The following is a 52,639-nucleotide window of genomic DNA, read 5'->3' as shown; positions in this document are numbered from 1 at the left end:
AGCCCTCGGGGACGACCAGATCGGCCTCGACCGACGCCCGCGCGTCGAGCGGGATCGGGATCGTCTCCTCGTTCACCGGACGCTCACCCCGCGGTCCGTGTGCGCCTCACGAGACGAACCGCGTCCGGCCCTCCCAGTACGGGGCGCGGAGGTCCTTCTTCAGGATCTTGCCGCTCGGGTTGCGCGGCAGCGCGTCGCTCCAGTCGACGCTCGTCGGGCACTTGAAGCGGGCCAGCCGCTCCCGCGCGAAGTCGATGATCTCCTGCTCGCTGACCTCCACCCCGGACTTCTTGACGACGACCGCCTTGGCGGTCTCGCCCCACTTCTCGTGCGGCACGCCGATCACGGCGACCTCGGCCACCGCGGGGTGGCCGAACACGGCGTCCTCGACCTCGATGGACGACACGTTCTCCCCGCCGGTGATGATCACGTCCTTGCGGCGGTCGGAGATGGTCAGGTGGCCCTCGTCGTCGAGGTAGCCGCCGTCGCCCGTGCGGAACCAGCCGTCGGAGACGGCGTCGGACGTCGCCTCCGGGTTCTCCCAGTAGCCGTCCATGACCACGTTCGAGCGGGCCAGCACCTCACCGTCCTCCGACACCCGCAGCCGCGCGCCCACCACGGGCGCCCCGGCGCGCGAGAGCTTCTGCGCGCGCTCCTCCGCGGGCAGGTCGACGTCCTGCGGCCGGGTGCGGTTGAACGTGAGCAGCGGCGAGGTCTCGGTGAGGCCGTAGATCTGGAGGAACTCCCAGCCCAGCTCCTCCGCCACCCGCGCGATGGTCCGGCTGGGCGGCGGGGCGCCCGCGCACACGACGCGCACCTCGTCCCGGCCGGGGATCTCGCCCTCCCACGACCGCGCGGCGTCCAGCACGGTGTTCCACACGGCGGGCGCGCCGCACATCAGCGTCACACCGCGGTCGCGCACGCGGCGCAGGATCTCGGCGCCGTCGACCTTGCGCAGCACCACCTGCGGCACGCCGAGCCCGGCCAGCCCGTACGGCATCCCCCAGCCGTTGCAGTGGAACATCGGCAGCACGTGCATGTACACGTCCCGCTCCCACGCGCGGGTGTGCATGGCGAACGTGACGGCGTCCAGCCAGATGTTGCGGTGCGTCAGCCGCACGCCCTTCGGCCGCGCGGTCGTGCCGGAGGTGTAGTTGATGGTGGCCGTCGCGTCCTCGTCCGGCGCGCTCCACGGCCGGGGCGCGGTGTCGAACCGCATCAGCTCGGTCTCGGTCTGCTCGCCGAGGGTGAACCGGTGCGGCGCGGAGATCCCGTCGAGCGCCTTCAGCTCCGGGTCGACCAGCAGCACCGACGCGCCGCTGTGCTCGACGATGTAGGACACCTCGTCGGCGCTGAGCCGGAAGTTCACCGGCACGCACACGCGGCCGCTCGCGGGCACGGCGTGCAGGAGTTCCAGCAGCCGCGCGGAGTTGTGGCTGACGACGGCGACCCGTTCACCCCCGCCGACCCCCAGGGCGTCCAGCCCGGCCTGCCAGGCGCGCGCCCGCACGGCCATCTCGCCGTAGGTCGTCGTCGCCACCGCCCCGGCGGGCTGGTCGGGTTCGTCGATCGTGGCCGTCGTGTCGCGGTGGACCAGCTCGGCGCGGTCCAGGAAGTCCGCGATCGTCAGTGGCACCTTCATGGGACGCACCTCCGGTGTCGATCAGGAACCCACCCTAATCACCACGTGCTCGGATCGCCCCACGTCCGGACGGGCCGGTCGGACCCGACCGCGGGCACCGCCACCAGCTCCGGCAGCACGCGGCCGACCGGGGCGCGCACCACGGCGGCGGCCAGCCCGTCGCACGGCGTGGGTTCGGCGTTGCAGATCACCACCGCGGCCCCGGCCCGCGCGGCGAGGGGGACGAGGTCCGCGGCGGGCGCCACCAGCAGCGACGTGCCCGCCACCAGCAGCAGGTCGCAGTCGAGCGCGGCGGTGCGGGCCGCGCGGAGCACGTCGGCGTCCAGCGGCCTGCCGAAGGGCACGGTGGCGGACCTGAGCACGCCGTCGCAGAGCAGGCAGGCGGGGTCGTCGTCGCCGTCGCGGACGCGGTCGAGCGCGGCGGCCATCGGGCGGCGGTCGCCGCACGCGACGCAGGCGGTCTCCCGGATCGAGCCGTGCAGCTCGACCACCGACGTCGAGCCCGCGGCCTGGTGCAGGCCGTCGACGTTCTGGGTCAGCAGGGCGCGCAGCCGTCCGGCGCGCTCCAGGTCGACCAGCGCGCGGTGCGCCGGGTTCGGCCGCGCCGTCCACACGGGGTGGTGCAGGCGCGCCCGCCACGACCTCCGGCGCAGCCCGGCGTCGGCCAGGAGGGCGGTGAGGTCGGGTTCGAGGAGCGCGGCGCCGTCGGCGCTCCGGAAGTCGGGGATGCCGGACTCCGTCGAGACGCCCGCTCCCGTCAGGACGGTCACGCGGCGGGCGCGGGCGAGCGCGGCGCTCGCCGCCGCGGTGTCGTTCTCCGGGCTGTCCACCGCTCCACCGTTGCACATCGGCGGAGGCGACCCGCGACCGCCATTTCCGGTACCGGCGAGAATGCGTCGGGAAAGGCTGCGAGCATGTGCCGGTGCGCACGATGTGGCTTGGTTGCGGAGTAGGTGCTCTCGGTTTGATAACGACCGTGGTGGGCTCGTTCCTGCCCTGGTTGCGTTCGGGAACCGTGGGCAGGGACAGCTACGAGGTGCTCGCACTCCGTGGTTGGGCGGGTCTGGGAAACGGATACGGCGAGGTCATCAGGGTCGCGTGGGTGTCGATGACACCGGTGGCGGTCTGCTGCGTGCTCTTGTTCACGTTCGGACTTCGTCGATTCGCCGCGTGGACGGGAATTCTTTTTGGCACGATCACGGGAACGGTGGCGGCACTTGTCACCGTCCAAGGGAGCAACGAGGGCGCGATGGTCGGGATCAGCCTGACCGGACCGGCCGTTGCCCTCTGTGGTGCCGTGCTGGCGATCGCGGGGGCGATCACCGTGCTCACCGCGTCGGCCCGCGCAGCGACCAGCAAACCAGGAGGAACACCGTGAGCTACCCAGGTGGCGGCGGCGGCGAATGGCCCCCGCAGAACAACCCGAACCAGCCGCAGCAGGGTGGGTGGCAGCAGAACCCGCAGCAGGGCGGTTACCCCCAGACGGGTCCGCAGGGCTTCCCGCAGCAACCGCAGCAGGGCGGCTACCCGCAGAGCAACCCGCAGGGCTTCCCCCAGCAGCAGCCGGGCTTCCCGCAGAGCAGCCCCCAGGGTTTCCCGCAGCAGCAGCCGGGCTTCCCCCAGACCGGTCCGCAGGGCTTCCCGCAGCAGCAGGCGTGGGGCCAGGACCAGTACGGCCAGCAGCAGTTCCCCGGCGCCCAGGGGCCGATCGGGTACGCGGGCGGCCCGCCGAAGAAGAAGCGCACCGGCCTGGCGATCACCGCCGTGGTGGCCGTCGTCGCGCTCGCCGCGGGCGCGGTGGTGACCGTGTACGCGCTGAAGAACTCCAACGACGTGGCCGCGGGCGCGCCGAGCCCGGCCGCCGCGGCGAACAACCTCGTCAGCGCGCTGGGCAGCGGTGACGTCATCGGCATCATGAACGGGCTCGCGCCCGCCGAGGCGAAGCTGAGCAAGGACTACCTGACCGGCACCGTGGACGAGCTCAAGCGGCTCGAGGTGCTGAAGAAGGACGCCGACCCGAACAAGGTCACCGGCGTGGAGTTCAAGGCCGAGAACGTCAAGTTCGACGAGGGCGCGGCCGAGACGGTCAACGACCACCTGGTGATCAACAAGCTCACCGAGGGCAAGATCACGCTCACCTCCGACGTCAAGAAGATCCCCCTCACCGACAAGCTGGTCGAGGCGATGGGCGCGCAGGACGAGGCGCCCAGCACCGAGACGATCGACATCGCCGAGGAGATCAAGAAGTCGAACAAGGGCGAGCCGGTCCGCATCGCGTCGATCAAGGTCGACGGCGAGTGGTACCCCAGCCTCTTCTACACGATCGCGGACAACGTCCTGCACGAGGAGAAGCTGAAGTGGCCGTCCAACCCGATCGCCCCCGCGGGCGCCGGGTCGGCCTCGGACGCCGCGAAGCAGATCGTCGAAGCGGGCATGGCCGCCGACCTGACCAAGGTCATCGCGCTGCTGCCGCCGGACGAGCTCGGCGTGCTCCAGGACCTGGGCCCGGTGCTCATCGACCAGGCGGGCAGGCTCCCGGCGACGGGCGCGAAGCTGACGGCGTTCGAGACGGACTCCAAGGAGGTCACCGGCGGCACGCTGCTGACGATCAAGAAGATCGGCGTCGAGGTCGACGGCGAGAAGGTCGAGGTCGTCCGCTCCGGTGACTGCTACTCCGTCTCCGCGCAGGGCCAGGACCAGAAGCTGTGCGCCGACGAGATCACGCAGCTCGTCGAGCAGCAGGGCGGCAAGAACGTGTCCGGCTCGGTCGCCGACGTGATCGGCCGGATCGGCGCGCGGGTGCTGAAGGACGGCATCGGCGTCGTCTCCACCGAGGTCGACGGCAAGTGGTACGTCAGCCCGGTCCGCACGTACAGCGAGCTCGGCCTGACCCTCATGCGGGGTCTGGAGCCGAAGGACATCGACGAGCTGCTGAAGCTCGCGAAGTAGTCCCGCTCGGGCGAACGCCCCGTCACCGGCTCCCGGTGGCGGGGCGTTCGCCGTTCACGGAGGCACGAGCGGCGACGGCCACCGCTCCACCGCGCACGGGGTGGAGCGGGAGGCGGAGGACCACCGGCGGCGCGGGCCGGGTGCGGAACGGGTGGATCGACGTCGGGATCGAGCGGAGGATCGGCACCGGCTCGGCGGGCCGCGTCCGCTGGGCCCCGCCCGACGGGTCTCCCCCCGCCGGGCGCGCTCACGCCCGGCGGGGTCCCAGGCGCCACGCGGCCAGCGCCGAGACGACGACCAGCAGCACCGACGCGCCCGCGGCGACGGGCAGCCCCCCGAGGTCCTGCCGCGCCAGACCACCGAGCACCACGCCCACCGGCGTGGCCTGGCCCGCCTTGAACGTCACCGCCACGATCGCCACGACCGCCAGCAGCGACGGCCCGGCGCGCACGACCACCGGCCGCGAGCACAGCATCCCCACGCCGACCCCGGTGAGGCCGCAGACGAGGTGGGCGACCGCGCCGAGCCCCACGACGGCGGGCGAGAACAGGTGCGGGTTGGTGGCCACCGGCCACAGCGTGGCGATCACCGCGAGGACGACCGCGCCCGCCGCGGCGAGCAGCGCCTGCGCCGACGCGATCCGGCCCCAGCCGCCCGCCGTGACCGCGGTGACGGTGCGCTGGATCGGGTCCTCGGTGGTCGCGACGACCACGCCGAGCCAGGCGGCGACCGGGTAGATCAGCGCGCACGAGCCCGCGTACGCGAACAGCGCGTCGCCCGCGTCGCCGCTGAACATCATGCCGAGCACGGCGCAGTGCAGGAGCAGCGGCGGCAGGTACCGCTGCGACCGCAGCAGGTCCACCGCGAGGTACTTCACCAGCGCGACCACACCACTCCGTTCACCGTCGATGCGAGCACGACACACGGTACGCGTGCCCTGTCCTCCGCCCGGTCCGCGAACCGCCGACGGGGCCGCGGCCGAGGTACCGGCCGGGATCCGGGCCGCGCGGGAGTCGCCGGGGCCGGGTTGACCGTCATCGAACACCGCCGTCGGTACCGTCGCCGTCCCAAGATCGACGAGAGGCGGGTCCCATGCCGGTGGCGGCGGCGCACGACGGTGGCGAGACCTACTTCGAGGTGCACGGCGAAGGGCCCGCGGTGGTGCTGTTCAACGCCGACCCGCGCCCGCCCGACCACCCGCTGCGCGACCACGCCGTGCGGTTCGCCGAGTCGATGGTCCGCGGCTTGGGCGACCGCTACCGGGTCGTGCTGATGAGCTACCCCGGCCGGCCGAAGGACCTCACGTTCACCCCGGACAACGTCAGCGACGACATGCTGCGCGTCGCCGACGCCGCCGGGATCGACGGGTTCGCGTGGTGGGGCTACTCGTTCGGCGGTGTGGTCGGGATGCAGCTCGCGCTGCGCACCGAGCGGGTGACGGCGTTGGCGATGACCGGGTTCCCGCCGATCGGCGGGCCGTACGCGGAGATGCTGCGGTACAGCCGGGCGCTGGCCGGGGTGGAGGTGGACGCGTTCGGCGCGGCGATCCCCGAGGAGCAGCGGGCGCAGCTCCCGCAGTTCGCCACGTTCTACGAGGCGATGGCCGGGTTCGACGACCGGGCCGCCCAGCCGCGGATCACCTGCCCGAGGCTCTGCTTCGTCGGTGGCGAGGACCGGATCACCGCCGGGACGGAGCTGATCACCGACATCGGCGGCGCGGTCGAGCGCCACCGGGCCGAGCTGGAGGCGCTGGGCTGGTCGGTCGAGGTGATCCCCGGCCTGGACCACTTCGGGGCCACGGCGGCCGACGTGGTGCTCCCCCGGCTCTCGGGGTTCCTCGACCACCACGTCGGCCCGCGGTGATCAGGCGCAGCGCGGGAACAGCCCGCGGGTGCCCGGCAGGTCGTAGGCGGCGGGGTCGGTGAACCGGCAGCCGTAGTCGGCTCCCCCGGTCGCGTGGACGTCGTCGCCCGCGGGCCGCTCGCCGCGGTCGACCCACGCCACCAGGTCGTTCCACGCCGCCCCGACCTCGCTCGGCGCGAACTCGCAGTGCTCCACGGTCCGGATCGCCCGCTGCACCAGCAGCCTGGACCGCCCGTTGCGCACGACGTCGTCGTGGTAGTCCTGCTCCATCCCGTACGGCACGAACAGGTCGCCCAGGCTGTGCAGCGACAGCACGGGCGCGGTGGGCCGCCCGGCGATGCGCGGGACCTCGGTCAGCGACGGCGTGAGGCGCGAGTACCAGTCCTCGGGCGCGACACGCCGCACGATCCGGTCGAGGTCGCCGTTCCGGTAGCGCGTGTCGAGGTTCGTGGCGATCCTGCCGGGGTTCCCGGCCAGCGTGTCGCCGCCGCCGGACGCGCCGAGGGCGAACAGGAAGTCCTTCCAGTGCGCGAACGCGGCGGTGTCGCCGGGTCGCGGGCCGCCGCTCTGCTCGACGACGACGGACCGGAACCGCTTGCCCTGGTCGGTGGTCGTGTCCGGGCCGCCGGGGGTCAGGCCTGCCAGGCCCAGCTCGGCCTGGATGCGCGGCACGACGGTGGACAGGTAGTCCGGCGGCAGCGGGTAGGCGCGGACCCCGCTCAACGCCTGGGCGCTGAGCTGGTAGGACAGGAGGAAGTCGAACAGCTCGTGGTCGCCGAGCACGCCGCACAGGGGCAGCGCGCCCGCGTAGAAGCCGGGGTACTGCTCCAGCGAGCGCCCGGTGATGTGGCCGCCCATGGAGACGCCCGCGAGGAACACCTTCGAGGGCTTGCCGACCAGGGAGCCGAACTTCACGGCCAGGTCGTGGGTCCCGGTGACGCCCGCCCGGACGTCGTAGGCGTTGGCGTGGTACGAGGACGCGGCCCAGGCGTAGCCCTGGTTCAGCAGTCGGGTGCGCAGGCCGTACGCGGGCGGGTCGACGGTGAGGACGGTGGACGTCCCGCGGTAGCCGTGGGCCCACATCGCGAGGCGGCCGTTCCACCTCGGCGGCACCTCGATGGTGTACGCCGCGTGCTTGTGCACGCCCTGGAGCACTCGGGAAGGCGTGCCGCCCACGATTTCCGGTGCCAGCGGCGGGTTGTCGATGGTGTAGCCCGGCAGCGGGCCCTCGTCGGGAGTCGCGTGGGCGGGGGTGCCGCCCGCGACCAGCAGGAGTCCTAGCAGCGCCACGATGAGCCGCGTCCTTCTCATCCCCCGATCACACCGCGATCGGGGGGCGGGCGCCACCCGCTGTTGGTACCGAAGGGGAAGTGGTCCAGGTGGACGGTGGACACCGACGGGATGACGGCCGCCGACCGGGACGCGCACCCCGGCGCACGTGGCAGGCGAGTTCCCCGGCGTGGACCGCGAGGACCCGCTCGGCTGGTTCGCCCCGTTCGAGCGGGACGACCTCGGCGACCCGGCGGGCCTCGACGTCGTCCACCCCCGGTGCCACCCTGGCGTCGAGACGACGGGCCGGCGCTCAGGGGTGCGCGCACGACTTCTCGCCGAGGGCCGCGGCGACCCGGATCGCGGGCGAGCACGGGCTGGAGGCGACCGTCACGTCCGCACGCTGAGCACGGAGCAGCCGAGCCGCAGGGCGTCGGCCAGCACGCGGTCGCTGACGGCCGGTTCGACGAGCAGGCTGAGCCGCCCGTCGGTGGCGGCGACCACGCGCACGCCGTCCCACTCGCCGATGACGGTGGTCGTCAGGTCGCTGACCCGGTTGAGCTCGATCGCCACGCCGGTCGCGGCGACCCGGCCCCGCAGCACGACCTCGTGCGCCCCCGCCAGGCCGCGGGCGGTGCCCCGGTGGTCGGTGACCACCACCGTCGCCGCCGAGGTCGTGACCATGTCCGCCAGGACGACCGCGGCGGCGGTGTCCAGGCCGGTCCACGGCTCGTCGAGCACGACGAGGTCGGTGGCGAGGAAGGCCTGCGCGACGGCGACCTTCTGCGCGTTGCCCTTGGACAGGGTCGAGATGGGGGCCGTCGGGTCGCCGTGGAAGCCGAGGGCGTCCAGCACGTCGTCGGACGGTGTGACGCCCGGCACGGTGCCCGGTTTCGGGGCGCCGCGGACGGCCGCGAGGTGGCGCAGGTAGGTCTCGGTCGACAGCCGCAGGCCCGGTGAGAAGCGTTCGGGCAGGTAGCCGACCGAGCGGGGTCTGCCGAGCACCCGGCCGCCGCTGGGGGCGGTCACACCTGCGATGATCCTGAGCAGGGTCGACTTGCCAGAGCCGTTGCCGCCCGTGAACACGGTCAGCCCTCCCGGTTCGAAGCTCAGGTCGACGTCCTGGAGCACCCACGGGCCTCGACCGTAGCGCTTGCCGATGCGTTCGAGTCGGATCACCCGGTCATCCTGCCCCGAGTTAGGTGAGCCTGGCTTGAAGCCCTATAAAGGACACGCGTACTGTTAAAACCAGAGGGCAACGTCTGCGCCACCAGCGCGAGTGCGCAAGACTCGCCTTGTTCCCAACCACCAGTACTTGCGCTGTATGGAGTTGACGTGACTGCACCTTCGAGCAAGGACAGCTTCGGAGCCCGCGGATCCCTCACCGTCGGGGACGCCTCGTACGAGGTGTTCCGGCTGAGTGCCGTCGAAGGCGCCGAGCGCCTCCCCTACAGCCTGAAGATCCTCCTGGAGAACCTGCTCCGGACCGAGGACGGCGCGAACATCACCGCCGACCACGTCCGCGCGCTCGCCGCCTGGGACCCGAAGGCCGAGCCCTCGACGGAGATCCAGTTCACCCCGGCCCGCGTGGTCATGCAGGACTTCACCGGCGTGCCCTGCGTCGTCGACCTCGCCACCATGCGCGAGGCCGTGACGCAGCTCGGCGGCGACCCCACCAAGGTCAACCCGCTGGCCCCCGCCGAGCTGGTCATCGACCACTCGGTCATCGCGGACGTCTTCGGCCGCCCGGACGCGTTCGAGTCGAACGTGGACCTGGAGTACGAGCGCAACTACGAGCGCTACCAGTTCCTCCGCTGGGGCCAGACGGCGTTCGACGAGTTCAAGGTCGTCCCGCCGGGCACCGGCATCGTGCACCAGGTGAACATCGAGCACCTGGCCCGCGTGATCATGACCCGCAACGGCCAGGCGTACCCCGACACGCTGGTCGGCACCGACTCCCACACGACCATGGTCAACGGCCTGGGCGTGCTGGGCTGGGGCGTCGGCGGCATCGAGGCCGAGGCCGCGATGCTGGGCCAGCCCGTGTCGATGCTGATCCCGCGCGTGGTCGGCTTCAAGCTGCACGGCGAGCTGCCCGCGGGCGCGACCGCCACCGACCTGGTGCTGACGATCACCGAGATGCTGCGGCAGCAGGGCGTGGTCGGCAAGTTCGTCGAGTTCTACGGCAAGGGCGTCGGCGCGGTGCCGCTGGCGAACCGCGCCACCATCGGCAACATGAGCCCCGAGTTCGGCTCCACGGTCGGCATCTTCCCGATCGACGGCGAGACCATCGAGTACCTCAAGCTCACCGGCCGTTCCGCCGAGCAGATCGCGCTCGTCGAGGCGTACGCCAAGGAGCAGGGCCTCTGGCACGACCCCGACTCCGAGGCCGTCTACTCGGAGACGCTGGAGCTGGACCTCGCCACGATCGTCCCGTCCATCGCGGGCCCGAAGCGGCCGCAGGACCGGATCGAGCTGACCAACGGCAAGGAAGCCTTCCGCCAGGCGCTCAAGGCGTACGTGACCCACGGCGACGTCGAGGCGAAGTCCGACGTGGACGACGCCATCGAGGACACGTTCCCGGCCAGCGACCCGATCGCGGTGCACGAGGGCGAGAACGGCAACGGCCGCCCGCACGTGTTCCACTCGGCCGCCGAGGGCGCGGAGGGTCGCGCCACCAACCCGGTGAAGGTGTCGCTCGACGGCGCCGAGTTCGAGCTGGACCACGGCGCCGTGGCGATCGCCGCGATCACGTCGTGCACGAACACGTCCAACCCGTCGGTCATGATCGGCGCGGCGCTGCTGGCCAAGAAGGCCGTCGAGCGCGGCCTGGAGCGCAAGCCGTGGGTCAAGACGACCCTCGCGCCCGGCTCCAAGGTCGTCATGGACTACTACGAGCGCGCGGGCCTCACGCCGTACCTGGAGAAGCTGGGCTTCCACCTGGTCGGCTACGGCTGCACCACGTGCATCGGCAACTCCGGTCCGCTCCAGGACGAGATCTCCGAGGGCATCCAGGCGAACGACCTCGCGGCGGTGTCCGTCCTCTCGGGCAACCGCAACTTCGAGGGCCGGATCAACCCGGACATCAAGATGAACTACCTGGCCAGCCCGCCGCTGGTCGTCGCGTACGCGCTCGCCGGGTCGATGGACAAGGACATCACCACCGAGCCGCTGGGCAACGACCAGGACGGCGAGCCCGTGTACCTCGCGGACATCTGGCCGTCGGCGCAGGAGGTCGCGGAGGTCGTCTCCACGTCCATCACGTCGGACATGTTCACCAAGGACTACGCGGACGTCTTCGCGGGCGACCAGCGCTGGCAGTCTCTGCCGACGCCGACCGGCAAGACGTTCGAGTGGGCCTCCGACTCGACGTACGTGCGGAAGCCCCCGTACTTCGAGGGCATGGAGATGGAGCCGAAGCCGGTCACCGACGTGTCGGGCGCCCGCGTCCTCGCGCTGCTCGGCGACTCGGTCACCACGGACCACATCTCCCCCGCCGGCTCGATCAAGGGCGACTCCCCCGCGGGCAAGTACCTGACCGAGCACGGCGTGGAGCGCAAGGACTTCAACTCCTACGGCTCCCGGCGCGGCAACCACGAGGTGATGATCCGCGGCACGTTCGCGAACATCCGCCTGCGCAACCTGCTGCTCGACGACGTCCAGGGCGGCTTCACCCGCAACTTCCTGGCCGACGACGCGCCGCAGACCACGATCTACGACGCGTCCGCGGCGTACTCGGAGGCGGGCGTTCCGCTGGTCGTGCTGGCGGGCAAGGAGTACGGCTCCGGCTCGTCCCGCGACTGGGCCGCCAAGGGCACGGCGCTGCTCGGCGTCCGCGTCGTGATCGCCGAGTCGTTCGAGCGCATCCACCGCTCGAACCTCATCGGCATGGGCGTGCTGCCGCTCCAGTTCCCGGCGGGCGAGTCCGCGGCCTCCCTGGGCCTGGACGGCACGGAGACCTACGACGTCTCCGGCATCACCGCGCTGAACGACGGCACCACCCCGTCCACCGTGCACGTGGTGGCCACCAAGGGCGCGGACAGGGTGGAGTTCGACGCGGTCGTCCGCATCGACACCCCCGGTGAGGCCGACTACTACCGCAACGGCGGCATCATGCAGTACGTGCTGCGCAAGATGGTCCGCAGCTAGTCGTCCTCCCGTTCGACGGCGAAGGGGGCCGCTCACCTGTCGTGGTGAGCGGCCCCTTTTCCCGTCCCCGCTACGGGTTCGGGAGTTCCACGCGCGTGAACCGCGGCTGGGTCGCGGCCTCCGCGGACCGCTTGGCCACCACCTGCTCGGACGAGACGTCCTGGTACAGGTAGGCGACACCCCTGCGGTCGCGGAAGGTGATGACCCACGTGCCGTCGAGCAGACCGAGGACGGCCGGGTCGGTCACCGCCTCGTCGGTGCCGACGGCCTGCCAGGCCCGGTAGGAGGACCCGCCGGGCGTGACGGTGCCGGTGTTGTAGACCAGCCCCGACGCGTCCCGGACGGTCACCTCGACGTTCCCCGCGGGCGTGAGCAGCGCGGCGGGCGCGCCCGCCGCGACGACGACGCCCGGAAGGGCCGTCCACGTGCCCGTGAAGCCCGCGTCGCCTTCGACCTGGGTGTGCACCACGTTGTCCGCGCGGCGGGCGAACACCTGGAGCTTCCCGTCGGCCAGGGTCACGACGGACGCGGCACCCACCCAGTCGGCTCCGCCGAGGCTGCTCCACGCGCTCAGCGAGCCGTTGGTGAGCGTGGCGGTGCGGTGGACGCCGTCGCGGCCGAGCGCGACGATCCTCAGCGTGTCGCCGACCCGGACCACGGAGGGCGCCGTGGCGCTCAGGTCGCCGCCGCCCAGCGGGAGCCAGCCCGCGAGGTCGCCGTCCCTGCCGTCCTGCGAGCGGAACCACAGCGCGCCCGCGCCGTCGACGCCGAAGCTGACGAGCTCGTCACCCGCGCCGCGCACGACGGTCGGGGCTGACGCGAGGAACCCGCCCGCCTGACCGAGGCCGAACCACGCGCCGCCCTTGGTGACGGTGCGGTTGGAGCGGACCTCGCTGTCCCGGCCCTGGGCCACCACCTGGAGACGGCCGTCGGCCAGTTCGACCGCCGACGGCCGGTCGGTGAGCTGCTGGTAGCCGGGCATCACCCGGAAGTTGACCGTGCGGATGTCCTGCACGTCGCGCTGCTCGCCGTGCACGAGCGCACCTGCCGCGTTGACCCAGAAGTGCTGGATGCCGCCGTCCGCGGACTGCACGAGCGCCGTGGGCGCGTTCGGCACGGCGGGCACGGCCGGGCGCTCCGGCGTGCTCGACGTGGCGAGGGTGCACGTGTTCGGCGGGGCGACGACGTCCCACTCGCGGCCGTAGCCCCAGCCCCAGCCGTTGGCGACGCGACCCGCGACGCTCCGGCCCGCCTGGTCCGCGCGGAACCACGTCAGCTCACCGGGGTTGCCCGTGTCGCCGGTGCCGGAGGTGCGGCTGTAGAGGATGTCCGCGCCCGGCGAGAACACGCCGCTGTAGCGGTTCCACCCGCTGCTGACGAACTTCTCGCGCTGCAACCAGCGCTGCGACGCGGCGTCGTACTGGAAGCGGTACAGGCGACCGTTGTCGAGGCTGGGGTCGCGGGCGTAGATCACGCCCTCGCCCGCGGCGGCGATCAGGTCGAACCTGCCCCAGTCGCCGTCGATCAGCCGGACGTCCCACTTCTTCGCGACGGCGTCGTAGCGCTTCCAGCGGAGCGTGAAGTCGTCCTGGACGCTGTAGAAGTCGCCGCGGCTGTCGACGGTGATCCGGTTCTGGTAGGACGGGGTGTCCCAGCCGAACCACCCCGAGTCGATCTTCTCCCACTGCGAGCCCGCGAACAGGTCCCAGGCGGTGCCGTTCCAGCGGAGCCTGCGGACGTCGCCCGAGGGCGTGATGTTGTAGACGACCCCGTCGAGTCCGGGGAGGACGGAGCCGGTCCAGCCGGTGCCGATCTCCCGCATCGGCGCCCAGTCGGGGTTTCCGGTCGCGGAGTCGTTGTGGGTGTACAGCCTCAGCGTCGCGTCGGGCAGCCTGGCGTAGACCGGCGTGCTGGACGCGCACCGCACGGTGCTGAGCGTCGCGGGTGCGAGCGTGCACGCGTTGGTCTGCGCGGTGACGTCCCACTCGCGACCGTAGCCCCAGCCCCACCCGTTGTAGGTGCGGGTGGCGATGGCCTTCGCGTTCTGGTCCATCCGGTACCAGTAGAGCTCACCGGGCTGGCCGTGCTCCCCGACGCCCGCGGTGTGTCCGTAGAGGATGTCCGCGCCGGGCGAGAAGATCCCGCTGTGGATGTTCCAGCCGGTGCCCGCGAGCACGTCGCGCTGGGTGAACCGGTCGCCGGCGACGTCGTACTGGAACCGGTACAGCGCCCCGCCGCTCTGGTTGGGGTCGCGGGCGTAGAGCACACCGTCACCGGCGGCCACGATCAGGTTGAACCGCCCGAAGTCGGCGTCGATGACCCGGTCCTGCCACTGCTTGGTGACGGAGTCGAACCGCGACCAGCGCAGCTTGTTGTCGTCCTGGACGCGGTACAGGTCGCCGCGGCTGTCGAACACGATCCGGTCCCGGTAGGGAGCCAGGTCCCACCCGCCCCAGCCGGTGGCGATGACCTCGTACTGCGCCCCGTTGGTCCGGTCCCAGTCCGTCCCGTTCCAGCGCAGCTTCCGGAACTCGCCACCGGGCGTGATGTTGTAGACCAGTCCGTCCGGCCCCGCGATCGTGGTGCCGCTCCAGCCGGTGCCGATCGTCCCGGACGGCCCCCAGACACCGCCGCCACCGACGCCGTCGTCGTGCGTGTAGCGGCGCAGTTCCCCGTTCTGGAGCCGCGCGAACACCGGCGTCGACGGCAGGCAGCTCACCGTCCGCGCCGGACTCGGCGCGTCCACGGCGGCGGCCGCGGGCGCGGTGAACACGGCTGCCAGCGGAGCCACCAGGACTCCCGCGAGAACCGCCGCGGAAACGCGGAACGCTCCCCCGCTCAAGCGCGATCTGCGCACTCTCATCGACCCCTTCATCGATCTACCGATCCCCCACCAGCCGTGCGGACGTGAACCGAGTCAGCTACGCCCCTTGGACAAAAAACTGCGAACACCCCTCAGGGGCGCACCGAGATCCTTCCGGTCCAGCCCGGCGGCCTCCAGGTGGACGAGGATCTTCGAAATCCCCTCGAACTCCGGGAAATGGTTTTCCAGTTCACCCAGGCACGAGTCGAGAGCGCGAATCACGTACTCCTCGATCTCAGCGTCGCCGACACCGGTCGCCGACACCGGAACAGGAGTGGGCGGCGTCGCCAGAATTATTCCTGGCGCACCATCACCTCGCGTGTTGACGAGGACCTGGGCCACTCCCATTCGCGGAACCCCCCCGTAGCGCTCATGGGCGAGGGGGAAGCTCAGGATCGCGACATCGCACCCCGCACCCGTCTCGGGCACCGAGCCGACCCGGAACTCCACGTCGGGAATGTCGCCCAGAGCCTCTCGACACGCCTGCACGATCCGCTCGAGCGAGGCCGCGACCACGTATTCCATCAGCACCCCACACCGGTGCTCATGCTGGTCATGATCGAGGGCCTTCCAAGCTTCTTCAATTCACCGTTGTTCAACGCCACTCCACCGTCGACCACGTCCGCAGTGTAAGCCATTCGAGTTTCCTCAGGCAGGCTCGACAGCCTGACCGAAGTGCGGATCATGGTGTACGGACCCTCAGCCGAAAATGCCGCGAATGCCCTCCGCGAGTACTCGGCAGCACCCCTCTCGGTAAAGGAGAAGTACTTGACACCCTGCGGGCTGTTCCACTGCCGATTTGCCAGGATATCGCCGAGTTCACCTTCGGTGACAGCCCGCCAGAGGTACACCAGGTCCGAGTTCGAATCGGCCTCGTTGTGGACCAGCACCGGAGTGCTGCCCGCCATCACGTAGAACGTGTGGATGCCGTCGACGGTCAGGTTGTAGACCTTCCGCACCTGCGTGTAGGCCCGAAGCCCGACGACAGCGGCGGGGGTGCCGTCAGCGGTGTGCAGCCGATGACCGACTCGCAGCTCGTCCGCGTCGACCCACTCGCCCTCGCCGTTCACCCAGAACGGGTGGTCGCCGGTGGCCGTCAGGCTCCCGACCCCGGCACCCGTCGCCACGGTCGCCTCGACCAGGTCCTTCTCGCCGTCACCGACGATCACGTCGGTGACCCTCTTGTCCGCCGTGGTCCCGGTCGTCGGGTCGGTCGCCACCACGAGATCACCGACCTGCACGTCCTCGATCGCCCGACGCGTCCCGTCAGCCATCAGCACCAGGGTCGCGGGCAGGAAGCTGTTGGGGTCCTTGCAGCTCACCACACCCTTCGCCGAGTCCTTCGCCACCTGCCCGGCACCGCGCCGCACCCCGGCCTCCGCCGCCGCCTCGGCGGTCCCGACGGCGACCCGCCGACCAACGGCGGCACCGCCCCCGGTGAAGATCGCGCCGATGACGTCCGGCACCAGGTGCCCGGCCGCGCGAGCCGGGTCGGTCGCCCAGGTGTCCCAGTCCACCAGCGACTTGCCGAACGCGAGGGGGTCCTGCAAGCCGTTCCACAGGCCCCCGTACAGGTTGGCGATGTTGCTGAACAGGCTGGACGGGCTGAGGACGACGCGGAGCGGGGTGAAGTTCCAGGCGAACTCGACCAGGCCGCCCGCCGCCTCGACCGCTCCCGACAGGAACGAGCCGACCTGGCCGATGACCGGGTACGCCTGGACCGCGGAGTTCCACGCCGCGTCGATGGTCGCCTGCGCGTCCTCCACGCTCAGGTCCGTGACCATGCTGACCACGCGGGCGGGGATGGTCGGGATCGCGGAGAACACGGTCTTGGCGGCGTCCTCGATCGGGTTGAGGACCCACTTCTCGCCGAGCGCGCTGATCTCGTCGAGCACTCCGCTGAACGCCGTCCACCCGGATTCGAGCGCGCCCAGGATGCTGTTGAGCGCGTTCGAGCCCCAGGTGAGGACCTCGCTGAACTTCTCGCTGACGGTGTTCCAGGTGCGCTTGCCCCAGTCGACGAAGCTGTTCCAGGTCCTCTTGCCCCAGTCGACCACGTTGTTCCAGGTGTCGGACGCCCACTGGACCACGTTGTTCCAGGTGCGCTTGCCCCAGTCGACGACGGTGTTCCACGCCTGCGACGCCCAGCCCGCGACGGCGCTCGCCGCGTTCTTGGTCGGCTGCACCACGTTGTCGTCGACCCAGCCGCCGACGGCGTCGATGGCGTCGCCGACCCAGTCGAAGCCCCAGTGGCCGTCGGGGTCGCTGTAGCGGATCGGTGAACCGGAGCCGTAGGTGTAGCGGTTGAACAGCACGGAGCCGCCGGAGGCCGCCATGACCGAGTCGCGGGAGTTGAACGCGCCCGTCGACGGGTCGTACCAGCGGGACCCCATGTTGACCTGTGCGGTGTCGGGGTCGGTCCACGAGCCCTGGAAGCCGATCGAGCGCTTGCCGCCGCTGGTGCCGAGGACCTTGCCGAACGGGTCGAACGCGGCCGAGTCGGCCAGCCCCGCGGTGCCGTCGCCGGGTGCGAGGCCTCCGACCAGGTCGCCGTGCATGTCGGTGATCGCGAGGCGCTTGTCCTGGCCCTGTTCGAGCGCGACGAGCTCACCGGACGGACCGCGGGTGTAGTCCGCGGCGCCGTCGCTGGCGAGTGCGTCGCCCGCGCCGCTGTAGGACAGGCGCGTGCCGTTGCGGACGACCATCCGGTCGAGGCCGTCGTAGGCGTAGGTCGCCTGGCCCTGGCCGACCATCCGGTCGAACGCGTCGAAGGTCATCCGGTCGGTGAGACCGGAGCTGGTCCGGCTCGCCAGCGTGCCGCGAGCCGTGTAGGCGTAGGTGAAGTCGCCGTCGGCGAGCAGCCGGTTGCGGGCGTCGAACGTCGACGTCTTGTCGTCGACCCTGGTCCGGTTGCCCGAGGCGTCCCAGCCGTAGGTCGTGGTCCGGCCCGACCCGGTCCACGAGGTCATCCGGCCCGCGTGGTCGTAGGTGTAGGTGTTCTGGCCCGCTCCGGCGGTTCCGGTGGTGGTCTTGCCGGTGACGTTGTCGGCCGCGTCGTAGCCGTAGGCGATCGAGGAGACGACGGAGCCCGCGGTGTTCCTCAGCTTGTCGGCGGTCGGCCTGCCGAGGTCGTCGAAGTCGAGCGTCCTGACGTGCCCCGACCCGTAGACGACCTGGTTGACGTCACCCGCGGCGTTGTAGCCCAGGGTCTGCCGTCCGCCCGTGACACCGTCCTGGACGGACGCGAGCCTGCCCTTGTAGTACGCGTAGGTGGACGTGCCCGCCGCGTCGGTCCGCTCGGTCACCCGGCCGCTCGCGTCGTAGGCGAAGCTGGAGGCTCCGGACGGCCCGGCCGCCGTGAGCAGCGCCCCGCGGTCGTTGTAGGTGAAGGTGTTCGTGCCGCCGGGAGCGCTGACGCCGGTCAGCCTGCCCGCGAGGTCGTAGGAGTTGGACCTGGTCGCGGTCGCCGCCTCGGCTCCCGCTCCGGTCTCCTCGGTGAGCCGGTTCAGGGGGTCGTAGGTGCGCTGGCGGGTGACGCCGCCGGGCGCGGTGGCGGAGACCGCGTTGGTCGCGGCGTCGTAGGCCACCGTCCAGGTCCGGTCGGCGGCGGCCGGGTGGGCCTGCGTCGAGGGTTCGACGACCGACTCGGGCAGGCCGAGGCTGTTGAACGTGTAGACGGTCGGGTTGCCGCGCCCGTCGGTGTAGCGGGTGCGGTGGCCCACGGCGTCGTAGCCGAACCCGGTGGTGATGGTCTCGGTGGCCGAGACCGGCTCCACCTGGCTCACCTGCCGGTTGAGCGCGTCGTAGGTCGCCGTGGTGGTGTGGCCCAGCGCGTCGGTGCGGGCGACCGGGTTGCCCGCCGGGTCGTAGTCGACCGAGGTCCGGCGCAGCAGCGCGTTCGACGGGCTGAAGTCCAGCACGCCGGTCTGCCTGCCCGCGTCGTCGAACCTCAGGGCCGTGTACCGGCCGAGGCCGTCCTTCTCGGTGATCTTGCGGCCGACCTGGTCGTAGCCGTGCTGGGTCGTCACGCCCGCCGGGTCGATCGTGGTGATCAACTGGTTGGCGGTGTCGTACACCTGCTTCGCCACCTCGTCGTTCGGCGAGGTGGTGCTGGTGAGGTTGTCCGCGTCGTCGTAGGCGTACTTCGTGGTGAACGCCGTGGGCTGCGGGCTGCGCTCCAGCCGGGTGGTCGTGATCCGGCGGCCGAGGTCGTCGTAGGTGGCCTGGACCCGCGCGCCGACCGGGCTCGTCACCGAGCGCTGCTCACCGGTCCGCGTGTAGGTGTAGCTCCACACGCCGCCCGCGGCACCGCCGACGTCGGGGTCCTGCTTGCGCACCACCCGGTTGAACTGGTCGTAGGTGAACGTCGTGGTGTTGTCCCGCCCGTCCGTGGTCGTCCTGACGTTGCCCGCGACGTCGTAGGTCGTGGTGGCGGTGGGCGTGATCGGCTGCCCGCCGGGCGGCGTGTAGGACGGCAGCACCGCGCGGGTCCGCCGCCCGAGCCTGTCGTACTCGGTGCGGGTCACGGCACCGGTGGCGTCCCTGACGTCGGTCATCTGGTCGAACGTGTTGTAGCCGGCCGTGGTGGTCGGGTTCGCGGTGACGGGAGCGCCGCCGCCGGTCTCCACCGACACGGCGGGTGCGGTGGACGTGACGCGGCGGCCCAGCTCGTCGTAGGTGAACCGGGTGGTGAAGTCCTCCGCGACGGCGCCCTCGGCGTTGCCGCGGGGATCGGTGGAGGACGTCACGTTGCCGCGCTGGTCGTAGGTTCGCGACGTGGTCAGGGCGACGCCGTCGGCGAACGTGCTGTCGCTGACCCGCCTGCCCGGCCCGTCGTAGACGTGGTCGAGCACCGTCGAGCTCGCGCTCGCCGTGAACGGCACGTTGGACGGCCGTCCGCTGCGGACCTCGCGGACGATGTTGTCGCCCGCGTCGTAGGTGTAGCGCATCCGGCGCTGCACCCGGTCGGGGTCGACCGTGGTGGCGGCGACGCGGCCCAGCGCGTCGATCTCGTGGACCGTGGTGACCTGGCCACCGCCCGCCACCTGCTTGACGAGCGCGCCCGCCGCGTCGTAGGTGTTCTCCTGCAACGTGATGTCGCGCGTCGTGCCGTTGGCGTTGTGGAACCCGGTCGCGATGACCTTCCACGGCTTGTCGTCCTGGTAGTAGGTGTAGACCAGGGTGCGGCCCATCGCGTCGCTGCGCACCACCAGCCTGCCCGCGTGGTCGTAGGCGTTGTCCTGCACGACCAGGTCACCGCCCGCGGGGGCGGCCTCGTCACCGCGCCAGTCCTTCAGCCGCACCTCGGCGACCTGGTTTCGGGCCGTGTAGCTCAGCTCCGTGCGGTTGCCCGCCGGGTCGACCGACCACACGACGTTGCCGAACACGTCGTAGCCCTGCGAGGACTCGCGGCCCTCGGGGTCGACCGCCCTCACCAGCCTGCCGTGCGCGTCGTGGTCGAACGTGCTGGCGCGCGGCTGGTCCCCACCGGTCAGGTCGACGACCTCGACCCCGGTCCTCCGGCCGTCCACGTCGTACTCGGTGGTGGCGCGGGAGGTGTGGGTGACGCCGGTGATCGGGTTCCGGACGCCGGGACTGGTCACCCGCGACGGGCGTGACAGCGCGTCGTAGGTGTAGGTGGTGGTGACCCCGTCCGGGTGGGCCTCGCTGATCTGGGTCTCGCTGGTCTTGCGCCCCAGCACGTCGTAGGCGAACCGGGTGGTGAGACCGGACGGTGCGACGACCTCGGCGAGGTCCCCGTTGCGGTAGTAGGAGTTTCGCGTGACCTGGCCGCGGGCGTCGGTCCTGGTCGCGACCAGTCCCGCGGGGGTGTTGCCGCCGCCGAAGGCCGCGTCCGAGTCGACCGTGTAGGTCTGCGACGTCCCGCTGCCGTCCGGTCTGGTCCTGGTCAGCGTCTCGCCGAACGGCGTGTACGTCGTCCGCACGACGTAGGTGTCGTCGGTGGCGCTCGTCGAGCGCGCGTCGCGGTGCTCGACCGGCTTGTCGTTGCGCGGGTCGATGCTGTTGCCCGCGTTGAGGAAGTACTCGGTGCGGCTGGTCTGGCAGTCGGTGGAGCTGGTGCGGCAGGTCGTGGACGACAGCAGGTTGCCGCGCTCGTCGTAGGTCATCCTGACCTGGGCGCCCACCTCGTTGGTGATGGTGTTCTGGAAGCCCGCGGCGTCGTAGTCGAAGGTACGCACGCCCTGGCCCTTGATCGGGCCGGTCTCCCAGCTCGGTGGACCGGTGACGGGTCCACCGCAGAAGACCGGCCCGCCGTTCGGCGGCGTGGAGGTGGTGCAGGTGGGCGTCGTCGTGGTCGTGGTCGGAGCCGGGGTGGCGTCGGACTCCCGCGCCCCGAGCCCCAGCGGGGACGAGTAGCGGACCACCCGGCCGCGAGCGGCGTCGTAGGCGTAGTCGTGGAACCGGTTGCCGGGGTCGGTCACCGAGACGGAGAGGATCGGGTTCGTCCCGTCACCGCTGCTGGACGGCGTGCCGATCCGCCACAGGCCGCCGTTCTCGTCGACGGACTCCCTGAGGCGGTCGTTGACCGTGTCGTAGGTCAGCGTCGCCGCCGTGCGCCCGGACGGGAGGGTGATCCCGGCCAGTTGGGTCGCGCTCGCCCTGGCCCTGAAGTGCGCCGCGACGGCGGTGTCGCCGACCGGGTGCTGGTAGAGGGCGACCTCGGCGATGTCGCCGGTGAAGTACCAGCGGGGGTTGGGCCCCCACTGCGGCCAGGAGCCCGCCGCGTAGCCCGCGCCGATCTGGTTGAACGGCACGTCCTCCGGGGCGATCGTGCCGTCGACGCTGCCGACGCGCGCTCCGTCGAGGTACATCGTCTGGGTGGCGAGCGAGCCGGACAGCACCACGTGGTGCCACTGGCCGTCGTTGACCGGCTCCGGGGTCGTCACCGGGTTCACCGACCCGTGCCAGAACTCGCCGCGCAGCCTGCCGTCCTGACCGACGTAGAGCACGGGCACCGCGCCCGTCGACTCCTCGCCGAGCGCCTTGCGCTGCTGGGCGAACAGCGGGCCGCTCGCCGTGGTCCTGAACCACAGCTCGATGGCCGTGCTGCGGCTCTTGACCGACAACTCGTTGGGCAGCGTCACGACCGACGACGTGCCGTTGAACGTGGCCGCCCGCGTGCTGGTGCCGCTCAGCGGTCCCGCGTTCGCGTGCCCGACGTCGGTGTACCGGCCGTTGTCCTCGCCGAGGCGGGTGCCCCCCTCGCTGACCGCGACCTCACCGGTCGTCTCGCCGAGCCGCCAGTAGGAGTCGGGGTTGGAGTCGGCCACCACGCTGCGGTAGTGCGAGCCGGTCGAGTGCTCGTAGGTGGTGCACCCGCCGTTCGGGTCGCACACCCCGGTGAGCTGGTCGCCGTCGTAGGTGTAGGTCCACGTGAGGGCCTTGCCGCCGACCGGTTCGGTCGACACGGACCCGATGTGGCCGCCCGACCAGGTGAAGGTGAGCGTGCGCCTGCTCGTGTCGCTGGTGGCGGTCTTGAGCCTGCCCGCCGCGTCGTAGGCCAGGGACACGGTGCGCCGCTGGTTGTCGACGACGGCGCGCAGCCTGCCGTCGCCGCCGAAGGTGTACAGCGTGGAGGCCTTGTCCTGGAGGCTCCAGCCGCCGTCGACCTGCCGGAAGGTCGCGTAGCGACCGGACGGCGGCGCGAACGTGCCGTCGCCGTTGCGCCCGAACCTCGCCTGCTGGCCGTCCGGGTAGGTCACCACGACGTTGCCGGAACCGTCCTGGTCCGGCACGACGCGCATGTCGTAGGTGCTCGACCAGCCCGCGCCGAACAGGAGGTCCGTGCGCGGGTCGAGGCTGTTGTACGTCCGGGCCACCACGAGCGCGGGGCCGACCGTCGCGACGGACGCGTCGATCGCGCTGCTGAAGTAGTTGCCGGTCTGCGGGTCGAAGTCCTTGTTGGACCCGCTGTACGGCGCCACGGCCAGGTGCGAGGTGATCTCCGGCTGGGGGACCACGGTGAGCAGCGCGCTCTGCGGGCCCGGCGGGCTCTGCACCGTGCCGTTGGAGGCGGTCACCCGCCAGTAGTAGGTCTTGGACCAGCGCAACCGGTTCGCGGGCACGGTGTAGGTCTGCCCCGGCAGGAACCCCGAGTCGGTGCAGGCGAAGTCGACGCCCGCGGAGTCCTTCTCGCAGAGCTGGTAGTTGTAGGTCAGCGACGAGCCGGGCTTCGGGGCGATGTCGAGCGCCTGCGCCCACAGCGAGGGCGTCAGCACGGGCGACGGGTGGCCGTTCGGCGGGTACTGGTCGACGATCCTCGGCGGGATCTCGTAGACCTGCAGCACCAGCCGCAGCACGGGGAGCATGTCGTCGGAGAGGACCCTGACCCCCTTGTGGACGATGCTGAAGTCCACCGTGTACTTGCCGGGCTCCAGCTTCTCGACGAACGGCTCCAGGTTCACCGTCTCGCCCCTGGCCACGTCCTTCGGCAGCGGTGCGGCGTTCTCGACCTCCGAGACGCGGCTGCCCGACTCGGTGAAGATCCGGTAGCCGAGGCTGTAGTCACCCCGCGTCCACGGGCCCGAACCGAGGTTGGTGGCCGACACCTTCACCTCGCCGCCCTGCGCGCGGGTGATCGGCGGGTCCGGTCGGGGATCGAGGAACTGGTAGCTCGCGTTGTACCGCGAGTACGTCACGTACAGGGCGGGGGCGGCGCCCCCGGCGGCGTGGCCCGCGAACTTCTTCCACGCGTGGACGTCGTCGACCGGGGCGCGGACGGTGAGACCGTGGTTGGCCTGCTCGCCGTCCACCCAGCGCTGGACCAGGTCGCGTCCTGGCGTGCCGAGGTTGACGACCTCCCAGGTGGCCGGGCAGCCCTCGCGGCCGTGCGCGAACGACGCCTCGGTCAGCGCGTCGCCGTAGGCGGGACCGGGGTAGCCGCCACCGGTCCCCCACGGCTCCGTCACGCCGTGCACGGTGATCGGGCGCGGGCGGCAGGAGTAGGAGTGCGTGTTGGCCAGCGCCAGGTGCGACGAGAAGATCTTGTGGTTGCGCAGCCGGTTCTCGATGCCGTCGAACTTGAGGTACGAGGCCGCCGTGGTGCCGTCGACGCGGCCCGCCTTGAGCTCCGCGCCGGAGGTGTCGCGGAAGCCGTCCTGGGCGATCATGCTCGCGTTCGCGGCCTGGGGCTCGATCGTCGGGTCGACCAGCACGGGGTACTGGCGCGCGGGGTCGTCCAGCCACGGGGAGTCGAACTCGACCTTCAGGGCGGTCGCGCCGTCGTGCTCGACCACTTCGTACCGGACGGCGTCGGAGCGGGCCGGGTCACCCGACAGCTCGTCGACCTTGGAGTCGACCATGAACCCGCGCGGGAACCGGGCGCGCTCGACGTCGCGCTCGTCGAGCAGCGCGACCCGCCCGTCGACGACCTCGGCCCGCAGACCGGTGAGCCTCAGCGGGAAGGTCCACGAGCGGGGCGCCTTCGCCGAGGTGAGGACCAGCGTCTCCTTCAGCGCGCCCGGCCGGACGTCGAGCCGCACGTCCGCGTCGGGCCGGATGCCGGGGTAGGTGAGGCTGCTGCCGTCGGCGCGCCCCTCGACGGGCTTCGCGTCGGCGACGCCGTAGGAGAGCTGGTGCGCGTCGTCGAACACCACCCGCACCATGCCGTCGGCACCCGCCGTGCGGGAGAACCGCAGGTCGAGCGAGTCGGCCGCGTTGCGCCAGCCGCTCGTGGGCGACGAGCCGTCCGGCACGACCGTGGTGACGATCGGTGCCATCGTGCCGTCCGGCCGCTCGAAGTTGAGCGGGCCCTCGGAGAACTCGGTGGTCGTCGTGCCGTCGGAGTTGGCGTAGGTGCGCTCGAACGGCTCGCGCCGTTCGGGGATCTCGCGGCTGGTCGCGGCGTCGAAACCGGTGACCTCGCGATCACCGTTCGCCCGCTCGGCCCCGTTCGGGGCCGCGGCGTCCGAGGCGAAGGACAGCGGCGGGTACTTCGACCGCTCCGACAGGGCCGGGCGGTTCGGGGAGGAGTCGGAGATCTGGGCCGCGTTCTCGCGGCCCGCGCGTTCCAGGGCTTCCTTCGCCGATTCCCAGCGCTGCTCGGGCGCCAGGCGGATCGCCTCGGCGAGCTCGGGCATCCCGTCGAACAGCGGGGGCGTCAACCTCGACGCCGTCGGTCCCGCGAAGCCGAGGAGCAGCAGGATCACCGTGAGAAGCGTGAAACGCCGCCGACGCCCGCGCGGTCTTCCGGGCACGGCGAACAGACGAATTCCCCCCACAGCGCGACTTCCCCCCAGGTTTCCCACCCGTGATCACGCGGTCGCCGCGACCGCGCGAGGTAAAGATGCGGTACGGGGGCGGAAATGACAACCCTCTGTTGCAGCGGCTACGGCGGACCGTAACCATCGTCACACGGACGAGGGCGGCCGTGTCCCGAACCGGACACGCGCGGAGGTGCACGGAGGTGGTCCACCGGTGGACGAACAGGTGCTCGACGTGCTCGCCCGACACCTGCCCGCCTACCGGGTCGAGCGGGTGGTGCGGCTGGGTGAGGGGCAGGACAACGTCGCGTTCGAGGTGAACGGCGAGCTGGTCGTGCGGTTCGCGAAGGTGCCCGACCCGGCGGAGACGGACCGGGAGGTGCGGTTGCTGGCGAAGGTGGCCGAGGTGTCGCCCCTCCCGGTGCCGGCACCGGTGTTCTCCGTCACGGAGGTCGGGTGCGTGGTGTACCGGAAAGTGCCCGGAAGGCAACTCCTGGGCCTGCCGGGAGCGCCCCCGGTGGAGATCGGCGCGGTGCTCGGCGGGTACCTGGCGGTGCTGAACGCGGTGCCGCCGGAGCGGATGGCGGACGTGGTCGGGGCGGACGACGACCCGCCGTCGCGGTGGCTCGCGGAGGCCGCCGAGCTGTACGCGCCGGACACGGTCCCGGCCGTCCACCGTGGACCGATCGAGGAGTTCCTGGCCGCCGAGCCGCCGTCCGCGCGGCCCGCACTCGTGTTCTCGCACAACGACTTGGGAGCCGAGCACGTGCTGGTCGACCCTCGCGGGTGGACGGTGGGCGGGGTGATCGACTGGACCGACGCGGCGTTCACCGATCCGGCGTACGACCTCGGGCTGCTCTACCGCGACCTCGGTCCGGACGCCTTCGAGGCGGCGCTGGCGGCGTACGGCAGCGACGAGCCGCGGGAGCGGGCGGTGTTCCTCGCCCGGTGCACCGCGCTCGAAGACCTGGAGCACGGGATCCGGACCGGGCACCGGATCCACGCCGAGAACGCGCTGGCCTCGATGGGGAGGCTGTTCTGTTAGCGTAGCTAATCATGTGGACCGGACTGCTGCTCGCGGGCTTGGTGGTGACGCTCGGAGGGCTGGTCCAGGGACTGGCGGGCTTCGGCCTGGCGCTGGTGGCCGTGCCGATCCTGGCCCTGCTGGACCCGTCGCTGCTGCCCGTGCCGATCCTCATCACGGCCATGACGCACTCCATCATGAGCCTCGCGCGCGAACACTCCCACGTGGACTGGCACGGCGTCGGCTGGGCGATCCTCGGTCGGCTGCCCGGAACCGCGATCGGCGTGCTGCTGGTGGACTCGCTGGACCAGAACCAGTTCAGCCTGCTGATCGGTGTGGTCGTGCTCCTCGGCGTGCTGCTGTCGGTCACCACCTGGAACCCCCGCCCCACCAGGACGGCGCTCGTCGTCGCGGGCCTCGCCAGCGGCTCGTTCGGCACGGCGATGTCCGTCGGCGGCCCACCGGTCGCCATGCTCTACCAGAACTCCCCCGGCGCCCAGATCCGCGCGACCCTCGCCGCCTACTTCGTCCTGGGGTCCTTCACGTCGATCATCGGCCTCCTCGTCGCGGGCCAGGTGCACCCGCCGCAGGTCGTCACCGGTCTCCTGCTGATCCCGTTCCTGGTGGTGGGTTTCCTCCTGTCGAGCCCGCTGCGCAAGCTGGTCGACGGGAAGGGCGTCCGGATCCCCGTGCTGCTGCTGTCGACCGCCGCGGCGGTCACCCTGATCCTGCGCAGCGCGCTCGGCTAGGGCACCGGTCCGGCATCCGGTCGAAGGCCGCCTCGGCGACCACCGGGATCCCGTGCGCCGCGGCCTCCTCCGCCCCGCCCGACAACGAGTCCGGGTCAACCGCGACGACGAGCCCGGTCTTCTCGGTGACGGTCCCGCGCACGGCGAGCCCGGCGTTCACGGCCCGTTCCTCCCAGTCCTGCCGCGCAGTTGGCCGCTCGTCGCGGGCGGCGGCCGAGCGTTGAGCGGCAACCCGGTGCGGCAGAACGGAAAGCCCTGCCCTCAGGGGGCCGCCCGGTCTTCCCGCTCGACAGCCCCGCGGGGTGGCGGGAGACCGGTTCCCGGGTCTTCGGCGCGCGGCAGCGGTGCCACGGCCTCGTCCGCCCCGATCGGCCGCAGGCTCTCGGGCCTCGCGAGCTCTTCGCCGTGCTCCACCAGCCGCAACTCGTGGCGGGCCTCCACGATCCGCGTGCGCACGTGGTCCAGCTCCGCCTCGACCGCGGCGCGCGCCTGGGCCAACGCGATGGCGTGCGCCGTCTTGCGGCGCGCCAGCTCGTTCTCGAGCCGCAGCTTCTCCGCCGACCGGTCCCGCAGGATCCGCTCCGCCTCGGCCCGCAACCCCTCCACCCGCTGCCGCGCCTCCTCGTGCTCGACGCGGTCGACGCCCGCCAACCGCTCCTCGACCTGGTCCAGCCGCCGCTGGAGGCGGGCGACGACCTGCTCCAGCTCCGCGATCCTGCACGCCTTCCGCCTGAACATCGCCCACGTCCTCAGCTCGTCCGCGGCACCACTCCGTCCGCCCCGGTCATCGCCGGGTCGAACGCTGCGTGTTAGCCAGGACGGTCCCCGTCACCCTGGTGGCCCAACGTTCTTCACCCGAGCGGCTCCTCAAGTGGTGGTACGAACACCGCCGTCCACCGGCCGGGGCGGTCCCCGCACGGGACGACCACCGTTCACCGCTAACTTGGCGGGATGCCCCACGGCGAGCTGAGCGAGCAGGCAGTCGCGCTGCACCACCGCTACCGCGAGTCGAACGACCTGGCGGACCTGCGCGCGTCGGTCGACCTGCTCCGCCGCGCGACCGCCGCTCCTCCACCCCGCCCCCGGCGGATGGCGAACCTCGGCGCCGGTCTGATCTTGCTGTTCGAGCGCCTCGGTGACGTCGAACTCCTCCACGAGGCGCTGGCCGCGTGCAGACGGGCGGTCGAACTGGCGCCCGGCGACCCCCAGTACCTCAGCAACCTCTCCGCCGGGCTGGAACAGCTCTACCTGCACACCACCGACGAGGAGGCGCTCGCCGAAGCGGTCGACACCGCGCGGGAGGCGGTGAGGGCGACGGCGAGCGGCGACCCGGCGCTCATGATGCGGTTGTCGAACCTCGCCAACTCCCTGCGCTCGACGTACCAGCGCACCGGCGACACGGCCGCCCTGCTCGAAGCCGTCAGCGCGGGCGAACGCGCCGCGGCGATGCTGGACGGTGCCGGCGACGAGGCGAGCAGGTTGCTGTCGAACCTCGCCAACGCCCGCTGGGACCTCGCCCAGCACCACGACGACCCGGACCTGCGCGCCGAGGCGGTCGCGGGTTTCCGGACCGCCTTCGACTCCACACCGGTGGGCCACCCGAACCGGCCCGACGTGCTGTCGAACCTGGCCGACCGCCTGGGGATGACCGCGACCAACGCCGCCGAGGCCGACGCCGCCGTCGCGCTCGCGCGCCGAGCACTGGCGTGGACCGACGGATCGTCCCCCGACCGGGCGCACAACGAGAGCTGCCTCGCGGCGACCCTGCGGACCCGGTTCAACCACACCGGCGACGTCGGGTCGCTCGTCGAGGCGGCCTCGCTCGCCCGATCCGCGCTGCTGCGCACCCACCGCGACCACGCACGCCTGCCGAGCAGGCTCGTGGAGTTCGGGAACGCCCTGCGCGCGCTGCACGAACGCACCGGGGAACTCGCCCCGGCCGTGGGAGCCGTGGAAGCGACCGGCAAGGCCGTGGAGATCACGCCGGTGGGCGACTCCGCGCGAGTCGGCCACCTGATCGATGCGGCGAGCGCTCGGTTCGTGCTGTACGAGCGCACCGGCGACGTCGAGCACGTGCGCGAGGCGGTGGAGATGGGCAAGCAGGCCGTGCACGAGCAGGGCGCGGACCACCCGAACCTCCTCGGAACGCTCACCCAGGTGATCGCGCCGATGGTGGCGCTCGCCTCCGAGACGAACGACGAGGCGTTGTTCGAGGAGGTCGTGGCGATCGGACGCCGCGTCGCCGCCCTGCCCGACGACCACCGCGACGTCGTTCCGGCGTGTTCGAACACGGCCCACGCGCTCCTGCGACGCCACGCGCACACCGACGACCCGCGGGACGCGCTCGACGCCGCGCGCCACGCGCGCCGTGCGGCGGAGCTCACCCCGCGCGACTCGGCGCTCCGCCCGCCCATCCTGATCAACCTGGGCGCCACGCAGCTGCTCGTGGGCCTGCACGACGAGGCCCGCGCCACCTTCACCGAGGTGACCGCGGCGCCTGCGGCGACGGTGCTCGACCGGATCAGGGCGTGGCGGTACCTCGGTCGCGTCGAGATGGACGTGAACGCCGACGACGCGGCCGTCGCCGCGTTCCAGCAGGCCGTCTCGCTCCTGCCCCAGCTGGCACCCCAGCGGTTCCCGCGCGGCGACCGCGAGTTCGGTCTCGGCAGGATCACCGGGCTCGCCGCCGAAGCGGCCGCCGCCGCGGTCCGCGCCCGCCGTCCGGACCTCGCGGTCCGGCTGGTGGAACAGGCGCGCACGCTGCTGATGTCCGAGACCCTCGACGCGCGTTCCGACCTGCGAGCCCTGGCGGAGCGGCACCCCGACCTCCACCAGGAGCACCAGCGGCTCCGCGGGGCGCTGGACGCGGCCGACCACCCGGTTGTCGCCCACCACGTCGGCGCACCGCCGCCCACGCGTCGGGAGGAGCTCACCGCGCAGTGGGCGGACCTGCTCGATCGCGTCCGCGACCAGCCCGGCTTCGACACCTTCTTGCTCCCCCCACCGCCTCTGGTCGACCAGGGCCCCGTGGTGATCACCTATGCGACCAGGTGGGGCGCGGGCGCGCTCCTGCTGCGGCCGGACCGGCCGATCGACGTGGTGCCGCTTCCGGGCATCACCGACATCACGGCCGCCGAGCAGGCGGACCGCTTCGAGCGGTCGTGCCTCGCGGCCGTGCGCACCTCGTCCTACGGAGCGCGCAAAGCCGCGCTCGACGACGTGCACGGTGTGCTGAAGTGGTTGTGGGACAACGTCACCGAGCGCGTGCTCGACCACCTGGGGTTCGGCCTGCCCACGAGTTCGAGCTGGCCGCGGGTGTGGTGGTGCCCGATCTCCGCGATGAGCTCGCTGCCGCTGCACGCCGCGGGCCACCACGACGGCGATCCGGGGCGGACCGCCGTGGACAGGGTCGTGTCCTCCTACACGACGTCACTGCGCACGCACGCGCGCGAACCCCGTGCCGCGGCCGACTCGTCGGCGGTGGTCGTGGCGATGCCCGAGACCCCCGGCGCGGGGGCGCTGCCGTCCGCGGAGTCCGAAGCCGAGACGATCACCGGCCTGGTGCCCGGATCGGTCGGACTCGTCCGCGCCGAGGCGACCAGGGCCGCGGTGGTCGAGGCGCTCCCCCGGCACGCGATCACCCACTTCGCCTGCCACGCGGTCGGCGACCCGCGTGACCCGAGCGCGAGCCGCTTGCTGCTGCACGACCACGAGACCGACGCGCTCACGGTCGCCGAGGTCTTCCAGCTCGACCTGCCGAACGCGGATCTGGTCTTCCTCTCCGCGTGCAACACCACCGACACGGCACCGCGTCTCGTGGACGAGGCGATCCACATCACCGGCGCGTTCCACCTCGCGGGCTACCGCCACGTCATCGGCACGCTCACCCCGGTGAACGCGACCGCGGCCCGAGTGGCGGCGGCCGTCTACGGGCTGTTGACCCTCGGGGGCACGGTGGCTCCGGACACCGCAGGCACCGCCCTCGCGCTGCACCACGCCGTCCGGCTGATCCGGACGGACCACCCCGGCGCACCCCACACCTGGGCCGCCTGGATCCACGTCGGCATCTGACCAGGGAGTCACCGTGCACCTCGCCCGGATCGACCTGCTCCTCACCGAGGAACCGCGGGCCTTCACGTCCACCGACGTCCACACCGGTCGGATCAGCGTGCACGGCGTGCAGATCGACCACATCGGCGTCGACGACGAGGATCAGGACGTCCTCCTGCTGAAGGTCCTGTACGACGTCACGTTCGAGGAGGACGCACCGGAACCGCTCGTGGCCGAGATCGGGTTCGAGTTCCGCACGCCCGACGTCCGCGTCCGCGACGCGTGGCCGAGATCGGTGACCAGCGACCGCCCACCCGAACGGCTCGCGGTGACCAGGCGCCTGGAGTTCGTCCGACACACCCCCGACTGCACCGGTCTGCTCGACGACAACGTTCCGGTCCCCGACCTCGCACCCGCCGTGCACGCGCTCGGCATCGGCAGCGGCACCGTCCGCTGGCGCCACACCGGCGGGGTTCGACCAGGACCGCGGCGCGGCTGGCTGGTCGTCACCGCACCCGCGTCCTGTCGCGAGGTGGAGGTCCTGGCGACGGCCGAGCACGAACTCGAAGACCCCCTCGGCATGCACCCCCGCGGCAAGCCCGAGACCGTCTTCATCCGGTTGCCGCACCGCCGCCAGTCGCTCGACGGCCTTCGCTACCGGATCGGCTTCGCCGTCGACGTCGTGGGCTTCGGCTCACGCACCGTCGAGCAGCAGTCGGCGGTGCAGCAGAGGCTCTCCGCCGTGCTGGGGCGATTCGCGGACGAGCTGGGCATCGCGGTCGATCCGACCAGCTTCGCGGGCGAGGGCGACGGCTTCCTCTACTACCTGCCGGACGTGGACGCGCTCGCCGCCGTGCGCCACCTGGTTCGGACCGTGCCGCGTCTGCTGCACGAGGACAACCTCCGGCACGACGACCGGATCAGGCTGCGGATGGCGGCCGACGTCGGTCCGGTCGGGTCGGCTCCGCTCGGGTTCACGGGTCCGACCACGACGCGGTTCTGCCGGCTGGTGGAGAGCAGCCAGATCCGCGACGCGATGACGACCACGGACACCGACATCGCCATCTTCGTGTCCGACACCCTGAACGAAGACGTCGTGCGGCAGTACGGCGACCTGTCGTGCCTGCCGTTCGAGCGGCACGACGTGGTCGTGAAGAACTACCAGGCTGTCGGACACCTCCTCACCTGCTCGCCGTGAACGGCGGTCGCGGCACAAGACCTCGGCACGGGGCCAGGACCCACCGTGCCGAGCCCCTCACCCCAGGACGTTGGGCTCGTCCAGCAGCCACAGCCAGGTGCCGTCGGGCTGCCTGCGGGCGACCTCGGCGGTCGCCCCGCGCCCCCGTCTGGTCGACGTGAGCGCCAGGTTGCCGTTGTGCAGGGCGGTGCGCTGCTCACCCGCGACGAACTGCGGGCGGTCCTCCAGCAGCATCGTGTAGATCTCGCGGATCTCCTCGGCGCCCGTGGCGCGCCTGCCGTCGGGCAGGGCGAGGACCGCGCGGGGCTCGTAGAGGGCTACGAGGCCGTCCACGTCGCCCGCGTTGGCGCGTTCGACGAACATCCGGCCCAGGTCTTCGGGTGTGGTGGCGCGTGCTTGGTCGTTCGGCATGTGCCGAGCATGTCAAACGGGTACGACAGTTTTCACACGGCGTTCGACGACGACCGACAGGACGGCGATGGCGAGGCCCGCGAGGGTGAGGGCGACACCCACCCACGCGGTGGACTGGTAGCCCCAGCCCGCGGCGATGGCGAGGCCGCCGAGCCAGGCCCCCGCCCCGTTGGCCATGTTGAGGGCCGAGTGGTTGGACGAGGACGCGAGCGACGGGGCGTCCGGCGAGGCGTCCATGAGGCGCACCTGGAGCGCCGAGGCGAGCACGGTGGTGGTGAAGCCGATCAGGAACAGCAGGGGGAACGTCGCCACGGGGACGGTCGCGAGCAGGCCGAACAGGGCGAGTTCGACCGCGGTGGCGATGAGGGTGCCGAAGACCGTGCCCATGACGGAGCGGTCGAGGAACCGGCCGCCGAGCCAGGCTCCCGCGGTCATGCCGAGGCCGAACACGGCGAGGATCCACGGGACCGCGCCCGCGCCCAGGCCGGTGACCTCGGTGGTCGTGGGGGAGATGTAGGAGTAGACGGCGAACATGCCGCCGAAGCCGATCGTGCCGGTGAGCAGGGCGAACCACACCTGCGGACGGCGGAACGCGCGGAGTTCGGCGCCGATGCCGGCGTCGTGGGCCGCGGCGATGCGCGGCACCCACCTGGCCAGCGTGAGCGCGGTGACGACGGAGACGACGGCCACCGCGGCGTACGCGCTGCGCCAGCCGATCTGCTGGCCCGCGGCGGTCGCGAAGGGAACGCCGATGAGGTTCGCGACGGTCAGGCCGACCATCACGCGGGCGACGGCCGTGCCCCGGCGTTCGGGGGCGACGATGCCGGAGGCGACGACGGCGGCGATGCCGAAGAACGCGCCGTGCGGCAGGCCCGCGACGAAGCGGGAGACCATCAGCAGGGTGGCGTTCGGGGCGATGGACGACAGGCCGTTGCCCAGCGCCACGGCCAGCATCAGCGCGATCAGCAGGCCCTTGCGCGGGAGCTTCGCGGCCAGTCCGGCGATCAGCGGGGCCCCGACGACGACGCCGAGCGCGTAGAGGCTGATCGCGTGGCCCGCGGTGGGGATGGAGATGGCGAACGTGTCCGCGACCTGCGGCAGGAGGCCCATCGTGGCGAACTCGGTGGTGCCGATGCCGAAGCCGCCGAGTGCCAGGGCGAAGAGCGCCGGTCCGGTTGATCGACGGGTGGAGGTGGGCTCCAGGGTCGTGGTCAAGCCGGACTCCTGACGGGCAGCGGTATCAGCCTAGTTGAATGCTGAACCGATTCTACCGGCAGGTTTTGGCTGTTCAGTCGTGCGCCTGCTCACAGACGTCCTATCTCCCCAGGCCTGGTTCTGCGCGGGCTGTGGGTCGCCTGGGTGCCCGCTCCTCCCGCTGCGGGAGGAGCCGGAGGAGCGGGCTGGTGGTCAGGCGAACGGTTGGACGTTCGGTTGGAAGACCTGGCCGTTGGCCGGGACCTTGAGGTTGACGAGGTAGTCGGTCGCCACGGTGTCCACGCCCGCGCTGTCGCCGAGGATGCAGTGGCCGAACGCGTCCACGCTGACCAGTCGGGCGTTGCCCAGCTGCTTGGCCATGCGCTGCGCGAACCTGTACTGCGTGGCGGGGTCGTAGTAGTTGCCCACGACGAGGACCGGGTTGGGGGTCTTGCGGTTCCACGGGCCCGACCAGCGGTCCGGGTGGCGGACCGGCCAGCTCGCGCAGGTGAGCAGGTCGGACGCCGCCTGCGAGCGGCCGAAGGTCGGGGATTCGCGCTCCCACTGCTTGGCCACGAGCGGGAACAGCTCCGGCACGCGCACGAACGGCTTGTCGGTGCAGTTGACGCCGTAGTACGAGTCGTCGAACTCGTACGGGGTGTCGCCCAGCACGCGCACGTCGGCCAGACCGCGGTTGTTCGCCAGCAGCGGCACGTCGGTGACGGCCGCGACGGACAGCGACGCCACGCCGTTGACGGCGTTGTGGATGGTCTGGAGGTACGCGGCCAGCAACGTGAAGCTGGCGGGCGAGTACAGGTTGCTGCCGACCCGGCCGATGACGCCCGCGTAGGTGGCGGTGGTGCCGTCGGGCAGGGTCACGGCCCGCGTGCGCAGGTGGTCGCGCAGCGCGTCGAACTTGGCGCGCGGGTCACCGTCGCTGAACGCGCACTTGGGGCCGACGCTGTCGCAGCGCTTCAGGAACGCGTCGAGCGCGATCTCGAAGCCCTGTGCGCGCTCGCGGTCGTACTGCGCGCCGTTGTGGGTGCGCAGGTTCGGGTCGACGTTGCCGTCGATCACGATCGCGCGGGACTTGGCCGGGAAGATGTTCGCGTAGGTCGCGCCGAGCAGCGTGCCGTAGGAGAAGCCCACGAAGTTGAGCTGCTGGTCACCGACGCCCTGGCGCATCAGGTCGAGGTCGCGGGCGACGTCCTCGGTGGACATGTGCTCCAGCAGCGGTCCGGCGACCTTCGCGCACGACCTGGTGTAGTCGCGCGTGGCGTCCATGGTGTCGCGGATCTCGGTCCTGGTGACCGGGACGGACGACATCCTGCCGAAGACCTCGTCGGCCTCCTCGTTGGTGGTGAAGCACTTCAGCGGCGCGCTGCGGCCGACGCCGCGCGGGTCGAACCCGATGAGGTCGAAGCGCTTCATGATCTCGGGCTGGAAGAACGAGCTGCCGTACGCCGAGTAGATGAGTCCGGCGCCGCCGGGGCCGCCGGGGTTGAGGAACAGCGAGCCGATCTTGTTCGCCTGGTCGTCGGCCGGGCGCTTCATCATCTTGACGTCGATGGTCGCGCCGCGCGGCTCGCGGTGGTCGAGCGGTACCGGGTAGGCGGCGCAGCTGACCTTGTCGCGCTGGGCGGCCGGGATCTCCGCCAGCACGTCGGCCGCGCAGGCCGTCCACGTGGCGGGCTTGGCGGACGTGATCTCGGGTGCGGGTTGTGCGGCGGCGGATCCGCCGACTGCCAGACCGGACCACACGACCCCCAGGGCCAGTGCCGATGCCAGCGTTCTGCGTGCGTTGGGAAGTGCCACGGGTGATGCTCCTTGGTCTCCGCGTGCGTCGCCCCTCTCCTGACTCACGACGCAACCGCCGGAGAATGCCACTCGTTCGAGTGCCAGCACACCCGCAGATCGGGGGGTTTCGGTCGCTGTGCCGGCCTGTTCGACCACGCACAGCGACCGCTAACCCGTTCAGCCCACTGCTCGGGCCAACGAGAGGGCGAACCTCCCCTGCGAGTCGGTCCACCACCGGTGCAGGTCGAACCCGGCCTCCTCCAGCTCCGTCCGGACGCCGTCGGGGCGGAACTTCGCCGACACCTCGGTGCGCAGCTCCTCGCCCTCGGCGAACTCGACGTCCAGGTCCAGCTCGGCCAGCCGCACCGTGACCGCGCGGGTGGCGCGCAGGCGCATCTCGATCCACTCCTGCTCGGCGTTCCACAGGGCCACGTGCTCGAACGCGGAGACGTCGAAGTCGCCGCCCAGCTCGCGGTTGATCACCCGCAGCACGTTGCGGTTGAACTCCGCCGTCACGCCCTGCGCGTCGTCGTACGCCCTGACCAGCACGGCGGGGTCCTTGACCAGGTCCGTGCCGAGCAGCAGCCACTCCCCCGCGCCGAGCACGGCGCGGACCGCCGAGAAGAACTTCCGCCGCTCCTCGGGGATGAGGTTGCCGATCGTGCCGCCGAGGAACGCGACCACGCGGGGCGCGTCACCGGGCAACCCCGCCAGGTGCTCGGTGAAGTCGCCGACGACGCCGTGCACCCGCAGGCCGGGGTAGTCGGCCAGGATCGCGTTCGCGGCCTCGGTGAGCGCGGTCGTCGACACGTCGAGCGGCACGAACTCCCGCAGCGTCCCGTGGTCGCGCAGCGCGTCCAGCAGCAGCCGGGTCTTCTCCGACGAGCCGGAGCCCAGCTCCACCAGGGAGTGCGCGCCGGTCGCGTCCGCGATCTCGCTGGACCGGGCGATGAGGATCTCCCGCTCGGCCCGCGTCGGGTAGTACTCGGGCAGCCGGGTGATGTCGGTGAACAGCTCGCTGCCGACCGCGTCGTAGAACCACTTGGGCGACACCCACTTGGGGGTCGCCGTCAGCCCGGCCCTGGCCTCCGCGCGCAGCGCGCGGGCCGCGTCCTCGGGTGTCAGGTGCACGTCCACCACTGGCTCTGTCATGGGTTTCCTGTTCTGCCTCGTGGGCCGATCGGCCGGATGTCCACGGTGGACGGATGGGCGCTCACCGCGACGACGGAACCGTCGGGGATCTCCCGCCAGCGCTCGTCGGCGTCCCACGGCTCGGACGCGAGCGCGACCGAATCGGGGGTGGAGAGGACCCACAGGGAGTGCGTCCAGGTCGTGCCGACGAGCACGGTTCCGTTGGTGAGCAAGAGGTTCAGCCGCGAACCGGGTGCGGTCGCGGCCACGTCGGACACCACGGCCGCCAGTGCGGCGGCCGGGTGGTCACCGGCCGCGAGCCGCGTGCGGACCAGTGCCCACAGCAGCGCGGAGTCGGTGGGGGCGTCGAGGGTCAGCAGGTCGGTCACCGGCAGCGCCTTCGCGAGGTCGGCGACGGAGCCGGGCCAGTCGGCGATCCGGCCGTTGTGGCTGAACAGCCACCGCCCGTCGGTGAACGGCGCGCACGCCGTCTCCACGAGCGGCATCCCGACGGTGCCGCTGCGCACGGCGGCCAGCACGGCGCCGGACGTGCTCGCGCGCGTCACGGCCTCCAGGTTGGCGTCCGCCCAGATCGGCCCGGTCCGCCGGTAGCGGACCGCGGCCGAGCCCGGAGCGGGGTACCAGCCGACGCCGAACCCGTCGACGTTGACCGACCCCCCGCCCCGCATGTCCGCCGGTGCGTACGACTGGTGCACCAGCGAGTGCGGCGGGTCGGCGATCAGCGATGCCACGGGCACGGCGGTGCCCAGGTAGCCCAGGTGGCGGCACACGTCAGCTCAGCTCGGCCGCCTCCGCGTCGCGCGCACATCGGAACCCGGCGAAGATCTGCCGCCGGATCGGGTAGTCCCAGTTGCGGAACGTCGACCGCACCGCCGCCGGGTCGGCGCCGAACGAGCCGCCGCGCAGCACCTTGTACTCCGGGCCGAAGAAGACCTGGGAGTACTCGGCGTACGGGAACACCTCGAACCCGGCGTAGCCGTGGAAGTCGGAACTGGTCCACTCCCACACGTCGCCGATGAGCTGGTGCACGCCCAGCGGCGACGCCCCGGCCGGGTACGCGCCGACGGGCGCGGGCTGGAGGTGCCGCTGGCCCAGGTTGGCGTGCCGCTCGGTCGGCTCCTCGTCGCCCCACGGGTAGCGGCGCGAACGGCCGGTCGCCGGGTCGAAGCGGGCGGCCTTCTCCCACTCGACCTCGGTCGGGAGGCGCTTGCCCACCCACCTCGCGTACGCCTCGGCCTCGTGGAAGCTCACGTGCACCACGGGCTCGTCCGGCACGACCGGCGCGACGACGCCGAACCGGTCGCGGTACCACTCCGAGCCGACCCGCTCCCAGAACCGGGGCGCGACCAGCTTCGCGTGCCGCACGTGCGCCCAGCCCGCCTCGCTCCACCAGCGCTCGTCGGAGTACCCGCCCGCGTCGATGAACTCCGCGTACCGGGCGTTCGTGACGGGTGCGGTGTCGATGAAGAACGGGTCGGTGCGCGCCTGGTGCGCGGGCCGCTCGTTGTCCAGCGCCCACGCCTCGGTCGACGTGCCCATGGTGAAGTGGCCACCGGGCACCAGGACCTCCTCGGCGGGCAGCGGGGAGCCGGGTGGCGGCGGTGGCGCGTCCAGCACCGGGGCTCCGACGCGGAGCTGGTGCGTGGCCAGCATCGTCTCGTCGTGCTGCTGCTCGTGCTGCACGATCATGCCGAACGCGAACCCGCCGTCGAGCAGCCTGCGCCCCTCGAACCTCGCCGTCTCCAGCACGTCGAACACCTTGTTCCGCACCTCGCCGACGTACTGCCTGGCCTCGGCGGGGGTGAGCAGCGGCAGCTCGGGGCGGGAGGCGCGGGAGTGCTTGAACGCGTCGTACAGCTCGTCGATGTCGCTGCGCACCGGTTCCCGGCCGCCGACGTCGCGCACGAGCCACAGCTCTTCCTGGTTGCCGATGTGCGCGAAGTCCCACACCAGCGGGGACATCAGCTTCGAGTGCTGCCGCACGAGGTCGTGCTCGTCCACCGCGTCGGTCAACGCGGTGCTGCGGGCGCGCGACCGTTCGAGCTGCGCGGCCACGTGCTCGCGGAGGCGGTCGGTGCCGAGGTCGTCGATGCTGGTCATGGCGTGGCCCCTCCGGACTTCTCGGCGAGTGTGCGGTGCAGTTCCTCGGCGACGGCGGCGTTCTGCCCGATGGACAGGTCGGTGCGCTCCAGCGCCCGGCAGCCGATGTCGACCACGGCGCGGGCGGCCTCGCCCACGAGCGGGTCGGCGAGCCCGTGGCGGGCGGCCGACAGCCACCGGCCCGCGGCGGGTTCCGTCGCGGCCAGCACCTCGTCCACGACGGACGGAGCGCTGAACAGGGCGGCCATCAGCACCACCGGGGGGATCCACCGCCCTTCCGGCGGGGTGTCGAGGTAGCGCACCTCCATGTACCCGCGCGGCCGGACCGGCGGGAACTGGAGCGACAGGTGGTAGTCCAGGTCGGCGCGGGTGGGGGCGCGGTCGAACGCGCCGTCGATCCACTCCGCGAAGGTCGCCCGGTGCGGGGGGATCCAATCCGGGCCGGGGCGGCGGACCACGATCACCGGCGTGTCCAGGACCCGCCGGGCCCACGCCCCGGCCGGGTCGGCGCAGCTCGCCGCGGCGGGTCTCGTGCGCACCGGGTCCGTGCCGTACAGCGTGCGCATCCGCGCAGACGCCCAGTCCGGTCTCCGCCCGTTCACACCGGGCGAGTTCGCGAACAGGGCGTTCAGCACCGGGCCGAGCGCGTGCACGGCGGCCCAGCGCGCGTTCAGGTGCTCCCGCAGCCCGAAGTCCAGGCACACCTGGAGCCCGGCCGTGCTGCACATCATCGTGATGCCCTCGGGGCCGATCGAGCTGAAGGCGTGCTCCATGGCCGCGTACCTCGGCACGCGCAGCATCCGCGTCGGCGGGCGGAACGGGTCGGCGCCCCGGCCGCCCAGCACCAGGTCGGCGGAGGCGAGGAGTGCTCGGAGTTGGGTGACGTCCTCCCCCACGGTCTTCAGCAGTTCCGTGAGCGAACCGCGCGGTGGGGTGGAGATCTCGACCTGCCCACCGGGTTCGACGGTGAGCGGGGTGCCGCTGGGCAGTGGCCGCTGCGGGCTGTCCGGGACGAGGGTGGGTGGTGCGTGCCGCCCCAGCGCCGCGGCGAGGACGGCCGCGTCGAGCTGTCGGGTCGGGTCTTCTCGGTGGTGGACGGTCCATTCGATTTCGACGCCGAACAGGCGTGGTGGCCCGTGCTTGAAGCACACCGACGCGACGTACGCCTCGGCCTCCGCACGGTCCCGGAACACCTCGGGGCCGGGCCCCGGAGCCGAGACGTTACGCACAGCAGTCACTTCCGACACTCCCCGTGATCATTCGTCGGTTTTCGACGCTACACGGCAGCACCGACAGCCGCACGCGTCGCAAAAGGGCGGACACCTCACGGATCAGGGACGACGGGACACCCCTCGTTCATTCCCCCCTTGACATATCCCCATATGGGTATATGTTTTGTCCCATGGCACGAGCACCCACCACGGCGGACGCCTTCAACGCGGTCGCGGAGCCCCGCAGGCGGCAGATCCTCGACCTGCTCGCCCGCGGCGAACGCGCGGTCAACGACCTCGTCGACCTGCTCGGCCTGGCGCAGCCGCTGGTGTCCAAACACCTGCGGGTGCTCAGGGAGGTGGGCCTGGTGGAGGTGCGCGACTCCGGACGGCAGCGGCTGTACCGCCTCAACGCGGCTCCGCTCAAACCCATCCACGACTGGGTCAAGAACTACGAGCGCTCGTGGGAGGAGCGCTTCGCGGCGCTCGACGACGTGCTGGAAGAACTCAAGTCCGAGGAGGACGAACGATGACGGGAACGACGACGGGCACCGCGGTGGTCACGCTCCCCAGCGACACGCGGATCCTGATCACGCGCGAGTTCAACGCGCCCAGGCACCTGGTGTTCCGGGCCTGGACCGAGCCGGAGCTGATCAAGCGCTGGTGGAGCGGCGGGCACGGCGAGGTGACCGTGGCCGAGGTGGACCTGCGCGTCGGCGGCGCGTGGCGGTACGCGCTCGTGACGCCCGAGGGGTACGAGGTCGCGTTCCACGGCGAGTACCGCGAGGTCGTGGCGAACGAGCGGCTCGTGTGCACGGAGGCCTACGAGGGCATCCCCGACCCGGACGAGAACGCCGCGCTGTGCACGTACGACTTCGAGGAGGAGGGCGGCCGGACCACCCTGAGGGTCCTGGTGGAGCACCGGACGAGGGAGGGGCGGGACGCCCACATCGACTCCGGGATGGAGTCGGGGATGCAGAAGGGCCTCGACCTGCTGGAGGAGATCGCGGTCTCCCTGGCCTGACGAGCGGTCCACGTGGACCGTCCTCCATGGACGGGTGGGGTGCTCCCGGAACAGGAGCACCCCACCCGTCCACCGCGTCGAGCGCGTCGAGCGCGTCGAGCGCGTCGAGCGGTGGTCAGCGGGCGGTCGTGGCCCCGTTCCGCCCACCCGCGTAGACGATGTCGACCAGCAGCACGCGGTCGTTGTCCGGCACACCGTCCTTGTCGGTCGTGGTGGTCAGCCAGACGTCGCCGTCGGGGTCGACCTCGACCGTGCGCAGCCGGTCGTAGGTGCCCTGGAAGTACGTCTTCTGGTCGACGAGGTCGCCACCGCCGTCGATGGTCATGCGGTAGACGCGCTGGCCGACCGTGGTGGCCACGAAGACGTGGTCGTTGACGATCGTCAGACCGCTGGGCGAGGCCGCGCTGGTCGCCCAGACCTTCTTGGGCGCGGTGAACCCGGCGCACGAGCCGCCGGTGCCCTCGCAGTTGGGCCAGCCGTAGTTGCCGCCCTTGGTGATCAGGTTGACCTCGTCCTGGCTGGTGTTGCCGAACTCGGCCTCCCACAGGCGGCCCTGCGAGTCGAAGTCCAGGCCCTGCGGGTTGCGGTGGCCCTTGCTCCACACGGCGTTGCCGAACGGGTTGTCCGACGGGATCGAGCCGTCGGGGTTGATGCGCAGGACCTTCCCGTTGAGCGAGCCGTTGTTCTGCGCGTTGGCGCTGTTCTGCGCGTCACCGGAGGAGATGTAGAGCTTGCCGTCCGGACCGAAGCGCAGGCGTCCGCCGTTGTGGTAGCGGTTCTTCGCCATGCCCTGCAACAGGATCTGGTACGTGTTCTGCACCAGCGCGCCGTTCTCGTACTTGATCCGCACGACGCGGTTGCCCTCGGCCGCCGTGTGGTAGACGTACAGCCAGTGGTCGGTGGCGAAGGTCGGCGAGACCTCCAGGCCGAGCAGGCCGCCCTCGCCGTTCGTCCCCACCGCCTGGGAGATCCGGCCCGCCGACGTCTTCTGCCCGCTCTTGGTCAACCTGGTGACCGTGAACGTCTCGCGCTCGCTGAACAGCGCGGAGCCGTCCGGCAGGAACACCACGCCCCACGCCACGTCGACACCGCTCGCGAGGGTGCTGACCGCGCCGGGGTCCGGTGTCCCGGTGGGACCGCCCGCGCTCGGGGTCGCCCTGATCTCGTTGCTGGAGCCGGAGAGGTTGCCCTGGGCGTCGCGCGCCCTGACGGTGAACGCGTACTCCGTGCCCGCCGTCAGCCCCGCCGACGTGGTGCTGGTCGCGGTGCCGTCCGCCGTGCCGGTCCGCACGCCGTCGCGGAAGACCTCGTACCCGGTCACACCGACGTCGTCGGTCGACGCGGTCCACGCCAGGTCGACGCTCGTGGCCGACTTCCCGGTCGTGCGCAGGGTTCCCGGCGCGGTCGGCGCCACGGTGTCCGGGGGCGCCGGGTCCGTCCGCACGAGGAGGTTGTCGCCGGCCGCGGAGACGTTGCCCGCCGCGTCCTTGGAGAAGACCGTCCAGTCGTACTCGGTGTCCGGGACCAGACCGGTCGCGGTGGCCTGGAGGACGTTGCCGACGCTGGTGACGAGCTGGCCGTGCTGGTACACGTCGTAACCGGTCACGCCGACGTTGTCGCTGCCCGCGCTCCAGGCCAGCGACACGGTGGTCGCGGACTTGCCGGTCGAGCGCAGGCCCGAGGGCGGCTGCGGCCTCTCGGTGTCGGCCGGGCCGCTGAAGCGGATGCCGAGCCTGTCCGCGTTCGGGCCGCCGTCCGCGGTGGTGGACGCGGTCCTGACCTCGTTCACCCCGGCGACCAGGGGCAGGGTCACCTCGGCGGTCCGCCACGTCGTCCACGCGCCGGTCGGCGGGAACGCCACGGTCGTCGCGGCACCGCCGTTCGCGCTGATCGCCAGGGGCCGGTCGACCGCGGTTCCGTTGGCGTAGCGGAAGGTCAGCACGTGCGCGCCCGCCTGGACGACCGTCGCGGTGTACTCGACCGAGCTGCCGACCACGTTGTCGTAGTTGACGAACCCGGTGCCGGAGAAGCCCGCCCAGTTCGACTCGACGACGCCCTGCGAGATGGTCGCCCGCTCGGACTCGTGGTCGGAGGCGGGCACGCCCGCGGCGTCCACGTCGAGGTGGTCGACGTTCGCGGCGCCGGTCGCGCCCGCGGAGGTGATGCGGATCTTGTTCGCGCCGGGCGCGAGCTGGGCCGTGGTCGTCAGGTTCGCCCACGTCGTCCACGCACCGGTCGCCGGGAACGCCAGGTCGTCCTGGACGACCTCGCCGTTCACGGAGACGTCCGCGGGCCGGTTGTCCGCGGTGCCGTTGGCGTAGCGGATGGTGAGCGTCGCCGGACCGGCCTGCGCGGCCGTCGCGGTGAACTCGACCGAGCTGCCGACGGTGTTGTCCGGGTTCACGAACCCGGAGCCGGAGAAGCCCGCGTGGTTCGACTCCACCACGGCCCGCGACAGCGCGGCGTTCTCGGCCTCGTAGCGGGTGGGCGCGGCCGAGGCCACCCCCGGCAGGGACACCGCGGCCAACGCTGTCGCCGCGGCTGCGGTCATGGCGCACGCGGCACGGGGCCGCCCGCTGTTCCTCGGTACCACTTGAGTGCCTCCCGCGAGCAGGGGTGGGACGTCCGCGGCGACGGTTGAGGAATCCTCGTTAAAGTAAGGAAACTTTCCTTACTGTTCGGATCACACCAGTCGCCCCCTCGCGTGTCAATGGTCTGCACCAGGCTGATGGAAAGCGGTTGCTTTCACCGTAGGTGGTCGCGGGCGAGCGCGCGCGTCGAGCGCAGCGCGGCGGGCAGGTCGCCCGCGAGGTGACCCAGCGCCCGCTCGACGGCCTCCGGGTAGCCCGGTGCGAACTCGCCCGCCAGCCGCACCGACCCCTTCTCGTTGGTCAGGTAGCGCCGCTCCCGCGCGAACAGCACCTGCGTGAGGCACGCGACGGCCCGGTAGACGCAGCCCGTCACGTAGGCGGTGTCGCCCCGCCCGGCCGCCGACTCGGCCGTGTCCAGGGCGAAGTCGACCTCCCAGCCGAACCGGCTGATCAACGCCTCGGCCAGCGGCTCGGGGTACGGGTCGGTCAGCGCGCGCAGGTCGGCGAGCAGCCCGTGCGGGTCGTGCAGCGGCACGCACTGCGCCACCTCGCCCGCGTAGATCGCCGTGACGAACCCGTGCGGGTGGCCGACCTGGTGGTGGATCTCCGGTCTGCCCGCCGCGCACTCCAGGACCACCTCGCGGACCCGGCGGGCGTCGCGCAGCAGGACGTCGACCTTGACGCCGTCGACCCCGGCCCAGACGCCGCCGTTGATCCACGGACCCCACTCGCCGTACCGGCCGAAGCCGATGACCTCGCCGAGCCCGGCCACCGCGGCGAGGATCGCGTCGAAGTCCGGCGGCGACTCGTAGTACAGGCCGATGTCGTAGTCGGAGTCCGGGCTCGCGTTGCCCCGAGCCCTCGACCCGCCGAGCGCCAGGGCCACACCGGGCAGGCCGGACAGCGCAGCACGAACCCGATCCTCCACGTGCTCGACGTTAGCGCTCCTCCCGCGGGAGCCGGGAACGCCGTCCACCGCACTCGCGCGGGTCAGGCCCGCGACCGCTCGTAGTGGTCGGCCCAGCGGACGAACTCCGACCGCGACTCCCCCGCGTCCAGCGCCAGGCGGTGCAGGTCGCCGATCACGCGCAGGTGCCGCTCGACCACGTCGGGACGCCCGGACCGGACGCTGAAGGTGAGGCCCGCCGCGTGGACCACCGGCTCGCCGTCCTCGAACTCCACGAGCCGGAAGGGGTTGGTCATCCAGTCCCGGTTGCCGACCCGGAACGGCACCAGCCGGATCTCGACGTGGTCCCGCTCGCCCAGCAGGACGAGTCGCAGCAGTTGGGCGGCCATGACCCGCCGGTCGCCGACCCCGTTGTGCAGCGCGGCCTCGTGGAGGAAGAACCTCGCCCGCGGCGGCCCGGATCCCCGCAGGACCTCCTGGCGCTCCGTCCGGGCGCTCACCGCCGGTTCGGCGGACTCGCCGCCGGACCGGGTGATCGCCCGTGCGTAGTCCCCGGTCTGGAGGAGACCGGGGACGCGCATCGCCTCGTAGGCCACCACGGCCGCGGCCCTGCGCTCGTCGGCGACCAGCGCCCGGACGCCGTCGAGGCGGGTCCGGACGGTGTACCCCGGCTCGCCCGCGGTGGTGGGGGTGCGGTCCAGCGACGCCCCGTCGCCCCGGCAGGAGCCGATCAGTCCGATGAGGTCGACCACGGCCGCGCCCCTGGAGCCCGCCCCCGGCGTCGACGGCGCGGCCGTCGACCAGCCGAGCCCCTCGGCGAGCGCGGCCGGGTCCAGCCAGCGCCGCGTCCGGACGGCCCGCGCCTCGTCGCCCGGCTCACGCGTGCGGGCGGCTGACGGCCGAAAGTCTCCAGGTGCATCCACGGTTGGTGACGATATTGCGGTCTGACCTGGGTGTTCGACTTCGACGCCGCTAATCCACCCCAAAGGATCACGTGGATGGGCGGGGCCGCAGCGTCACAATCCGTACGTACGGATTGGATTTCCGCAGTCGGTGCTGGGACCATCGCGAGATGCCCAGGGTCAGCCAGGACCATCTCGACGCCCGTCGCCGCCAGATCCTCGACGGAGCACGCGCCTGCTTCGCGCGCTACGGCTACGAGGGCGCGACGGTGAGGCGGCTGGAGGAGGCTACCGGCCTGTCCCGCGGGGCGATCTTCCACCACTTCCGGGACAAGGAGTCGCTGTTCCTCGCCCTGGCGGAGGACGACGCGCTCCGGATGGCGGACGTGGTGGCGGCGCAGGGGCTCGTGCAGGTGATGCGGGACCTCCTGATGGTCCAGGAACCGTCCACGGAGGACCACCCGGCCGACTGGCTCGGCACCCGCCTGGAGGTGTCGCGACGACTCCGCACCGACCCGGAGTTCCGCGCCCGCTGGGCGGAGCGCTCGTCGCAGCTCACCCGCGCGACCCGTGAACGCCTGCTGCGCCAGCGGGAAGCGGGGAACCTGCGCGACGACGTGGACGTCGACGTCCTCACCAGCTTCCTCGAACTCGTGCTCGAAGGCCTCGTCTCCCACCTCGCGATGGGCCTGCCCGCCGACGACCTCGGGCCGGTGCTCGACCTGGTGGAGGAGACGGTGCGCCGCAGGCGACGCACCCCCTGACCGGCTCAGACCGCGAGCGCGGCCTTGACCTTGGTGATGGCCGCGCTCTCGACCCGCGACACGCTGCCGTCGGCCGACGCCGCCGCGTCGCACACCGACACCACCGCCGACGGGAACGTGCGGCCGACCCTGGGCGCCTTCGCCCTGAGGATCGCCATCGACTCGCTCAGCGCGGACAGCACCGCGTCCTCGATCTGCGAGACGGGACCCCTGGGGAGCTTGGGGAACTCGGTCCCGAGCGCTTCCTGCAACTCCGGGGAAAGCTCCTTGATCGCCTTGGCGCTCGCGGAACCCTCCACCTCCATGGAACCCGGATCGGCGTTGGACACCAGCAGTGCCGCACCGTAGACCGCGATGCGGAGCGTCTGGCGTTCCTCGTCGGTGTACTCAGTCATGTGATCACCGTAAAACGCGGTACACGTGAAGTCACCGCTCAGGTGCGGTACGTACTCGAAATGGCTAAGCGCTTCGACCGTCCGTGATCAGCGCCGCACTAGGGTGATCGGGTGCGCGTGTACCTGCTGTCCGCCGGCCTGGCCCGGTTGGCGGACGAGATGGTGGGGCTCGCGCTGGTGCTGTTCGTGTTGGCGCGCACCGGCAGCCAGGTGCTGGCGGGTGCCGCGGTGGCCGCGTACACGGTGCCGTCGATCGTGTCCGGCCCGCTGCTCGGCGCGTGGCTGGACCGCACCCGCAGGCCGCTGATCGCGTTGGCGGGCAACCAGTTCCTGCTCGCCGCGACGACGGCCGCGCTGCTCGTGGCGGCAGGCGGGGCGCCGTCGGCCGTGGTGCTGGGGCTCGCGTTCCTGGCCGGGATCACGCTGCCGATGACCAGCGGCGGCTTCACCAGCCTGCTGCCGAGGCTGGCCACCGACCTGCCGCGCGCGACGGCGGCGGACGCGCTGCTGTTCAACGCCGCCGCGCTCGGCGGACCCGCGCTGACGGGGGTGCTGGCCGCCGTGGTCGGCGGGGACGGCCCGGTGGTGGTCATCGGCGTCCTGGCGCTCGTGGCGGGGCTGTGCGCGCTGGGGCTGGGGGTGCCGCCGCACGAGGCCGTCGAGCACCCGCCGCTGCGGCGGGCGGTGCGCGACGGGACGCGGCACCTGGTGACCACGCCCCCGCTGCGCGGCGCGACCCTGGCCACGGTCCTCGGCCACGGCGCGATCGGACTGCTGGCGACCGCGCTCCCGGTGCACGTCGCGGCGCTCGGGCACCCAGGGGGCGCGGCCGGGTTCGTGTGGGCGGCGATGGAGGTCGGGTGCGTGGTGAGCCTGCTGTCGCTGCGCCGCCACCTGCCCCGCTGGAGGCCGGAGCAGGTGGTGTTCGCGACGGTGGCGGCGTCCGGGGTGGCGCTGGCGACGTGGCCGCTCGCGCCGGGCTTCGGGGTGCTGCTGGGCCTCGGCGTGCTCGTGGGGCTCGCGCAGGGGCCGACGCTGACGTCGATCATCACCGCCCGCCAGCGGTACACCCCGCCGACGCTGCTCGGCCAGGTGTCGACCACCGGGGCCAGCCTGAAGATCGGCGCGTTCGCCGTGGGCGCTGCCGTCGGCGGCGGGCTGCACGACCCGGCGGCGGTGTTCCTGCTGGCGGCGGCGACGCAGGTCGCCGCCGCCGTCCTGGGGTTCGCGGCTAGTTCACGGCGTACCGCGCCCAGTGCGAGTCGGGGCGCACGACCCTGAGGTTGCCGAGCGTGGACCTGCCGGTGACGGTGATGACCGGGCCGCCCGCCGCCGTCGGCGCGCCGGGCAGGGCGCGCTTGCCGAACCGGGCCGTGCCGCCGTCGAGCACCACGGCCGCCTCGGACACCAGCACGGTGACCTTGCCGCAGAACGACGACGCCTCGACCTCGACCCGCTCCCCCGCGGGCAGGCCGGACAGGTCGAGCACGACGGCGCCGAACGTCGCCCGCGCCTCGACGCGCCGGGACACCGGAGCGCTGTGGATCTTGCTGGCCACGGCGTGGACCCGTTGCGGCGCGGCGGTCACGGCGAGGTCGGCGAGCACCGGGGCGAGATCGGTGGAGACCTGCGCGGCGTAGACGGCCTGGACGCGGTCGAAGTGCTCCTCCCACGTCAGCCGCCCTTCGGCGACGGCCTGGTTCAGCACCACGACGGCCTGTTCCCGCTCCTGGTCCGACACCCGGAGCACCGGCTGGGTCACCACGATCACCTCTTGTCCACCAATCTTCTTAGTAGCCGAGAGTCTTGCGCGGCTGAGCCACCGTCGTCAAGCACCGCGACCGGACGGACACCGACCGTGACGGAACCGTGCTTGGCCAACGGGTGGGGATCGGCCAGTATCCGAGTCATGGCTCCTGCTCGCCCTGCCCACGTCCACCGGGTGCGGGTGCGCCCGGCCGACTGCGACCACCGGGGTGTGGTGCACAGCTCCCGGTACCCCGTCTTCTTCGAGGCCGCGATGGTCGAGACCCTGCGCTCGCTGCTGGGCTCCTACAAGGAGCTGGAGCGCACCGGCGTCGAGTTCGTCGTCGAGGAGGCGTCCCTGCGCCTCACCGGCTCGGCGCGGTTCGACGACCTGCTCAAGATCGGCGTGCGGGTGAGGTCGATGGGCACCACGTCGGTGACGCTCGGCTTCGACGTCGACGTGGACGGCGTTCCCGTCGCGACCGGGTGGAACCGGTACGTCGCCGTCGGCACGCTGGAACTGCGGCACACCGCGATCCCCGACGGCGTGCGGAAGGTGTTCCAGGTCCGGGAGGCGGCTCGGCGGGAACCCGCGCGCCGAGGTACTTGAACACTCTTCGCGTTGGCGTCACCGTGGACGCATGCCGTCTCAACTGAAGAACACCGCGATCCTCGCACTGGGGCGCGGGATGGTGGCCGTCTACGGCGCGCTGGGCGATCCGGGCGCGAAGCTGTTCCGGAAGTCCTCCAAGAAGGACCCGTACCCGCTGTACGAATCGGTGCGCGCCAAGGGTGAACTGGTGCCCACCAGGCTCGGGCTGCTGATGACGGCCGAGCACTCCATCGCGAGCGAGGTGCTGCGCGACCCCCGGTGGGGCATCCTCTCGCCGTCGGACATGTCGATGATCGACGAGACGGCCTACACCGCGGACGGCCGCGTGCTGGTGAACCCGTTGAAGACCTCGTTCCTCATGCGCAACCCGCCCGACCACACGCGGCTGCGCAAGTACGTCGGCGGCTGGTTCACGCCCCGCGCGCTGCGGCAGCAGATGCCCGCGATCGAGCGCGTCATCGAGGACTTCCTCGACCGCGCGGAGGCGAAGGGCACGTTCGACCTGGTCGACGACTTCGCCAAGCGCGTGCCGGTCCAGGTGATCGCCGACCTGCTCGGCGTGCCGTCGAGCGACCACGAGAGCTTCATCCGCTGGGGCACGGCGCTGGTCAGCTCCATCGACGGCGTGCGGGACACGCGGGAGCTGCGGCTGCTCCAGGACACGCTGCGCGAGTTCGACGAGTTCCTCGGCGGGCTGGTCGAGCACCGCAGGCGCGAGCCGGGCGACGACATCGTCAGCGAACTGGTCGCGCACGACGACCTCGCGCTGGACGACCTGATCGCCACCACCGAACTGCTGCTCGTGGCGGGTTTCGAGACGACGGTGAACCTCATCGGCACGGCGGCCAACGCCGTCCTCGGGCACCCAGGGGTGCGGGAGAAGCTGCTGGCCGACCCGTCCTACGCCGACCGCGTGGTCGAGGAGGCGCTGCGGTGGGACCCGCCGGTGCAGTACGTCGCGCGCGTGCCGCTGGAGCCGGTGGAACTCCTGGGGCGGCGGATGTCCGCCGGGCAGCCGGTGATGATGATCCTGGCGGCGGCGAACCGCGACCCGAAGGTGTTCACCGACCCGCACCGGTTCGACCCCGACCGCGAGGACCTCGGCAAGCACCTGGCGTTCTCGTCGGGCATCCACTACTGCCTCGGCGCGAACCTGGCCCGCATGGAGGCCGCCGCGGCGGTGCGCGGGCTGTTCCGCCGGTTCCCCGGACTGCGGGCGGCGGGGCCGATGTCCCGACGCCCTTCCCCCACCATCAGGGGTGCTCTGCACTTCCCGGTGAACGTGGGAGTGCCACAGCGATCACTCGCCGTCGACAAGAATTGACGTCACCCACCCGTTCAGGGCGATAAAGGCTCGGCGCTCCACGGAGTAGGGCATTCTGGAGTGAAGCGGACGACCCGCCGCACCGCCGCCGCGGCGGGCCTCCGCGATTTCTTCCCCGCCTCAGTCGACGCCGCGCATCAGTTCCCTGATCTTCGGTGAGAACACGAGCAGCAGCACGCCGAGCCCCATGGCGACCGCGCCGAGGATCCCGAAGTACGCCACCGCCGCGTCGTCGCTGTAGAGCTTCACCACCTGCGCCCCGATGCCCTGGCCCGCGGCGCTGGACAGGAAGAACAGGCCCATCGTCTGCGCCGCGAACGCGCGCGGGGCCAGTTTGGTGGTCACCGAGAGGCCGACCGGGGACAGGAGCAGCTCACCGCAGGTCATCACGAAGAACACCAGCACGAGCCACAGGGGCGACACCTCGTCGTCCGGTCCGCCCGCCTGGCTCGCCGCCATCGCGACGAGGAACGAGAGCCCGACGAACAGCAGACCGCCGCTGAACTTGCGCGGCGTCGCGGGCTGCCGCGTGCCCAGCCTCATCCACAGCAGCGCGAACAGCGGCGCGAACACGATGATCATCACCGGGTTGATCGACTGGAAGAACGACGGCGGGAACTCGATGCCGAAGATGCTGTTCCGGACGCTCGTGTCGGCGAAGGCCGCGATCACCGTGGCGGCCTGCTCGTAGAGCAGCCAGAAGATGACCGCGGCGATGAACAGCGGGATGTAGGCGACGAGCCGGGTGCGCTCGACCGGGGTGGTCCTGGGGCTGCGCATCATCACGGTGAAGTAGACGACCGGCAGGACGACGGACACGACGCTGAGCAGGTTGACGACGCCCTCGCCGGACAGCAGGCCCGTCGCGATCAGCACCCCGAGCACGGCGACCACGCCGAGCGAGACCGCGGTGATCCGACCCAGGACGCGGGCGCGGTCGGCGTCGGGCAGCGGGTTGGCGGGGCGGTCGCTCGCCTCGCCGAGGTGCTTGCGGCCCACCTGGTACTGCACGAGGCCGAACGCCATGCCGACGGCGGCGGCGCCGAACCCGAGGTGCCAGTTGACCTGCTGGCCGAGGAAGCCGCAGACCAGCGGGGCGATGAACGCGCCGAGGTTGACGCCCGTGTAGAAGATCGAGAAACCCGCGTCCCGCCTCGGGTCGTGCTCGCCGTAGAGGTCGCCGACGATGTTCGACACGTTCGGCTTCAGCAGCCCGGTGCCGAGCACGATCAGGACCAGGCCGAGGTAGACGCCCGCCAGACCGATCGGCACCGCGAGCGCGACGTGCCCGAGCATGATCAGCACGCCGCCGTGCAGCACGGCCCGCTGGCTGCCGAGCACGCGGTCTGCGAGCCACCCGCCCGCGACGCCGGACATGTACACCGACGAGCCGTAGATGGCGACGAGCGACAGCGCGGCGCCCTTGTCGACGCCCAGCCCGCCCTCGGACACCGAGTAGTACAGGTAGTAGGCGAGGATCGCCTTCATGCCGTAGTAGGAGAACCGCTCCCAGAGCTCCGTGAAGAAGAGCGTGCTCAGTCCTCTGGGGTGTCCGAGGAACCCGCGCCGCGGTGCCTCGGCCGCGCTGGTGGCGCTCAAAGCTCATCTCCTCACGTCGTGTCGGCACGTCGACGTGCCGACCACGCAGATTAGGCCGTACGGGTGCACCGGCCGAAACCGGCGGTCCACCATGTGGCCCAGGCCACTTCTTCGAGGTGCGTACCCCGAAATCCTTTGGTGCACTCGTCACGTGGATCTGATCGAGGCACACGGGCTGGCCATCACCGAGTTCGACCGACGGGTGCGGCGGGTGCGTCCGGAACACTGGGCGCTCGGCACGCCGTGCGAGAAGTGGTCGGTCAGAGACCTCGTGGGCCACCTGGTCCAGGAGCAGCTGTGGGCACCCGAACTGCTGGCCGGGTGCACGGTCGAGCAGGTGGGCGACCGGTTCGACCACGACAACCTCGGGAGCGACCCGCTGCACTCCTGGGTGCTCGCCGCCGCCGCCGCGCGCGAGGCGTGGATCACGCCGAAGGCGCTCCAGCGGCCGGTGCACCTGAGCAGCGGCAAGAGCACCGCCGTGGAGTACGGCTGGCAGATGACGACCGACCTGGCCGTGCACTCGTGGGACCTCGCCCGAGCCGTCGGCGCGGACGAGCGGATCAACCCCGGCCTGGCCAGGGCGGTGCTGGAGCACGTCTCGCCGAACGCCGAGGAGTGGCGGGCGGCCGGGCTGTTCGGACCGGCCGTGGCCGTCCCGGACGCCGCCGACCCGCAGACGCGGCTGCTCGCGCTGACGGGGCGGACGCCCTGACCGGACACGCCTGAGAGCGGCGGACCGGGTGCACCTGCTGCCTGCCGCCGTGATCGCACGGCAGGAGTCGAGGAGCGGATTCAGGACAGCGACCGCAGGTGTCGCACCTTCGCAGGCCCGTCGACGTGGCCCGCGGTGATCCGCCTGGTGAGTTCTTCCAGCCGTTCCCCGGTGATGTGGTCGTCGGGCTGGTAGACGACCACCCTGGTCTGCGG

37 protein-coding genes are annotated in these 52,639 nt (G+C 71.8%); 15 read left to right on the top strand and 22 right to left on the bottom strand.

Annotated elements, in window-relative coordinates; all coding sequences use genetic code 11:
* Nucleotides 1-106 precede the first annotated feature (106 nt).
* Together VFZ92_RS38605 and VFZ92_RS38600 are read right to left on the bottom strand one after the other, a co-directional pair.
* A complete protein-coding gene (locus VFZ92_RS38605) occupies nucleotides 107-1,642 on the bottom strand; it encodes an AMP-binding protein (RefSeq protein WP_330882395.1) in 1,536 nt (511 codons plus the stop codon).
* A 38-nt stretch (nucleotides 1,643-1,680) separates the two neighbouring features.
* Nucleotides 1,681-2,490, bottom strand: coding sequence for a Sir2 family NAD-dependent protein deacetylase (locus tag VFZ92_RS38600; RefSeq protein ID WP_330882392.1), 810 nt, complete (start codon nucleotides 2,488-2,490; stop codon nucleotides 1,681-1,683).
* Nucleotides 2,491-2,564: 74 nt separating this feature from the next.
* Here VFZ92_RS38600 and VFZ92_RS38595 point away from each other — a divergent pair, with 74 nt between their 5' ends.
* Entirely contained in the window at nucleotides 2,565-3,020 is a 456-nt protein-coding gene (locus VFZ92_RS38595; RefSeq protein WP_330882390.1) for a hypothetical protein, read from the top strand.
* On the top strand, nucleotides 3,017-4,591 hold the full coding sequence (locus VFZ92_RS38590) for a proline-rich domain-containing protein (RefSeq protein ID WP_330882388.1): 1,575 nt from the start codon (nucleotides 3,017-3,019) through the stop codon (nucleotides 4,589-4,591). Before VFZ92_RS38595 ends, VFZ92_RS38590 begins: the two co-directional genes overlap by 4 nt.
* A gap of 247 nt (nucleotides 4,592-4,838) precedes the next feature.
* Here the strand turns inward: VFZ92_RS38590 and VFZ92_RS38585 are convergent, their stop codons facing one another.
* Entirely contained in the window at nucleotides 4,839-5,480 is a 642-nt protein-coding gene (locus VFZ92_RS38585) for a hypothetical protein (RefSeq protein WP_330882385.1), read from the bottom strand.
* Between the two features lie 203 nt (nucleotides 5,481-5,683).
* On the opposite strand from VFZ92_RS38585, the gene VFZ92_RS38580 reads away from it, so the two are divergent.
* Complete coding sequence (locus VFZ92_RS38580; RefSeq protein ID WP_330882383.1) at nucleotides 5,684-6,454, top strand: alpha/beta hydrolase; 771 nt, start codon at nucleotides 5,684-5,686, stop codon at nucleotides 6,452-6,454.
* Here the strand turns inward: VFZ92_RS38580 and VFZ92_RS38575 are convergent, their stop codons facing one another.
* Nucleotides 6,455-7,765: a hypothetical protein gene (locus tag VFZ92_RS38575; RefSeq protein ID WP_330882380.1), complete on the bottom strand. Its 1,311-nt coding sequence runs from the start codon at nucleotides 7,763-7,765 to the stop codon at nucleotides 6,455-6,457.
* A gap of 348 nt (nucleotides 7,766-8,113) precedes the next feature.
* Nucleotides 8,114-8,902, bottom strand: a complete 789-nt coding sequence (locus tag VFZ92_RS38570; RefSeq protein WP_330882379.1) for an ABC transporter ATP-binding protein — start codon at nucleotides 8,900-8,902, stop codon at nucleotides 8,114-8,116.
* Nucleotides 8,903-9,058: 156 nt separating this feature from the next.
* On the opposite strand from VFZ92_RS38570, the gene VFZ92_RS38565 reads away from it, so the two are divergent.
* Entirely contained in the window at nucleotides 9,059-11,872 is a 2,814-nt protein-coding gene (locus VFZ92_RS38565; protein ID WP_330882377.1) for an aconitate hydratase, read from the top strand.
* A gap of 70 nt (nucleotides 11,873-11,942) precedes the next feature.
* Here VFZ92_RS38565 and VFZ92_RS38560 read toward each other — a convergent pair whose 3' ends face one another.
* The 3 genes from VFZ92_RS38560 to VFZ92_RS38550 all read right to left on the bottom strand — a co-directional run bounded on the left by VFZ92_RS38560 (nucleotide 11,943) and on the right by VFZ92_RS38550 (nucleotide 24,904).
* Nucleotides 11,943-14,663: a tachylectin-related carbohydrate-binding protein gene (locus VFZ92_RS38560; protein ID WP_330882375.1), complete on the bottom strand. Its 2,721-nt coding sequence runs from the start codon at nucleotides 14,661-14,663 to the stop codon at nucleotides 11,943-11,945.
* A gap of 126 nt (nucleotides 14,664-14,789) precedes the next feature.
* A complete protein-coding gene (locus VFZ92_RS38555) occupies nucleotides 14,790-15,260 on the bottom strand; it encodes a hypothetical protein (RefSeq protein ID WP_330882373.1) in 471 nt (156 codons plus the stop codon).
* Nucleotides 15,260-24,904 carry a polymorphic toxin-type HINT domain-containing protein gene (locus VFZ92_RS38550; RefSeq protein ID WP_330882370.1) on the bottom strand — a complete coding sequence of 3,215 codons (9,645 nt, stop codon included), beginning with the start codon at nucleotides 24,902-24,904 and terminating at the stop codon, nucleotides 15,260-15,262. Before VFZ92_RS38550 ends, VFZ92_RS38555 begins: the two co-directional genes overlap by 1 nt.
* A 268-nt stretch (nucleotides 24,905-25,172) precedes the next feature.
* On the opposite strand from VFZ92_RS38550, the gene VFZ92_RS38545 reads away from it, so the two are divergent.
* Together VFZ92_RS38545 and VFZ92_RS38540 are read left to right on the top strand one after the other, a co-directional pair.
* A complete protein-coding gene (locus tag VFZ92_RS38545; RefSeq protein WP_330882367.1) occupies nucleotides 25,173-26,003 on the top strand; it encodes an aminoglycoside phosphotransferase family protein in 831 nt (276 codons plus the stop codon).
* Between the two features lie 11 nt (nucleotides 26,004-26,014).
* Nucleotides 26,015-26,731 carry a sulfite exporter TauE/SafE family protein gene (locus VFZ92_RS38540; RefSeq protein ID WP_330882365.1) on the top strand — a complete coding sequence of 239 codons (717 nt, stop codon included), beginning with the start codon at nucleotides 26,015-26,017 and terminating at the stop codon, nucleotides 26,729-26,731.
* A 261-nt stretch (nucleotides 26,732-26,992) separates the two neighbouring features.
* Here the strand turns inward: VFZ92_RS38540 and VFZ92_RS38535 are convergent, their stop codons facing one another.
* Nucleotides 26,993-27,469, bottom strand: coding sequence for a hypothetical protein (locus VFZ92_RS38535; protein ID WP_330882363.1), 477 nt, complete (start codon nucleotides 27,467-27,469; stop codon nucleotides 26,993-26,995).
* Nucleotides 27,470-27,682: 213 nt separating this feature from the next.
* On the opposite strand from VFZ92_RS38535, the gene VFZ92_RS38530 reads away from it, so the two are divergent.
* Nucleotides 27,683-30,802, top strand: coding sequence for a CHAT domain-containing protein (locus tag VFZ92_RS38530; RefSeq protein WP_330882361.1), 3,120 nt, complete (start codon nucleotides 27,683-27,685; stop codon nucleotides 30,800-30,802).
* Between the two features lie 13 nt (nucleotides 30,803-30,815).
* Complete coding sequence (locus tag VFZ92_RS38525) at nucleotides 30,816-31,979, top strand: hypothetical protein (RefSeq protein WP_330882359.1); 1,164 nt, start codon at nucleotides 30,816-30,818, stop codon at nucleotides 31,977-31,979.
* A 57-nt stretch (nucleotides 31,980-32,036) separates the two neighbouring features.
* On the opposite strand, the gene VFZ92_RS38520 is transcribed toward VFZ92_RS38525, so the two are convergent.
* The 7 genes from VFZ92_RS38520 to VFZ92_RS38490 all read right to left on the bottom strand — a co-directional run bounded on the left by VFZ92_RS38520 (nucleotide 32,037) and on the right by VFZ92_RS38490 (nucleotide 39,871).
* A complete protein-coding gene (locus VFZ92_RS38520) occupies nucleotides 32,037-32,390 on the bottom strand; it encodes a YybH family protein (RefSeq protein WP_330882357.1) in 354 nt (117 codons plus the stop codon).
* A gap of 12 nt (nucleotides 32,391-32,402) precedes the next feature.
* Nucleotides 32,403-33,605, bottom strand: coding sequence for an MFS transporter (locus tag VFZ92_RS38515; RefSeq protein ID WP_330882355.1), 1,203 nt, complete (start codon nucleotides 33,603-33,605; stop codon nucleotides 32,403-32,405).
* Nucleotides 33,606-33,797: 192 nt separating this feature from the next.
* Nucleotides 33,798-35,399: an alpha/beta hydrolase gene (locus VFZ92_RS38510; RefSeq protein WP_330882353.1), complete on the bottom strand. Its 1,602-nt coding sequence runs from the start codon at nucleotides 35,397-35,399 to the stop codon at nucleotides 33,798-33,800.
* 159 nt (nucleotides 35,400-35,558) lie between these two features.
* Nucleotides 35,559-36,533, bottom strand: a complete 975-nt coding sequence (gene egtD / locus VFZ92_RS38505; RefSeq protein WP_330882351.1) for an L-histidine N(alpha)-methyltransferase — start codon at nucleotides 36,531-36,533, stop codon at nucleotides 35,559-35,561.
* Nucleotides 36,530-37,303 carry an ergothioneine biosynthesis protein EgtC gene (gene egtC / locus VFZ92_RS38500; RefSeq protein ID WP_330882348.1) on the bottom strand — a complete coding sequence of 258 codons (774 nt, stop codon included), beginning with the start codon at nucleotides 37,301-37,303 and terminating at the stop codon, nucleotides 36,530-36,532. The genes egtD and egtC overlap by 4 nt, the downstream gene beginning before the upstream one ends.
* A 1-nt stretch (nucleotide 37,304) precedes the next feature.
* Nucleotides 37,305-38,633: an ergothioneine biosynthesis protein EgtB gene (gene egtB / locus VFZ92_RS38495; RefSeq protein WP_330882346.1), complete on the bottom strand. Its 1,329-nt coding sequence runs from the start codon at nucleotides 38,631-38,633 to the stop codon at nucleotides 37,305-37,307.
* Nucleotides 38,630-39,871 (bottom strand): glutamate-cysteine ligase family protein, encoded by a 1,242-nt coding sequence (locus tag VFZ92_RS38490; protein ID WP_330882344.1) that lies wholly within the window; start codon nucleotides 39,869-39,871, stop codon nucleotides 38,630-38,632. Before VFZ92_RS38490 ends, egtB begins: the two co-directional genes overlap by 4 nt.
* 164 nt (nucleotides 39,872-40,035) lie before the next feature.
* Here VFZ92_RS38490 and VFZ92_RS38485 point away from each other — a divergent pair, with 164 nt between their 5' ends.
* Both VFZ92_RS38485 and VFZ92_RS38480 read left to right on the top strand, forming a co-directional pair.
* A complete protein-coding gene (locus VFZ92_RS38485; protein WP_330882342.1) occupies nucleotides 40,036-40,377 on the top strand; it encodes a metalloregulator ArsR/SmtB family transcription factor in 342 nt (113 codons plus the stop codon).
* Nucleotides 40,374-40,868 (top strand): SRPBCC family protein, encoded by a 495-nt coding sequence (locus VFZ92_RS38480; protein WP_330882340.1) that lies wholly within the window; start codon nucleotides 40,374-40,376, stop codon nucleotides 40,866-40,868. Before VFZ92_RS38485 ends, VFZ92_RS38480 begins: the two co-directional genes overlap by 4 nt.
* A gap of 115 nt (nucleotides 40,869-40,983) precedes the next feature.
* On the opposite strand, the gene VFZ92_RS38475 is transcribed toward VFZ92_RS38480, so the two are convergent.
* The 3 genes from VFZ92_RS38475 to VFZ92_RS38465 form a co-directional block, all read right to left on the bottom strand.
* Nucleotides 40,984-43,419, bottom strand: a complete 2,436-nt coding sequence (locus VFZ92_RS38475; protein WP_330882338.1) for a PQQ-dependent sugar dehydrogenase — start codon at nucleotides 43,417-43,419, stop codon at nucleotides 40,984-40,986.
* Between the two features lie 194 nt (nucleotides 43,420-43,613).
* A complete protein-coding gene (locus tag VFZ92_RS38470; RefSeq protein WP_330882336.1) occupies nucleotides 43,614-44,387 on the bottom strand; it encodes a nucleotidyltransferase domain-containing protein in 774 nt (257 codons plus the stop codon).
* A gap of 62 nt (nucleotides 44,388-44,449) precedes the next feature.
* On the bottom strand, nucleotides 44,450-45,289 hold the full coding sequence (locus tag VFZ92_RS38465; protein WP_330882334.1) for a DUF5753 domain-containing protein: 840 nt from the start codon (nucleotides 45,287-45,289) through the stop codon (nucleotides 44,450-44,452).
* A gap of 149 nt (nucleotides 45,290-45,438) precedes the next feature.
* Here VFZ92_RS38465 and VFZ92_RS38460 point away from each other — a divergent pair, with 149 nt between their 5' ends.
* The gene (locus VFZ92_RS38460; protein ID WP_330882332.1) at nucleotides 45,439-46,032 is read left to right on the top strand and encodes a helix-turn-helix domain-containing protein; all 594 of its coding nucleotides are present in this window, start codon (nucleotides 45,439-45,441) and stop codon (nucleotides 46,030-46,032) included.
* Between the two features lie 5 nt (nucleotides 46,033-46,037).
* Here the strand turns inward: VFZ92_RS38460 and VFZ92_RS38455 are convergent, their stop codons facing one another.
* A complete protein-coding gene (locus tag VFZ92_RS38455; RefSeq protein WP_330882330.1) occupies nucleotides 46,038-46,427 on the bottom strand; it encodes a hypothetical protein in 390 nt (129 codons plus the stop codon).
* 111 nt (nucleotides 46,428-46,538) lie between these two features.
* Here VFZ92_RS38455 and VFZ92_RS38450 point away from each other — a divergent pair, with 111 nt between their 5' ends.
* Nucleotides 46,539-47,708, top strand: coding sequence for an MFS transporter (locus VFZ92_RS38450; protein WP_330882328.1), 1,170 nt, complete (start codon nucleotides 46,539-46,541; stop codon nucleotides 47,706-47,708).
* Here the strand turns inward: VFZ92_RS38450 and VFZ92_RS38445 are convergent.
* On the bottom strand, nucleotides 47,659-48,189 hold the full coding sequence (locus VFZ92_RS38445) for a DUF1707 domain-containing protein (protein ID WP_330882326.1): 531 nt from the start codon (nucleotides 48,187-48,189) through the stop codon (nucleotides 47,659-47,661). The genes VFZ92_RS38450 and VFZ92_RS38445 overlap by 50 nt on opposite strands.
* Before the next feature lie 147 nt (nucleotides 48,190-48,336).
* On the opposite strand from VFZ92_RS38445, the gene VFZ92_RS38440 reads away from it, so the two are divergent.
* Together VFZ92_RS38440 and VFZ92_RS38435 are read left to right on the top strand one after the other, a co-directional pair.
* Nucleotides 48,337-48,783, top strand: coding sequence for a thioesterase family protein (locus tag VFZ92_RS38440; RefSeq protein ID WP_330882324.1), 447 nt, complete (start codon nucleotides 48,337-48,339; stop codon nucleotides 48,781-48,783).
* Nucleotides 48,784-48,814: 31 nt separating this feature from the next.
* On the top strand, nucleotides 48,815-50,110 hold the full coding sequence (locus tag VFZ92_RS38435) for a cytochrome P450 (protein ID WP_330882322.1): 1,296 nt from the start codon (nucleotides 48,815-48,817) through the stop codon (nucleotides 50,108-50,110).
* Nucleotides 50,111-50,230: 120 nt separating this feature from the next.
* On the opposite strand, the gene VFZ92_RS38430 is transcribed toward VFZ92_RS38435, so the two are convergent.
* Nucleotides 50,231-51,709, bottom strand: coding sequence for a peptide MFS transporter (locus VFZ92_RS38430; RefSeq protein WP_330882320.1), 1,479 nt, complete (start codon nucleotides 51,707-51,709; stop codon nucleotides 50,231-50,233).
* 151 nt (nucleotides 51,710-51,860) lie between these two features.
* Here VFZ92_RS38430 and VFZ92_RS38425 point away from each other — a divergent pair, with 151 nt between their 5' ends.
* Nucleotides 51,861-52,424 carry a TIGR03086 family metal-binding protein gene (locus VFZ92_RS38425; RefSeq protein WP_330882318.1) on the top strand — a complete coding sequence of 188 codons (564 nt, stop codon included), beginning with the start codon at nucleotides 51,861-51,863 and terminating at the stop codon, nucleotides 52,422-52,424.
* Nucleotides 52,425-52,639 lie beyond the last annotated feature (215 nt).

This window comes from Umezawaea sp. (assembly GCF_036375055.1).
Lineage (GTDB): Bacteria > Actinomycetota > Actinomycetes > Mycobacteriales > Pseudonocardiaceae > Umezawaea.
This window is presented reverse-complemented; position numbering and strand designations above follow the sequence as displayed.

What these genes read in the sequence shown, in the direction of transcription:
- VFZ92_RS38605 (WP_330882395.1), bottom strand. Translation starts at nt 1,642, where the DNA reads ATGAAGGTGCCACTGACGATCGCGGACTTCCTGGACCGCGCCGAGCTG.
- VFZ92_RS38600 (WP_330882392.1), bottom strand. Translation starts at nt 2,490, where the DNA reads ATGTGCAACGGTGGAGCGGTGGACAGCCCGGAGAACGACACCGCGGCG.
- VFZ92_RS38580 (WP_330882383.1), top strand. Translation starts at nt 5,684, where the DNA reads ATGCCGGTGGCGGCGGCGCACGACGGTGGCGAGACCTACTTCGAGGTG.
- VFZ92_RS38575 (WP_330882380.1), bottom strand. Translation starts at nt 7,765, where the DNA reads ATGAGAAGGACGCGGCTCATCGTGGCGCTGCTAGGACTCCTGCTGGTC.
- VFZ92_RS38555 (WP_330882373.1), bottom strand. Translation starts at nt 15,260, where the DNA reads ATGGAATACGTGGTCGCGGCCTCGCTCGAGCGGATCGTGCAGGCGTGT.
- VFZ92_RS38540 (WP_330882365.1), top strand. Translation starts at nt 26,015, where the DNA reads ATGTGGACCGGACTGCTGCTCGCGGGCTTGGTGGTGACGCTCGGAGGG.
- VFZ92_RS38535 (WP_330882363.1), bottom strand. Translation starts at nt 27,469, where the DNA reads ATGTTCAGGCGGAAGGCGTGCAGGATCGCGGAGCTGGAGCAGGTCGTC.
- VFZ92_RS38530 (WP_330882361.1), top strand. Translation starts at nt 27,683, where the DNA reads ATGCCCCACGGCGAGCTGAGCGAGCAGGCAGTCGCGCTGCACCACCGC.
- VFZ92_RS38520 (WP_330882357.1), bottom strand. Translation starts at nt 32,390, where the DNA reads ATGCCGAACGACCAAGCACGCGCCACCACACCCGAAGACCTGGGCCGG.
- egtD (WP_330882351.1), bottom strand. Translation starts at nt 36,533, where the DNA reads ATGACAGAGCCAGTGGTGGACGTGCACCTGACACCCGAGGACGCGGCC.
- egtB (WP_330882346.1), bottom strand. Translation starts at nt 38,633, where the DNA reads ATGACCAGCATCGACGACCTCGGCACCGACCGCCTCCGCGAGCACGTG.
- VFZ92_RS38485 (WP_330882342.1), top strand. Translation starts at nt 40,036, where the DNA reads ATGGCACGAGCACCCACCACGGCGGACGCCTTCAACGCGGTCGCGGAG.
- VFZ92_RS38480 (WP_330882340.1), top strand. Translation starts at nt 40,374, where the DNA reads ATGACGGGAACGACGACGGGCACCGCGGTGGTCACGCTCCCCAGCGAC.
- VFZ92_RS38475 (WP_330882338.1), bottom strand. Translation starts at nt 43,419, where the DNA reads ATGACCGCAGCCGCGGCGACAGCGTTGGCCGCGGTGTCCCTGCCGGGG.
- VFZ92_RS38460 (WP_330882332.1), top strand. Translation starts at nt 45,439, where the DNA reads ATGCCCAGGGTCAGCCAGGACCATCTCGACGCCCGTCGCCGCCAGATC.
- VFZ92_RS38455 (WP_330882330.1), bottom strand. Translation starts at nt 46,427, where the DNA reads ATGACTGAGTACACCGACGAGGAACGCCAGACGCTCCGCATCGCGGTC.
- VFZ92_RS38440 (WP_330882324.1), top strand. Translation starts at nt 48,337, where the DNA reads ATGGCTCCTGCTCGCCCTGCCCACGTCCACCGGGTGCGGGTGCGCCCG.
- VFZ92_RS38435 (WP_330882322.1), top strand. Translation starts at nt 48,815, where the DNA reads ATGCCGTCTCAACTGAAGAACACCGCGATCCTCGCACTGGGGCGCGGG.